This is a genomic window from Duganella sp. GW822-FHT06D06 (genome assembly GCF_058799615.1).
This window is the reverse complement of record NZ_JBXALQ010000003.1, coordinates 112,855-170,525: the sequence shown is the minus strand read 5'-3', so window position 1 is coordinate 170,525 and position 57,671 is coordinate 112,855. Positions and strand designations below refer to the sequence as shown.

The window sequence follows — 57,671 nt, the reverse complement described above, 5'->3', positions numbered from 1 at the left end:
GCACCAGGTAGTCGCTGCGGGCGATGTGGCTAGGCTCGACCATGATGGCGTCGTGCAGCCGGCCGAGGTCGCCGGAGAAGGTCACGCTGCGCTGGCCGTCGTCGATGGTGACGATGGCCGCGCCCAGGATATGGCCGCCGAGCGCCATCCGGCCGCGCAGCGGGCCGCAGATGGCGAACGATTGCCCGAACTCCACCGGCGCAAAGAATTTCAACGCCCGCTCGGCATCCTGCTCGGTGTACAGGGGCAGCGCCGGCGCGTGCTTGGAGTAATTGTGGCGGTTGGCATGGTTGGCCTCCTCTTCCAGCAGATGGCCGCTGTCGGGCAACAGGATCTTGCACAGGTCGAAGGTGGCCTGGCTGCACAGGATCTTGCCGCGAAAGCCGTGCTTGACCAGCAGCGGCAGATAGCCGCTGTGGTCCAGGTGGGCGTGGGTCAGCACCACCGCCTGGATGGTCGACGGCGCCACCGGCAGCTCGGCCCAGTTGCGCAGCCGCAGCTGCTTGTAGCCCTGGAACAGGCCGCAATCGAGCAGCATGCGGTGCTCGCCCGACGTCAGCAGATACTTGGAGCCGGTGACGGTGCCGGTCGCTCCGAGGAATTGTATTTTCATGGTCTCCACCTCTGCCGGGTTGAGCGGACGGCTGGCCTGGATCAGCGCAGCATGTCCGCCTTCTGGAAATACTTGCGCGCATACTTGAGCAGTTGGCCGTCGCTCGGATGGTCGGCGCTTTCCACGCTCATCACGCAATCGGCGACGGCCGGGTGATGCTTGATCAAATGCTTCATCAGCTCCAGCTTTTCCTGCGCCGGGCCGACGATCAGGATTTCGGTGGCGCTGCCCAGCGCGCGGGCCACGTCGTCGAAGTACGGCTTGCTTTCGGCGGCGCGGCCGGAGCCGACGGCGCCCGCTTTGCCATGCAGGTGCGGGTGGGTCGAGACGGTCTTGACGACTTCGCTGTCAGCGGCTTCGGCGTTGAAATGGATGACATGGGCCTGCACGTGGTCTATCCACGCTACGACATGATTGAAAGACATGAACTACTCCGGTGGTGAGGTGATGTATTGCAGTCTAGTAAGGTAGGGCAGCAAAATCCTTGATGCAGATCAAAATCAACCGAGCTGGTTCAATTAGGAGTAGCCTGTATAGTCCGATCTATCCCGGGGAGCGTCCATGCAGAACGTGGTCTATCACTTTCGTTTCGCCGACGGCCAGAGCGCGCGCTGCGCGGTCGATGCCGACGCCGACGCCGGGCAGCAGCCGGCCGACTTGCCGGCATGGACCGCGCTGGGGCTGGAACAGTGTCCCAACTGTCCGCTGCGGCCCGACAGCACGCCGCACTGCCCGATGGCGGTGCGGCTGGTGCCGCTGATCGCCATCATGGGCAAGCTGCGCAGCTACGAACAGGTCGAGGTGCGGGTGGAGATGGCGGAACGCAGCGTCGTCAGGCTGACCACGGTGCAGCGCGGCGTGGGCGCCTTGATGGGCCTGCTGGCCGCCGGCAGCGCCTGTCCGCACACCGACTTTCTGCGCCCGATGGCGCACTTCCACCTGCCGTTCGCCTCCGAGGAAGAAACCATTTACCGCGCGGCCTCGACCTATTTGCTGGGACAGTATTTCATCGCCCGCAACGGCGGCGTGCCGGACTGGGAGCTGGACGGCCTGAAGGCGCGCTACCTGGCGCTGCAAACCGTCAACAGCGCGATGGCCAAGCGCCTGCGCCACGCGGTCGACGAGGACGGCGCGATCAACGCGCTCGTCATCCTCGACTTGCTGGCCAAGGCGCTGCCCTACTCGATCGACGATAAGCTGGACGACATCAAGGCGGCCTTCCCGGCCGCCTGATGGTCACACCGCCTGCGGATGCACCAGGCGGCGCAGGTCCATCGACAATCCGGCCAGCTGCGAGGCGGTCTGCAGCGTCTGGGTCGAACTGGCCTCGGTCTCCTGCGTGGTCTGGGCCACGTCCGACACGGCGATACGCACCTGGTCGGCCGCCGTGGCCTGCTGCTTGGTCGACAGTTCGATCTCGCGCACCGCCTCGGTGGTGGTGCTGACCAGGTCGGAGATCTGCTTGAACGCCAGCGCCACCTCGGCAAACTGGCGCGCCCCCAGGTCGACCGCCTTGGCGCCGCTTTCGGTCGCCATCACCGTGGTGTTGACGGCGCCGCGCACATCGTCGATCTGGATCCGGATGCCTTTGGTGGAGGCGGCCACGCGGTCGGCCAGCTTGCGGATCTCCTCCGCCACCACGGCGAAGCGGCGCCCCGCCTCGCCGGCGCCGCTGGCCTCGATGGTGGCGTTGATGGCCAGGATGTTGGTCTGCTCGGCCAGCTCGGAGACGATGTCGAGCACGGCGCCGATCTCCTGCGACTTGCGGCCCAGGTCGAGCATATGGCTGACCACCAGGTCGGTCTGGCGGCGGATGCCGGCGATCGATTCCTGCCCCCGCTCCACCGTGCCCTCGCCGTTGCGCGCCGCGCCGGCGGTCTGCTCGGCGATCTGCGCCACCCGCTGCGCGCTCTCGGCGATCTGGCGCGAGGTCACGCCCAGTTCGCTGATGGTGGTGCTGATCTCGCTCATGGCGCTGGCCTGCTCGCGCGCCCCGGACGCCTGCTGGGTGGCGGCGGCCTGCAACTCGGCCGAGGAGCTTTGCACATGGCCCACCGCCATGCCCAGCCGGTCGGTCAGCGAGCGCGTGATGGTGAAGCCGGCGGCGATCACGAACAGCAGGCACAGCACGGTGCCGCCGACGATGGTCAGCTTGGCCATGTTGGCGGTGGCGTCCGCCTCGGCCTCGCGCTTGTCGAGCAGCGCGCGTTCATCGCGGATGATCTGATCGCACACCGCGCGCAGACTGTCCATCAGCTTCTTGGGCTGCCCGCTCAACACGATCTTCATCGCTTCATCGGTCTGGCCGGCCTTGCGCAAATCGATGATGCGCTTAACTATGCCGAGCTTGTTGACCGCCAGCGCTTCGGCCTGGCCTATCCTGGCCTGCTGGTCGGGATTGTCGATGGTTAAGGTGCGCAGTGCGGCCATCGCCGCGGGCAAGCCGGCGATGGCGGAGTCGACCGGCTCCAGATGGTTGGGATCGCCAGTCAGCATGTAACCGCGCTGGCCGGCCTCGGCTTCGGTCACTTCGTTCAGTAGCGCAGAGACATGCTCCAGCACTTTCTGCGTGTGATTGACCGAGCTGGCGGTGGCGATCAGCACGTAGATGCTCCAGTACGCCGCGACGCCGATCGCGATCAGGAAGGTCGACGATACCGCAAAGCCGAACGCCAGCTTGCGCCCAAAGGTCCAGTTTTTGTTCATGGTGCTGCGCTCCCTCATTCCCTCAACCGGCGGATCGGTCCGCCTGCCCTTGCGTGCTCAAATAATGGCGTGGCGCCTAGGCCGGATGCGCCGGACCGAGCAGGCGTGCGACCTCGGCCATGAAAGTATCGTAGTCGATGGGTTTTTCGATGTAGCCGTCGAAGCCGGCCGCCAGCATGCGTTCGTGGTCGCCCTTCATCACATAGGCGGTCAGCGCCACCACCGGTATCGCCCGCGTCAGCGGGTCGCCCTTGAGGATGGCGACCGCCGCGATGCCGTCCATCTCCGGCATCTGCACATCCATCAGGATCAGGTCCGGCTGCTGCTCGCGGGCGATGGCGATGCCGGCGCGCGCCCGCTCGGCGCAGTACAGCGTGTGCCCGTCGCTCTCCAGCATGATGCTGGTCAGCAGCATGTTGCCAGGCGTATCTTCGACGATCAGTATGCGTGCCATCTTCCACCCCGGTTATCGTGCTGGCCTCAAGGTCGCGGCTCGCCGGCGCGCTGTTGCAGCGCGCGGCCGACCTCGAACAAGAATTGGCGTCGATTGAAACTGTCTTTCTCCATGACGCGCAGCACCTGTCCGCTCAGGCGCCGCTTGTCGTCGTCGCTGACGCTGCGCTCGCTCAGCACCAGGATCGGCGCCTCGCCGGCGCCGCCGTGGCGCAGCGCCGCGATCACCTCGAAGCCGCTGATGTCGGCCAGCACCAGGCCGACGATCATCAGGTCCGGACGCAGCGCCGGCATGGCCGCCAGCGCGCTGGCGCCGTCCGCATAGCACAGCACCTTGTAGTTCAACGCGGCCAGGTCGCCGCTCAGGCGGGCGCAGGTGGCCGCATCGTCGACGATCACCACCGTCGGCGCCAGCGCGTCGTCGTTGCCCAGCCCCAGCGCGTACACGGCGTCGCGCAGGCTCTGGTGCGACACCGGTTTTTGCAGCAGCTGGGCCGCGCCCAGCACGCAGGCCTTCATTTCCTCGGCCAGGATGGAGACGATCACCACCGGCACGCTTTCCAGCCGGGGATTGCTCTTGATCTCGTCCAGCACCGCCCAGCCGCTGGCGTCGGGCAGCAGCAGGTCGAGCGTGATCAGGTCCGGCACCTCGCTGCGCGCCATCGCCAGCGCGCTGACGGCGTCGCGCGCGTGGCGGACGGCGAAGCCGATGCTCTCCAGGTGCAGCTGGAGCAGCTCGGCGGCGTGCTGGTCGTCCTCGATCACCAGCACCCGGCGGCTGGCCGGATCCGGCGCCGCCGCCAGCGGCTCCGGCCGCAGCGGCAGCCAGACCGAGAACTGCGCGCCCAGTCCCGCCGCGCTGGCGACGCCGACCGTGCCGCCGTGCAGCTCGGCCAGGCGGCTGACCAACGCCAGGCCCAGCCCGCTGCCCTCGTGCTGGCGCGAGCTCGACGAATCGAGCTGGCTGAACGTCTCGAACAGGGCCGACAGGTCGGCGGCGGCGATGCCGTCGCCGCCGTCGCGCACCCGCACTTCCAGGAACTCTTGCGCGCCGCCGGCGGGCAGCGGCAGCAGGCGGCTGGTCCATACGCCGTCTTCGCGGTAGTCGACGTCGGGGCGCAGCACCCGGTGCAGCGACAAGGTCACGCGGCCGCCGTCGTGGCTGAACTTGACCGCGTTCGACAGCAGGTTGTAGGCCATCTGCCGGAACTTGCGCAGATCGACCTGCACCTGCGCCAGCGGCACGCACGGCAGGAACTCCAGCCCGATGCCGCGCCGCGCCGCGCTGTCCTGCACGATCGACAGGCAGGCGCGCAGCTCGTTGTTGGCGTCGACCGGCTCCAGCGCCAGGTCCATCTTGCCGGCCTCCACCTTGGACAGGTCGAGGATGTCGTTGATCAGGCCCAGCAGGTGCCGGCCGCTGGCCAGCACATGGCCGACGCAGGTCTGCTGCTTGGTGCTGAGCTCGCCGGTGACGCCGCGCGCCATCAGGTCGGAAAAGCCGATGATGGCGTTGAGCGGCGTGCGCAGCTCGTGCGACATATTCGACAGGAACTCGGACTTGAGCCGGTTGGCCTGCTCCAGCTCGCGGTTCTTTGCCGCCACCTCGCGCTGGCCCGCTTCCAGCGCCTGCACCGCCTGTTCCAGATCGCGGTTCTTTTGTTCCAGCTCGATCAACAGGGCGGCGCGGCTTTCGGCCAGCGCGCGCGCGGCGCGCATTTCCGCCGCCTCCAGTTCCTTGCCCATCAGCTCGGCCCGGATGCGGCGGCTCTCGTCCTCGAACTGTTTGCGCCGCAGCTGGGCCCGCACGCGCGCCTTGAGCACGTCGAAGTCGCTCGACTTGAGCACGTAGTCGTCGGCGCCGGTGGACAAGCCTTCGATCATCGCCGCCCGGTCTTCCATCGCCGTCAGCATGATCAGCGGGATGTCGCGGGTGGCGGGATCGCCCTTCAGGCGATAGCAGGTGTCGGTGCCGGACAGGCCGGGCATCAGCCGGTCCAGCAGCACGCAATCGACCTTCTGCACCTTCAGCAGCGCCAGCGCCTGCTCGCCGGATTCGGCCAGTATCATGTCGTAGCCCTCGTCGCCCAGCACCTCGGCCAGCTCGAACAGATAGGTGCGGCTGTCGTCCACCGCCAGGATGCGCTGGCCGGCCTGCGGCGCCATCGGCTTGCCGCCGCCGTCGACATTGCGCAGCACCGCCGCCAGCCGCGCCAGCAGCATGCCGGCGTCGCCGTCCTTGCGCACGAAGGCGTCGGCGCCGGCCTCCAGCGCGTGCAGCTCGGCGCCCTGCTGGTCGGCCCCGGTCAGCAGGATGCAGGGCACGGTGCGCAGCGCCGGGTCGAGCCGCAGCCGGCGCACCACGCCGGCGCCGTCGATGCCGGGCAGCACGCTGTCGACCACCAGCGCCGCCGGCCGCCGCAGCGCCATCGCCCGCAAGCCTTCCTCGCCGGTATGGGAGAGCGCCACCTGGTAGCCCTGCTCGCGCAGCAGCGCGCCGAGCTGCTCGCGGTAGGTCAGGCTGTCGTCGATCACCTGCACCAGCGGCGCGCCGTCGGCCGGCGCCCCGGCCAGCTCCAGCAGCTGCATGGCGCGCGCCACCAGGCGGTCGCGGTCGTAGGGCTTGCCGACATAATCGTTGGAGCCGGTCAGCATGCCGCGGATGCGGTGGCTGACCTGGGCTTCGCTCGACAACACCAGCACCGGCAGGCTGGCGCCGGCGTCGGTGGCACGCACTTCGCGCAGCAGGTCGATGCCGTCGCCGTCGGGCAGCATCACGTCCAGTATCATCAGGCCCACTTCCCGGCTGGCCATCACCGCGCGCGCCGCGGCCAGCGTGGCGCAGGCGATGGTGGCGATCTGGTGCTCCTCGAAGGCGTCCTCCAGGTCGGCCCGCACGGTCAGGCTGTCGTCGACGATCAGCACCGGGGCCGTCATGGCGCCCTCCAGCCGGCCAGCGCCGCCAGCGCCGGTCCGATTTCCGCCAGCGGCAGGATGCGCTGCGCCGCGTTCAGCAGCGCCGCCTCGCGCGGCATGCCGTACACCACGCTGCTCGCTTCGTCCTGGGCGATGGTCAGGCCGCCGCTGGCGCGCACCGCCAGCATGCCGCGCGCGCCGTCCTGGCCCATGCCGGTCAGCAGCACGGCGGCGACGGCGCCGCCGCATTCGCGCGCCACCGAATCGAACAGCACGTCGACCGACGGCCGGCACGAGTGGCGCTCCGGCCCGCGCTCGCACACCAGCTGGCGGCCGCGCAGTTCCAGATGCAGTCCGGGCGCGGCCAGCACCACGCCGCGCGCGGGCAGCGGCTGGGCGTGGCGCGCCAGCCGCACGTCCAGCGCGCAGTGGTCGTCGAGCCAGTCGACAAAGGCGGTGCCGAACGGCTCGGCGATATGGATCACCACCAGCAGCGGCAAGGGGAAATCGGCCGGCAGCGCGCCCAGCACGTCGACCAGCGCGCGCGGTCCGCCGGTCGAGGCGCCCACCGCGATCAGCCGCAGGCCCTGCGGCGGGATCGGCGCCGACGGCGCCACCACCGGCGCGGCGCCGCGCCGCCCGCGCAGATGGGTCACCACCTTGATCTTGGCCACCAGCTTGAGCATGGCGAGGTAGTGTCCGCCCCAGCCGAGCTGGTCGGGCCGGGGTTTTTCGATCACGTCCAGCGCGCCGGCCGCCAGCGCCTCGTAGGTGCGGAACAGTTCGCCACGGTTGACGGACGACGACACCACCAGGATAGGCGTCGGGCAATAGGCCATGATGTATTCGGTGGCGGCCAGCCCGGTCATCACCGGCATCATCATGTCGAGCGAGATCACGTCCGGCCGCAGCGCCAGGCACAGTTCGATGGCCTGCTTGCCGTCCTCGGCCTTGCCGACCAGCTCGATCGCCGGGTCGGCCTCCAGCAACTCGCACAGGTGCATGCGCACCGTCAGCGAATCTTCCACCACCAGGACCCGTAGTCTGCTCATCGCTGCACCAGCTCGCCGATCCGGGCCAGGAACGCGGTCTGGTCGAACTCGTTCTTGACGATGTAGCCGTTGGCGCCGGCCTCGGCGCCGCGGCGCCGGTGGGCCTCGGTGGCGAGCGAGGTCACCAGCATGGCCGGGATCTCGCACAGCTGCGGATCGGCGCGGATTTCGGTGATGAAGCCGAAACCGTCCATGCCCGGCATCTCGACATCGACCAGGAACAGCGCGTAGCGGTTTTGCCGCGCCAGCTCCAGCCCTTCCTCGGCCGAGGCCGCTAAAGCCACCTGGTAGCCGGCCGACTCCAGGATGCTGCTCTCGAGCATGCGGGTGGTCAGCGAATCGTCGACGATCAGGATCGGCAGGCAGGACGGCGCCACTTCGCGGCCGCTGCTGCGGCGCCGGGTCAGGGCCCGGCCCAGTTCCTCGGGATCGAGCACCAGGCGCGGCTCGCCCTCGATGTCCAGGTACAAGCCCAGCACCATGGGATCGGCCGCCAGCAGCGGCGGCAGCCCGCGCAGCACCACGCTGTCGACGCCGCCGAGCCGGCTGGTGGCCAGGGCCAGCAGCTCGCCGTGGCTGCGGATCACCACCGCCGTCATCGCCCGTGGCGACCACAGGTGCCGGCCTTGCTGCCGCTCGCGCGCGGCCGCGCCCACCGCCAGCGGCAGCAGCGGCAGCAACTGGCCCTGGTAGACGATGGCGCCGCCGTCGACGGTGTGCACCACCTGCTCCGGCGGCACCCGCAGCGCGCCGTGCACGGCGTCCAGCGGCAGGGCCATGCCCTGGCCGTCGGCCTCGACCAGCAACACGTCCAGCGCCGCCAGGGTCAGCGGCACGCTCAGCTCGAAGGTGGCGCCGCCCGCGCCGCTGGCGGCCTGGGCCTTGCCGCCCAGCTTGCCCATCGCCGCCCGCACCACGTCCATGCCGATGCCGCGTCCGGACAACTCGGTCACCACGCTGCTGGTGCTGACGCCGCCTTGCATCAGCCGCGCCAGCAGGCCGGCGCTGTCGTCCGGCGCGTCCAGGCCGCGTTCGGCCAGCGAGCGGCGCAGCGCCGCCTGGTCGATGCCGCGGCCGTCGTCGCGGCAGCGGAACCACACCATGTAGCCGCGCCGCGCCACCTCCAGCGTGATGCGGCCGGCCGCCGGCTTGCCCGCCGCCAGCCGCTCGGCCGGGGTCTCGATGCCGTGCGCCACCGCGTTGCGCACCAGCTGCAGCAAGGCGCCCAGCACCACGTCCAGCACTTCGCCGTCGACCCGCAACTGGCCGCCGGTGGCCTCGAACGCCACTTGGCGGCCGCTGCTGTGGGCGGCGTCGCGCGCGCAGCGTTCCAGCGTGGTGAAGATGCCGGCCACCGGCACCAGCCGCAGGCGCTCGGCGGCGTCGCGGGTCTGGCGCAGTTCGCGGTCGATGCGTTCGGCGCCGCCGGCCATGCGCCGCTCCAGCGTGTCGAGCTGGGCCACCAGCACCCGGCCGCCCTGCGCCGCCTCGCCCGCCAGCGCCAGGGCGCGCAAGGCATCGAGCGCGCCGATGGCGCGCCGCATGGCCGCCAGCTCGGTGCCGATCTCGCCCAGTCCCTCCAGCAGCACATCGACTTCCAGCACGTCGGCGCGGCCGAGCCGTTGCGGCGCTTCGGCCTCGCTCTCGGCGGCCGGCGCGGCGCCGCCGGCGACAGCGACCGGCGCGGCGGGGGCGGCCTCGGGCAGCGGCAGTTGCGCCAGCAAGGCGTTGACCCGGTCGCAGGCGGCCAGCAGCTGGTCGACGGTGCTGCGCGCCAGCGCCGCGTCGTCGCTGCGCAAGGGCGCCAGCAATTCTTCGACGCCGTGGATCAGGTCGGCGATCTCGGCCTGCCGCACCACCCGCGCCGCACCCTTCAGCGTATGGGCCCAGCGCAGCAACAAGGCCACCTGTTCGGCGTCGCGCGCGCCCTGCTCCAGCGCCAGCACGCCCCTGCCGATCTGCTCGATCAACTCGCGCGCCTCGATGCGGAAATAGCGGTAGGGATCTTTAGCCATGCTGGCCTCCCTGCTGCGCGCGCACCGTGCGCGCTTCGACCTCGGCCGCCAGCGCGGCGATCGCCAGCACCGGCACCACGCCGGCGGCCGTGCGCACCGCCTCGCATTGCTGTCCGTGGCCGCCGGCGTCGGCCGCGGCGATCAATTGTTCGGCGCCGGCGCAGAGGTGGGACTCGAAGGCTTCGAAGGCGAACGCCAGCGGCGCGCTGGCCTGCACCAGCACCATCCAGCGCGGCGCGCCGGCGGCCGCCTTGCCCAGCAAGGTGGTCAGCTGGTAGACCGGCACGATCTGGCCGCGGAAGTTGGTCACGCCCAGCAGCTCCGGCATGGGGCTGGGCACTTCGAGGACGCGGCGGTCGGCGTGCAGGCCGCGGATATCGGCCAGGCGGATCGCATAGGGCTCGGCGCCTATCCGTATCGTCAGCAGGTTGACGCTGCCGGCGGCCGGCAAGCTCGGGGCCAGCGCGAACGAACGGTCGAACTGCTCGCGCAATTGGCGGGCGCTGTCGGCCGGCATGCGGTCCGGGCTCATGGCGTCGCTCCCAGTGCGGCCAGTTCGGCGCGGCACAATCCGACCAGCGCGCTGCGCGGGAAGCCGCCGCCGAACAGCAGCAGCCGCGAGGCTTCCTCATGCTGGAGCAGGATCAGGGCCTGGGCCAGGTCGCGCCGGGCCGACTCGGCGTCGCCCAAGCGCCGCTCCAGCAGACCGATGTGCAGGCGCGCCAGCGCGAACCCGGGATCGAGGTAGGCGGCGCTGCGGTAGTGGGCCAGCGCCGCGCCGTTGTCGCCGCCCTCCTCGTGGCACAGCGCCAGCACGTACTGGGCGCCGGTGTTGAGCTCGTCGCGCGCCAGCAATTGATGGCAGACGTTCTGCGCCGCCGTCAGCGCGCCGCTCTGGCCGAGCGAGATGGCCTTCAGCAGCAGCACGTCCGGGTCCTCGGCGTGCTGTTGCGGCAGCTTGTCGATCAGCGCCAGGCTTTGCTCGAATTGTTCGTTGTGCAGGCAGGCCAGCGCGTGGTGCAGGTCGGCCTGCGCCGGCGCCGACGGCATGGCGCCGGCGCGCGGCACGGCCACCGCCAGCGTGTCGATGCGCTGCGCGGCGCGGGCGATGACGTCGACCCAGGCCGGATCGTCGCACAGCACGGGGCGGGTTTGCACGCCGTTCCACGGCGGCTGGTTGAAGTCGGCCGGCAGCGGCGCCTGGCCGGCGTACAGCTTGCGCTGGTAGTAGAAAGTGGCGTGGGTGTGGCACAGGTGGAAATCGTGCGACAGCCCGCGCAAGGTTTCCGCGTGGCCCATGAACAGGTAACCGCCGGGCGTCAGCGCGGCGGCGATGCGGGCCACCGCCGCCTGCGCCTGGGCCGGGCTGAAGTACATCAGCACGTTGCGGCAGAAGACGATGTCGTAGCTGCCGGGCGCCCACAGCTCGTCATCGTCCTGGGCCAGGTTGCGCTGGTCGAAGCGGACCGAGCGCCGCACGCCGTCGTTGAGCGCATACAGCTCGGCTTCGCGGCTGAACCAGCGGGCCCGCATGGCGGGACTGACTTCACGCAGCGACCAGGCCGAGTAGCGGGCCCGCGCGGCCTTGGCCAGCATGGCCGGGTTGGCGTCGACGGCGCGGATCTCCACGCTGCCGGCGCCCAGCGGCCCGGCCTCGCGCGCGGCGATGGCCAGCGTGTACGGCTCCTCGCCCGAGGCGCAGCCGGCCGACAGCACCCGCACCGGCAAACCGTCGCGCGCCTGCCAGCAGGCCGGCAGCGCCACGTCGGCATAGGCGCGGATCTGCTCGATATTCCGGTAGAAATAGGTTTCGGTGACGGTCAGGTCGACCGCCAGCCGGTGCAGCGCCTCGCACGGCGCGGGCGCCGCCGCCAGCGTGGCGATGAACGCGGCGCTGTCGCCGCCGGCGTGCAGCGCCAGCACCCGGGCCAGGTTGCCCAGCTTGGTTTCATCGAATTGCAGGCCCAGCCGCTCGGCGATCAGGTCGCGGAACCGCGCCACCTGGGTGGAGGTCGGTTCGAGGTTCATGCGCTCGCTTCCCCGGCGGCCAGGGCCTCCCACATGGCCTCGGGCACCATGCGGCCGGCGCGCAACACCAGCAACAGTTCGGCGTCGAGGGTGGCGATGGCTTGCACCAGGCCGTCGTCGCTAGCGTCCAGCAAGGGAGCGATCTCGGCCAGCGCGGCGGCGGCCAGCCGGCGCACGCCGAGCACGCCATCCACCGCCAGCGCCAGTTGCCGTGGGCCGACGCTTAGTGTGACAAAACGCGACACTTGCGCCGAACGCGACGGTCCGACCAGGCGGGCGCAATCGATGACGGGAACGGGAACGCCGCGTATCAGGGCCAGGCCGAGCAGGAAGTCGGCCATGGCGGGCAGCGGATCGACCGGCAACGCCCGCATGATTTCACGCACATGCCGCAGCGGCAGCGCACACAGGCGTTGTCCGCTGCGGCACAACAGTACTGAATGCAATGGCTCGCTATCGAATGGCATGGAAACCCATTTCACTGACCAGCAAAAAGCGCGGAAACCAGCTCGCGTTCCCGTGAAGGTTACACAAGATTCTAACAGAGAATCTATCCAAAAATCATATGATGTAATTTGGCTTCAACAGGTGGGAATCTACGTTATAGTCACTTGGGGAAATACAAAGGGAGAGCGTATGGATGGCGTCGGATACAGGGGCAGCGGGGTTCCTGCCAGGTCACGGCCATGCAGCCGTTGATGACGCGTCCCTGGCGCAGCTGGCGCAAGCTGGCCGCCGGCCTTGCCGGCCTTGCCGTCCTGGCGACCGTCGCCATCACGGTGTACGCCTTCGGCCAGTATGAAGGCCAGCAAACGCTGGCGGAACTGGAGGTGCGGCTCACCGGCCGCAGCATCTCCAATGCCGGCATCTTGCAACGCAAGCTGGAAGACTTGCGCCGCGATGCCATTTTCCTCGCCAGCGTCCCGCCCGTCGCCGGTCTCGCCCGCGCCGAGGGCAATGGCGGCTTCGATGCGCGGGAAAGTACGCCCGGCGCCTACTGGGAAGCGCGGCTTGTCAGCATTTTCACCGCCTATGCCATCGCCAATCCGGACCTCACCCAGCTGCGCCTGATCGGCGTGGCGGATCATGGACGTGAGCGTATCAGGATGGACCGCTCAGGCGGCAGGCTGGTCGTCACCGCCAAAGCGGACCTGCAGCAGAAAGGCGAAACCGAGTACATGCGGATGGCGATGCGCCTGCCGGCCGGACAAACCTATCTGTCGGATATCAACCTCAACCGCGAGCATGGCGCGATCAAGGTTCCCCACATCGCCACCGTGCGCGCGGCGACGCCGGTGTACACCAGTTCGGGAGAACTGTTTGCCGTGGTGGTCATCAACTATGACGTCAGTACGATCATGCGACCGGTCAGCACCAATCTGCCGACCGGGTTTCGCGCCTACCTGACCAATAGCGCCGGCGATTTCTTGCTGCACCCCGATCCGTCCCGCACTTTTGGCTTCGAGCTGGGACGGCGCTGGCGTTGGCAGGACGAATTCACCCCCTCCGCTGGCGCCGGCCTGGCGACCTCGCTGCATCCGGTCACGGCCGACGACGGCCAGACCCTGTACGTGGCCGATACGCGGGTGAGACTGGACCCGGCGCAACCGCAGCGCGACTACCATTTCTTGCTGGCGACCACCGACGACGCCGTCACCAGCGCCATGACCACGATGCGGCTGGGCGTGCTGTTCGCGATGGTGGTGGGCGCCGCGATGGTCGGCATGGCGGCCCAGCTGTACCTGCGCCAGCGGCGCCAGGTGGACGAATATCAGGCGCGCATGTCCGCCATTGTGGAAAACTCGCACGATGCCATCATCGGCAAGACCCTGGACGGCACCGTCACCAGCTGGAACCAGGGGGCGGAACAGATGTTTGGCTACGCGGCGTCCGAGGCGATCGGCCGCTCGCTTGCCGAGCTCATTGTTCCGGCGGACGCGGCGGACGAGGAAGCGGAGATCCTGCGCCGCGTCGCCAGCGGCGACGGCGTCGCCGACATGCATACCCGGCGCCGGCACCGGGACGGCAGGCTGTTGACCGTTTCCATCACCTCGTCGCCGATCCGCGGCGCCGACGGGCGGGTGATCGGCGCCGCCAAGACGGTGCGCGACATCGGCGAGCAGGAGCAGGCCAACCTGCGCATCCGCGAGATGAACGCAACGCTGGAGCAGCAGGTACGCCAGCGCACCTTGCATCTTGAATCGGTCACCATGCTGCAACGGGCCATTCTCGATCATGCCTCCTACGCCATCATCGCCACCGACGAGGCGGGCATCATCCGTTTGTTCAATCCCGCCGCCGAGCGCATGTTGGGTTATGCGGCAGATCAAGTTCTGGGCTTGCTGACGCCGGCCGTGTTGCACGATGCAGACGAAGTGGTGGCGCGGGCGGCCGTCCTGTCGCAGGAGCTGCGCACCCCGGTGGAAGCCGGCTTCGAGACCTTCGTCGCCAAGGCCAGGCTGGGGCTGGCGGATGAAAACGAATGGACCTACATCCGCCGCGACGGCTCGCGCTTCCCGGTGCTGCTTTCGGTGACCTGCTTGTGCGGCGCGGACGGCGTCATCAACGGCTACCTGGGCATTGCCTCCGACATCACGACGCGCGAGCAGGACCGGCGGGTGCTGGTGGCGGCCCGCGATCAATTGCTGAACGCCGCCGAGGTGGCCGAGCTGGGCATCTGGACCTGGACCCTGGCCACCGGCCTGCTGGAATGGAACCAGCGCATGTACGACTTCTACGACGTACCGGCGGATGCCTACGGCTGCGGCTTGCATCTTGAGCATTGGCGCCAGCACGTCCATCCCGACGACGTCGACGCCACCATGGCCAAGCTGATGGACGTGGTCGCCGGCACCGGCAAGTACGACCCGGTGTTCCGCGTGGTGCGGAGCGACGGCACGCTGCGCTACGTCCAGGCGGCGGCCTCGGTCGAGCGCGACGCCCAGGGCAAGGCGATCCGGGTGCTGGGCATCAACCGCGACATCACGGCCCAACACGAGGCCGAAGCCACCCTGCGCGCCGCCACCGAGGTGGCCGACAGCGCCAACCGGGCCAAATCCGAGTTCCTGGCCAATATGAGCCATGAGATCCGTTCGCCGATGAACGCCGTGCTGGGCATGCTGGCCTTGCTGAAGACCACCGCGCTCGACACGCGCCAGCTCGACTACGCCGGCAAGGCCGAGCGCGCCGGCCGCGCCTTGCTGGGCATCCTCAACGATATCCTCGACTTCTCCCGGGTGGAAGCGGGCAAGCTCACGCTCGATCCCTACCCCTTCAGCAACGACCAGCTGCTGCGCGAAGTGAGCGTGATCCTGGCGGCCAACCTGGACGACAAGGATATCGAGATCTCCTACCAGATCGACCCCGCCCTGCCCGACTGGATCGTGGGCGACGCCATGCGCCTGCAGCAGGTGCTGATCAACCTGGCCGGCAACGCCATCAAATTTACCCAGCAGGGCGAGGTGGTGGTCGCGGTACAAGCGCTGGCGCCGGAACCGCGCGACATCGCCAGGTACGGCGCCGCCGCGCTGCGCCTGGGCTTCAGCATCCGCGATACCGGCATCGGTATTTCGGCGGAACAGTGCCAGCGCATCTTTGTCGGCTTTTCCCAAGCCGAGGCCTCAACCGCGCGCCGCTACGGCGGTTCCGGGCTGGGGCTGTCCATCAGCCAGCGCCTGGTCGCCATGATGGACGGCGTGCTGACGGTCGAAAGCGTCGTCGGCCAGGGCAGTACTTTCTCGTTCAGCATCGGCTGCCAGCGCGCGCCGGCGCCGGCGGCGAGCGGTCCCGGCGCCGCCCAGTTCAAGGCGCTCAGATGCATGGTGGTCGACGACCACGAAACCGCCCGCGCCTCGATGACCGCCATGTTGGGCGCGTTCGACTGGTCGACCGATGCCTTCTCCAGCGGCGCCGCCGCGCTGGCGGCCATCGAGCACAACACCGGTCGACCCTACGACGTGTTCTTCATCGACTGGCGCATGACCGGCATGGATGGCTGGGATACCGCCGTGCGCATCCGGCGCCGCGCCGCGCCCGGCCACGCGCCGCTGATCATCATGGTGACCGCGCACGGACGCGAGGTGCTGGCGCTGCAACAGACCGATGGCACGGTGCTCGATGGGGTGGTGGTCAAGCCTGCCACGCCGTCGATGCTGCTGGACGCGGTAGCCAAGGCCTCCCATCATGAACCCGTCAACGGCGCCGCCAGGCCTGCCGGCACACGGCCGCTGGCTGGCGTGCGCTTGTTGTTGGTGGAAGACAATCCGACCAATCAGCAGGTGGCGTTTGAACTGCTCAGCCAGGAAGGCGCCAGCATCGAGGTCGCCAACGACGGCAGAGCGGCGATCCAGGCCGTGCAAAACGCAGTCCAGCCCTTCGACTGCGTGCTGATGGACATCCAGATGCCGGAGATGGATGGCTACACCGCCACCCGCAGCATACGCGCGCTCGCCAATGGCGCGCTGCTGCCGATCATCGCGATGACCGCCAATGTCATGGAGAGCGACCGCGAACTGGCACTGGCCGCCGGCATGAACGACCATGTCGGCAAGCCTTTCGACCTGCCCCAATTGGTTGACACCATCTGCCGAAATATCGGCAGGGCCAGGCAGGATCCGCAGACTATGCCGGCGCCGGCGCCGGCATCGACGCCGCTGACCCGGCCCGGCCTGGAGGGCAAGACGGCGCTGGCCCGCTTCGGCGGCAACACGCTGTTCTACCGGCGCGCGCTGCGCGGCTTCGTGGCGGAGCTGGCCACGCTGGAGCACCAGGTGCCGCTGCTGCCCGGCGCCACCGCAGCCAGCGCGGCGGCGCTGCACAGCCTCAAGGGCGTGGCCGGCACGGTGGGCGCCGCGGCGCTGGCGCAGGCCGCGTCCGGCCTGGAGCAACTGGTGCGCGACCAGGCCAGCCCCGCCGCGTGGGCCGCCGCGCACGCGGGTTTGATGGCGCTGGCGCGGCAGGCGGCCACCAGCGCCACTGCGCTGGCCCTGGATCTGGAAAACCTGGAACCGCCGCGGCCGGCGCTCACCCCGGCCGATCCGACGGCGCTGCCGGACGCGCTGCGCAAGCTGCATGGATTGCTGGCGGCCTCGAATCTGGACGCCCTGCCCTTGTTTGAAGCGCTGCTGCGCGACCATGGCCAGCGCCTGCCGGCGGAGTTTTCCGAGCTGAACGACGCCATTGAACGATTCGATTTTCCGACGGCGGCGCGATATTGCGACGCCATTCAGCGTCAATTGTTGGCCGAACCATCGTAACCAAAAAAATGAATATGAACGTACAGACTGGCGCAAGACGCGGCAAAGTGTTGTTGGTGGACGACCAGCAGACCAACCTGAGGCTGATGCATCAGATCCTGGCGGGCGACTATGAACTGTTCGTCGCCACCAGTGGCGTGCAGGCGCTGGAGCTGTGCGAACGCAGCGCGCCCGACCTGGTGCTGCTCGATGTCGTCATGCCCGGCCTGGATGGCCTGGAAGTGTGCCGCCGGCTGAAGCAGAACCCGGACACACGCGGCATCGCGGTCATCTTCGTTACCGCCGGCACCACGCCGGACGAGGAAAACGCCTGCTGGGAAGCCGGTGGCGCCGACTTCGTGACCAAGCCGGTCAATCCGCTGACCTTGCGCAACCGGGTGCGCGCCCATTTGCAGCTGAAGCAGCATGTCGACGCGCTGCACGCGCTGGCCTTTGTGGATGGCTTGACCGGCATCGCCAACCGGCGCCACCTGAATGAGCGACTGGACATCGAGTGGCGGCGCTGCCTGCGCAGCGGCATGCCGCTGGCGGCGCTGATGATCGATGTGGACTTTTTCAAGCGTTACAACGACCGCTACGGCCACCAGGCCGGCGACGACTGCCTGAAGCGGGTGGCCGGCGCCCTGTCCTCGGCCATGCAACGGGCGGGCGACCTGGCGGCGCGCTATGGCGGCGAAGAGTTTCTCTGCCTGCTGCCGGAAACCGACGCCGGCGCCGCGCGCGCGCTGGCGGAGCGGGTGGAACAGGCCGTGCGCGGCCTGGCCATCGAGCATCTGGACTCCACCACCGCGCCGGTGGTCACGGTCAGCGTCGGCGTCGCCGTGATGCACCCGGCGGCGGATGACGCCTACGCCACGCTGCTGGAACGGGCGGATGCCGCCTTGTACCAGGCCAAGCAACGGGGCCGCGGCCAGGTCGTCGTGGCGGACCACCGGGACTGACGCCGGCGCAGACTGCCGGCCGTCAAGCCCCGGCCGCCGCGTCGCGCGCGCCGCCGTACAGCTGCTGGCCGCCGCGCGCCGAAGCCTGCAGCGCCGCATCCGAGTTGAGTCGCATCTGCTGTTCATATCCAGCCACGGCCTGCTCCAGCGTCGCCGCGCCCTGCTGCGCCGTGGCGAGTTGCGCGGCCAGCGTGGCGGCGTCGCGCAGCGCGCTATTGCAGCCCAAGCCGCTTGCCGGACTCATCACGTGCAGCGCATCGCCCAGTGCCGTCACCCTGCCCGCAACCGTCGCCAGCGGCGCGCGCGCCTGCCGCACCGGCAGCATGGCCAGCATGGCGGACGGCGTGGCGGCAAATACCGCGCGCAGTCCCGCCGCCCAGTGTGCGCCGACGGTGGCAACGCAGCGTCGCAGGTCCGCCTCATTCGCGGGCAGTTGGACGCCCAGTCCGAAGCGCTCCCGCCGCCCGATCATCGCCCAGTACAGATAGTCGTCGACCGGAGTCAGCGAGGTGGCGCCGGCGAAGTGCATGGCGTCGAGCACCATCGCCAGGCCATCGCCAAACACCACCGTCGTGCCCTGGCGCAGTACCGGCGCGATGGCCGCGCCGTCCAGCGCCGCCTTGCCGTAGATGCAGACCGCGCCGGTGTCGAGCCCCTGGGCCGACGGGAAGCACTGCGCCGCCACGCGCGACTGGCTGCCGTCGGCGCCGACCAGCAGATTGGTCCAGTGGCGGCTGCCATCGGCAAAATCAAAGGACACGCGGCCGTCGTCGTGCCGCTCGAGCTGGCGCAGCTGCTTGCCGAAATGGACGCGCTCGGCGACCCCGCACATCAGCACCTCGCGCAGTGTCTGGCGATGGGCCTTGAGGTCCGGCTCGGCGTCCCATGCGTCGTTCCAGTCCGGCGCGCTGTTGAGCAGGACGTCCAGCGCATGCACCTGCCCAAGATTCTCCGCGCAGCTTGCCTTGAACAACGCATACAACTCGGGCGGCAGGCAAGCGCGCAGCGCCGCCTGGCCGTCGGCATTGATGCGCAGGCGGTAGCCTTGGGGGCGGCTGTCCAGTGCCGCGTCGCGCTCGTACACGTCGAACGGAACGCCTAGCCGCTTCAGCCCTTGTGCGAGGCATAGGCCGCCAGGGCCGGCGCCGATGATGGCGACATGGAATCGATTTTTCTGCATGGATGTCTGTCCTGATGGTTGCGAAGAACGCCAGTATTGGACAAGACGGCCATGCGGTGATAACGTGGTTTGGTCGATAAATAACGAATTTGAGCCATGCCGGAAAATCACAGCGAGCGCCAAGATGGCCCCGAACTGATCGTGCTGTGGGGCGACCCCGGCCAGGATAGCGAGTTTCAACTGGGGACGCGGGAATACGACTGGCACCGCCATTATCGCGGCCAGGTGTTTTGCGTCGAGAGTGGCCTGGTGCATGTGCGGACCGCGACCGGCTCCTGGCTGCTGCCGCCGCTACGCGCCGGCTGGCTGCCGCCGGGCGAGCTGCACAAGGTGAGCGTCACCGGGGCGGGCAGTGGCTGGACCGTGCTGCTGACGCCCGCCGCCAGCGCGCAACTGCCGCCCCACCCCACCGTCATCGGCGTGACCGAGATCATGCGCGCGCTGGTGCGCCAGGCGGCCACGTGGAGCGGGAACGAGGCGCTGTCACCGCCTCGGCAACGCGTGTTGTCGGTGCTGCTGGACGAGTTGCAGCAGCAGCCGCAGGCCGCCTTGCACCTGCCCATGCCGCAGGACCGCCGCCTGCTGCGCATCACCGCCGCGCTCGCCGCCGCGCCGGACGACGGCCGCAGCCTCGCCGCATGGGCCGCCTGGGCCGGCCTGTCGGCGCGCAGCATGAGCCGGCTGTTCCGCAGCGAAACCGGTTGCAGCTTCGGGCAATGGCGGCAGCAATTCCTGCTGTCGATCGCGCTGGAGCGGCTGGCGCAGGGCGAGTCGGTGAACGCCGTGTCCGATGCGCTGGGCTACGCCACGACCAGCAACTTCATCGTCATGTTCAAGCGCCATTTCGGCGCGTCGCCAGGGCGATACTTTCGAAGTTGAGGCCCGGCGAAGTTTTAACGGCGCGCCGCTGCCGCAGGCGGCAGCGTCACCCTTGCCGCCGCCGCGACCCGTGCGCAGCGCTTGCGCCACCAGACCAGCACGCCGGTCACGGACAACATGGCCACGACGACGCCCATCAGCGAAATCAGCACCCGCCCCGGTATGCCGAGGATACGCCCCGAGTGCAGCGGGAACTGGGCCTGGATGAAGATGTCTGCCGCCGTGCCCTTCCACGGCTGGCGGTCGCCCAGCAACGCGCCGCTGCGGCCGTCGTAGTACAGCTGGCGGTGGCCGACGCCGCCGGCGCCATGCTCGTCCTGCGGCGCGAAGAAGGCCACCGAATAGATGCCGTATTCGGGCGAGTACGACAGATTCCCCACCGGTGCGCGCCAGCCGCGCCGCGCCGCTTCCGGTTCGGCCTTGGCCTGCACGTCGGCATAGGTCAGCACGGGCTTCAACGGCTTGGTCGGCCCGGTCGGGGTGCGCACGTCGAACGGCGACGGCGTCACATCCGACACCAGCGACATCACCGGGAAGAACACCTCGCGGTACAGGTTCAGCGAGAACGCCGTGAAGGCGATGATGAACAGCAGCAGCCAGGTCCACAGGCTGAATGCGCGATGCAGGTCGAAATTGAACTTGGTGCTGCCGGCGCCAATACGGATCAGCCACGCCGGCCGCCAGCGTTGCCACCAGCTCTTGGACTGCGGGCCGACCGCCACCACCGCGCGCCGCCGCACCGGCAGCGTGAGATAGAAGCCGACAAAGCTGTCCACCGTCCAGATCATCGCGATCCCGCCCATCAGCCACAGCCCCCACTGCTCGATGCCCCACATCTGCGGAATGTGCAGCGTGTAGTGCAGCTGGTAGAGGAACGATACGAGAGTCTCGCGCGTGATCGGCCAAGCCGCACCCCACTTGCGCGCGCCCAGCTCCACTCCGGTGACCGGATCGACAAACACCTGGTTGTACGGCGCCGGATACAGCGCGCCGGTGGCCGGATTCACGCGCGGCTCCACGTAGAAGGCCAGCGAGTGGCCCGGCTCCGCCGCCATCGGCAGCGACAGCACCTGCATCTGCGGGTGACGCGCCTCCAGCGCCCGCGCCAGTTGCAGCGCCGGCAGCGCCGGGCCCACACCGGATGCGTCGGTCAGGTGTGGGTTGAGCAGTTCATCCAGCTCATGATCCCAGGAGATCACCGCGCCGGTCACGCCGCTGATGAAAAGGAAGCCGGCGATCAGCAGACCGGCCCAGCGATGCAGCAATGTGGCGATTCGACGCATTAGTTTGTAGCCTGTAGAGTTTCAATTGAAGACGCGTCTTCCTGGCCGGCGATGCGGCGCAGCGCACCCATCTCGCCGAGCAGCATCGTCGCGCCCAGTGCGGCGCTCAGGGTGGCGGCGATCGCCATGCTGGCGATCAGTCCGTTCAGCCCCCACAGCGGCGGCAGCAGGAACAGCAACGGTATCAGCAGGTAACCGTGCGGCGCCAACACCAGCCAGGCGGCCTTGCTGCTGCGCTCCGCCGCTTGCAGCGCCACCACCGCCACCATGTGGAAACCGAACAGGCAGAAACTCAGGTGGAACACGCGGCAGGTCGTCACCGCCAGCTGCTGCACGGCCGGATCGCTGGTGAACCAGGTGACGATCCACGGCGCGAACGCGATCACCAGCGCCGAGTAGACGATGGCGAAGCCGCTGCAGATAGCCAGCATCAGGCGTGTCGCTTGCAGGAAGCGCACGTGCTGTCCGCCGCCCCAGCTAAAGCCCAACAAAGCTTGCGCGCCCAGGCAGAAACCCACCAGCGGCAGGCTGCCGCCGGTCAGGATGCGCAGGCCGATCGCCACCGCCGCCACCGCCGTGTCGCCGTAGCTGGCGGCGTTCCGGTAGATCAGCGCGAACGCCACCGCCGCCAGTCCGGTCGACATGGCGGCCGGCACGCCAACCTGCACCACTTGCCACAAGCCGCGCCAGTCGATCCGCACATGGCGCGGCGCCACGTGGATCTTGCCGATACGTTTGTAGAAGTAGACGGCATACGCCAGCAGCGCCGCCAGTGCGGAGATCAGCGTGGCCCATGCCGCGCCGGCCACGCCCATCTCGTAGTGGAAGATCAGGATGGGATCGAGGATCACGTTCAGCGCGAAGGAGCCGATCAAGGTCCACATGCTGAAGCGGGTGTTCCCTTCCGAGATGGCGATGAAGTCGCACAGCATCTGCAGCAGGATCAACGGTGCGCTGTAGCAGAAGATGGTGGCGTAGACGGTCGATGCCGGCATGGCTTCGGCCGTGGTACCCATCGCCGCCAGCAGCATGGGTAGTAGCGGTATCAGCACCGCCGCCATCACGCAGCCGGCCACGCCCAGCAGCACCATGACGGTGCTGGCGGTGCGATTGGCCTGCTGGCCGTCGCCGGCGCCCAGCAGGCGCGCAACGCAGCTGGCCACGCCGACGCCCGCGCCTTCGCCAATGGCGCCGAACACGATCAGCAAGGGGAAGCAGATGCTGATCGCGGCGATGGCGTGCACGCCCAGCTGGCTGACGAAGAACGCATTCGCCAGCTGGTGCATCGCGTTGGCCGACAAGCCGATCACCGCCGGCAGCGCCAAGGTGAACAACAGGCGCTTCAGGTGCGGCGAATTCATGTCCGGCAAAGCGGCGTTGGCGAAACTCATTCCACTTCCTCCATCACGACGTTGTCGGTGCGGGCCGGCCGTTGCGGCTTGGGCGTCAGCTTGTCCACCAGCGACAACGCGATTTCATGCGAGCGTATCGCCAGCACCGATAGCAGCGTGTCGGCCAGGCCGTGCGTGGTCTCGGACGAACCCTGCACGAAGATAGGCGCCTGCACGTGGGCCGGCGTGGCCAGCTGATAGTGGCGGCCGATGGTGAAGCCGTCCAACTCGTGTTCAAGTTCGGCCAGCAGCGAGCGGCTGGTGTCGCGCAGGTAGCCGGTGGCGCTGATCACGCGCTGGTAGCGCTGTTGGCGCGGCTCTTTGGCGCCGGCCTGGGCCAGGCTCAGGGACATGCCATGCTCGTCGCACTGTACCTGCTCGATGGCGCAGGAACTGAGCACCCTCACCCGCTCGTTGCCATCGACGCGCTGGGCGTACAGCATGGCGCTGATGCGCTCTATCAGGTCGCCGTCCACCACCGCGTAGTTCGTGTGGCGGAATTCCGCCAGCAGCGACTGCCGCACCTGCTGCGGTTGGCCGAAGAAGAAGTCGGTGTAGTCCGGGTCGAAGATGTGGTTGATCGACGGGCCATCCTCCGATGGCTTGAGCGTCGAGCCGCGCAGGATCAGGTCCACCTTGGCGTTCGGATAGCGCGACACCAGGTCGAGGAAGATCTCGGCCGCGCTCTGGCCTCCTCCCACCACCGCCAGCGCATGTTCGCCGCTGGTGCTGAGCGGATTGCGTTCGATCTCGCCCAGATAGCGCGACGAATGGATGATGCGCGCATCGTTCTGCTCCGCCAGGCACGCCGGCACGAACGGCCGGCCGCCGGGGGCGAACACCAGGCTGCGGGCGCGGCGCTGGCGCTCGCGGCCCGCCGCGTCGGCGGAATGCACGTGCAGCGCGACCACATCGCGGCCCTTATATTCCGGGACCACGCGGGTGACGCTTTCGCCGTAACGGCTATGGGCGTCGAAATGGCCTGCGGTCCAGCGCAGGTAGTCGTTGAACTCGATCCGGCTCGGGAAGAAGGTCTTCTGGCTGATGAAGGCCTCCAGCCGGTTGTGCTGACGCAGGTAGTTCACGAACGAGTATGGGCTGGTCGGATCGCGCAACGACACCAGGTCCTTCAGGAAGGAGATCTGCATATCGGTGCCGGGCAACAGCATGTCGCCGTGCCAGGTGAAGCGCGGCTGGCGCTCGATGAAGCAATGCGACAGTTCGCGGCCGCGCTCCCGCAGGATCTCGTCCAGCGCGATGGCTAGCGCCAGGTTGGACGGGCCGAAGCCGACGCCGACGATGTCGTATGTTTGTGGTTCAGTGTACATGATCGCTCCTCAGGCTTTCGGGCTTGGATGCCACAATCGGTTGCTGAAGAACTTCTCGCGCATCAGCATCACCAGCGTGGCGCGCTTGTGCGGGAAGTCGAAGTCCTTGATGGCGGCAAAACCGGAGCGTTCCAGGTTGCGCACCTGGCGCTGGTGGCTGGCCGCAGGCTCGCCGACGATGCGCTGGGTGCGCGGCTCGTCCAGGAACATGTAGTGCATCAGCGACGGCAGCCAGGCGCTGATGAACTGCCCGCCCGAACAGGCGGCCTCGCCGACCAGCACATGCCAGCCGCGGTCGTAGTCGTCGGCGGCGTAGTAAGGCCCAAGGCGATTCTCCTGCGACCAATACACTTCCATGTATCCGAACGGCACGCGGTCGAACTCGGCGATCAGCGGCAGCATGTGCGGATCGGCGAGGCGGCCGTTCAGGTAGGCGCGCTGGTAATCGAGGTCGCCTTCCTCCTGGAAGAACTGGGCCACGCGCGGATCGTTCATCCATTTATGCATGGTGTCCAGGTCGTGCTCGACACTGGCGACGCGGAAGGCAATGCTCTGGCCCAGCCAGGGAATAAAGCGCTCGTACACATAACCCTGTGGCTTGGCGGGACGTTGCGGGTGCCAGCGCTCCCCTGTGCGCACGTGATTCTGCGGATAGACGGCCGGCGCCTGCGGCAGCCAAAGCTGCGGCAGTTGCCACAACATCGCCGGCGCCACTGTCAGCGATGGACCGGCCTCGCGGGCCACGCCGCTGCGCAGCAGGTCCGCCTTGATCTCGGGCCACTCGCCGGCATGCAGGTGCAAGGTCGTCAACTCGGTGCGGGATGCGCTGAGCGACTCCAGCGCGGCCAACAAGGCCAGTTGCAGCAGGGCCGGAGGCTGCGGGGCGCCGGATTTGCGGGCAAGCCAGCATTCGTTGCCAAGGTCGACGTCCAGTTGCAGCAGCGGCTGGCCGTTGCGTTGGACCGTCAGCGTGGTGCCGCTGTGTACCACGTCCAGCGCCTGGCCGGACAGGATCGCGCTGCGGAATGGCGCGGTGTTTGCAGTGTCGTTCATGCTTTTTCCTTCGTATAAATCGTATGGAGGAATGGCTGGCACCGTGTTACCACACGTAGCGGGCTGTGAGTTGGGCCTGGCGGCGGGCGGCGTAGTTGCAGCTGCCGTCGGTCGAGCAGTTGCCCAGGTAAGTCTTGTCGGTCAGGTTGCTGACATTGAGCGCGAAGTCCCATTGCCGGTAGCGGTAGCCAAGCATGGCGTCGGCCAGAGTGACGCCGGCGTGCTCGAAGGTGTTGGCGTCGTCGCCGAAGGTAGCGCCGGTGCGGCGCACGCCCGCGCCGGCGCGCCAGCCCTGGCCGAATGTGCGCTCGCCCCATGCGGCCAGGTTCACGCGCGGCACCAGCGACGGACGCTTGCCTTCGTTGCCGTCGTTGTTGCGGGTGATCTTGGCATCGAGTCCGGTGAGTGAGCCGTTGACTTTCCAGTTGTTGTCCAGCCTGGCTTCGGCCTCCAGTTCCAGGCCGCGCACGCGTACTTCGCCGCGCTGGATCTGGGCGCCGATGCCCACGTGATCCGGGTCGGCGGTCAGCACATTGCTCTTGCGCAGATCGAATACCGCTGCGGTGAACAGCGCCGGGCGATCCAGCGGCGCCCATTTAACGCCCAGTTCGACCTGCTTGCCTTTTTCCGGTTCGAAGTTGCGACCGTCGAAGGTCTGGCCCATCACGGGACGGAACGAGGTGGCGTAGCTCAGGTAAGGCGATATGCCGTTCGGCGCCAGCCAGGTCAGGCCCAGGCGGCCGGTGGTGGCGTTGTCCTTCTGGCCGTCTTGCGCGGCGTTGAAGTAGTCGTCGTTGTCGATGCGGCTGCGGTCGCGGCGCAAGCCGGCCGTCAGCAGGTACTGACCGTCGAACTTCATCTGGTTCTGGGCGTAGACGCCGGTCTGGCTCAGGGTGCTGCGCTTGTCTTCGTACTTGTCCGGCACGCCCACCGCCTGGCCGTAGACCGGCGAGATCACGTCCAGCGTTGGCGCCTCGCCCAGGTAGTTCTGCCCTTCCTGCACGGCGCGGCTGTAGTCGACGCCGGCCACGAAAGTGTTGTCGATGCTGCCGAAGCGGCTGTTCCATTCGAGGTTCTGGTCGGCGGCGAATACGCGCGCTTTCTGCTGCGCCGAGAAGTTGGCGCGGTCGATGGTGCGCTCGTCGTCGTGCAGGCCGGTCATATACAGGCTGTGGTAGTCGACCTTCTCGGTCGCGTAGTGCAGGTTCTGGCGTACTTTCCAGGCTGGCGACAAGCGTTTTTCAAACACGTAGCCGACGCTGCGCTGTTCGGTCTTGAAGTGATCGAGTCCGGGCTCGCCGACGAAGCGGCTGGCCGGGATCTGGCCGAATGGGCCGGTCTTCTGGGTGCCGACCGACGGCAAGTAGAAATTCGGCGGCACGTTATCGTTTTGCAGATAGGCGAGCAGCGTGAGTGTGGTGTCGGCGTCGGGATGCCAGGTCAGCGAGGGCGCGAAGTACTGGCGATTGTCCTTGGTGTGGTCGATGGCGCCCTTGGCTTCTCGCGCCAGCATGGTAACGCGGTACAGCCACACGCCCTGCTCGTCCAGCGACCCGCCCACATCGGCGGCGACCTGCTTGCGGTCGTAGCTGCCGTAGCTCACTTCCACTTCGCGCAGCCGGGCCGCGGTCGGGCGTTTGCTGACGGCGTTGACCATGCCGCCCACTTCCGCCTGGCCGTACATGACGGAGCTTGGGCCGCGCAGCACTTCCAGGCTTTCCAGTCCATACGGCTCCAGCGTGAAGCCGGTGAAGCCGCGCGTCGGCAGATTCAGGCCGTCGCGGAACACGCCGTTGGAACCGACTTCGAAGCCACGGATCATGTATTGGTCGAAGCGTGGGTCCACGCCGAAGCTCTCGGTCTGCATGCCGGCCGTGTAGCGCAGCGCTTGCGGTATGCCGGGCGCCTTTTGCGCATCCAGCCGTTCGCGGTTCAACACCGAAATCGATTGCGGTACTTCGACGATGGGCGTATCGCCCTTGCTGCCGGTGCTGCTGCGCTTTGCGACGCCGTCAACCTCGCCCTGGACGACGATGGTGGACAGGGTGGTCTCGGCTTCGGCTGCGCAGGCGCTCAGGTGATAGCCCCCCATCAGCAGGATGGCGCCTGCTACGGCGCGGGCCAATGGCGTGAGGTCTTGCTTGTTCAACTGGTGTCGCATCAGGTAAAGCCTTCTTCAAGTGGATGACTGGTCATTTCGACGCTGCGTGCAAAGCTCTGGTGGAATTGCGGGTCGGCGATGATGCTCAGGTGCGTGCTGCCGGGGATGGGGTGCACGCGCTCGACCTTGCTGGACTGCTTGCGCCAGTCGATCACGTTCATTCCGCGCAGCAGCGAGTCTTCGGCGATCCATGCGTGAATGCGGCAATCGAGCGGCGCCAGCGTGTAGTCGCGGAAGACCAACGCGTTTTCCATCAGCGTCCAGAAAATGTGTTCGCGGCTGCCGATCTCCGGGCCGTCCAACGGCAACGGCTCCGGGCTGTTGTTCACGTAGTGCAGGAACTGGGTGTAGACCGTGGCGTCCATGCGGCCCAGCAGTTGCAGCCAGCGTTTGTGCATGGTGCTGACGGCCAGCCAGGCGTCGATGTCGTTTTGCAGGCTTAGGCGCAGTGACGGTTCCAGCGGCTTCTCGCCGCCGACCGCGAACTCCGCGTCCAGCGCGCAGACGTCCAGCATGCCGACGAAACGCACATCGACGCTGTCGCCCAGCAGGCGCGCCGCTTCGTAGGCCAGGATGCCGCCCCACGACCAGCCCAGCAGCATCACCGGCTGGCCGGCGCTCTCGCTGCGGATATGGTCGGCGTAGCGCGCCGCCAGTGCGGCGACAGCCAGCGGCTCGCCGTCGCCGCCGGACAGCGAGTGGCAGATAAAGCCGGTGGCCGGTTGGTCCGGGCCGAGGTGGTTCACCAGCGCCGTGTACTCCAAGGTGCTGACCAACAGGCCGGGGAAGCAGTACAGCATAGGCTTGCTGCCGCCGCGCTGGAGGCAAACGACCTCGCTGCCCGTCATGTCCTGATCGCTGAGCGCGCGGGCCAGGCTGGCGATGTCCGGGTAGTTGAACAGGTCGACGATGCCGAGACCATGATCCGGCAGCAGTTTGTCGAGCATGGTCAGCACGCGTAGTGCGCTGAGCGAATCGCCGCCCAGCTCGAAAAAGTTATCGGTGGCGCCGATCTGCTGTAGTTGCAGCACTTCCTGCCAGATCGCCACGAGCTTACGTTCGAGATCGGTGGACGGCGCCACCACTTCGCGCCGCTCCTGGGTGGGCAGCGGCAGCGATTTGCGGTCTATCTTTCCGTTCGGCGTCAGTGGCAGGCTGTCGAGCATGACGACGGCGGCCGGCACCATGTAGTCCGGCAGTTGCGCGGCGAGCCGGTGGCGCAGCGTGGCGCCGTCGATCGCCGCGCCCTGCTCGGCCACCGCGTAGCCAACCAGCTTGGCGCCCTGCGGCGTTTGGTGCAGTACTACGACGGCTTCGCGGACCAGGGCCAGCTTGCCCAGCGCCGCTTCAATTTCACCCAGTTCGATGCGGAAACCGCGCACCTTGACCTGGTGATCGAGGCGCCCCAGGTACTCGATGATGCCGTCGGCGCGCCAGCGCACCTGGTCGCCGGTGCGGTACATGCGTCCGCCGTCGGCCGTGAACGGGTCGGGGATGAAACGGTCGGCCGTCGCTGCGGCCTGGCCATGGTAGCCGCGCGCCAGGCACGCGCCGCCGATATGCAGTTCGCCCGCCACGCCGGGCGGCACGGGATTGAGGTCGGCGTCCAGCACATAGGCGTGGCGTGGGCCGACGGCGCGGCCGATCGGTGCAAACGCGCCGTCGAAGCTGGCGTTGGCGGTGGTCTTCCACGCCAGCGGCGAGATCACCGTTTCGGTCGGGCCGTAGCCGTTGATCAGGCACTCGGGCGACAAGGCGCGCTTGAGTTGTTCGAAGGTGGCGCGCGGCATGCCCTCGCCGCCGAAGGACAGCAGACGCAAAGGCGCGGCATCGCTGCGGCCCTCGGCCCATTCGGCCAGCTGCTGCACGTAGCTGGTGGGGAAGCCGGCGTTGTTGACGCGGTATTCGCGCATGGCGGCGTGGGTTTCGGCCGCGCTCCATAATGCGCCGCCGCGCAGCACCACGCAGCCGCCGACGATCAGCGGTACGACCCAGCGCTCATGAGCACCGTCAAAGCTGATCGACAGGAAGTGCAGCTCGCGCGAAGCGGCGCTCATTTCGTACAGTTCCGCCGTGGCCTGGCAGTGCAGCGACAATGGTCCGTGTGCGACCGCCACGCCTTTGGGCCTGCCGGTGGAGCCGGAGGTGTAGATGATGTAAGCCATCTGCTGTGCCGATACGTGCAGGTCCGGCGGGCTGTCCGACAGTTGGGCCAGGTCGAGCGCATCGACCGCGATGGTGGCGCCGTTGGCCAGCGCCGGCAATTGGTCTTGCAGCGAACGTTGGGTCAGCAGGCAAAAGACAGCTGCGTCGTCCAGGATGTATTCGATGCGCTCTTGCGGATAGGCTGGATCGATCGGCACCAGCGCACCGCCGGCCTTGAACACCGCCAGCAAGGTGACGATCATGTCGATGCCCCGCTCCAGCGCCACGCCGACGCGGGTCTCCGCACGCACGCCAATGGCGATCAGATAGTGCGCCAGGCGATTGGCCGCTGCGTGCATGGCCGCGTGGGTCAGCGAGTCGCTGCCGCATACCAGGGCTTCGCCCTGCCCGTGCAGCCCCAGTTGCCGCTCCATCAACTGGTGCACCGGCACCGGCGCGTATGTGGCGGCCGGCCACGGAGCGCTCAACTGAGCCAGCGCTTGCGCGTCGACCAACTGCAGTTGATCGAGCCGCGACTGCGGCGCCGCCAACGCTTGCACCAGTAGCGACAGCAGCCGCTCCAACAGCGCGTTGGCGGTGGCGGCGTCGAACAAGGCAGCGGCATACGATAGGTCCAGCGCATAGCGGCCATCGGCGCGCACGCTGGCACGCAACAGCAGGTCCACGCGCAGGGCTTGGTCTTCGTCGATCCGCAGCGCGATATCGCCCTTCAGAAAGGCGTCATGCCCGCGCCAGGCGTAGGCAACCTGGAACGGCAGCTCGTGTTTCTGAAAACCGTCTGCATTAAGCCGATCCAGCAGCTTATCGAACGGTAGCGCGGCGTGCTCCAGATTGGCGGCATCTTCGGCGCGCACCGCATCCAGCAACGCGGCAAAGCTCATGCCGCTGTCCAGCTCCAGGCCGGAGACGAGGATGTTCTCGAACGGGCCGATGATGCCGTCCAGGGTCGCCGGGCGGCCTGCATTGAACGTCGCCATACGCAGACTGGATTGCATGCAGTGGCGGTACAGCAGGACGGCGAATGCGGCGCGCAGCACCTGCTCAGGACGAGCGCAGCTGCCGGCGCACAAAGATTCCAAGGCGTTGGACAAGTCGCCATCAAGCATAGCACCGACCTGCGCATCGGCATAAGTGCGCGCCGCTGTGCGCGGGCGATCCAGGGCCAGCGCCAATGCTGGCGATCCGTCGGCCAGCTTGGTCATCCAATAGTCGTAGTCGGACGCCAACGCGCCGTCGCCCAGTTGCTCCAGCTGGTGGGCAGCGTGCCGGTGAAAAGCTAGCTTTCCGATTGCCGGCAGCGGCTCGCCGGCGATGCCGCGCAGGAGTTCATCGACCAGTATCGCGACCGAGCTCACGTCGGCGATCATGCGATGCACGGCCAGCACCAAGGTCGCACCATCGAGCCAGGCTTTCAGGCCGGGTTGGCGTTCGAGGTCGAAGTCCTGGTGTTCGGACCAGCGCTGGTAGTCGCCGCTGCGCTCCAGCAGCAACGGCGCCGCGCTGCCAAGGCGCTGTTCGATGTCGCCCCAGGGCAGGCGGTGGAACGTGGTTTGCAGGATGGGATGGCGGGCCTGCAAAGCGGTCAGGCCGTAGGCGATCAGCGCGCGGTCGATGGCTTTCGGCCAGCGCAGCTCGATGCGGATGTGCAGACGCTGCGTGGTCTGGCTCAACTGGCTCAGGAACCACAGGCTGCGCTGGGCCGGCGATACCAGCTCGATGGCAGCGTTGGGCGGCAGTTGCTTACCCATGGCGCAGCTCCCCAGCGGCCAGCGCCAGTTGCAGGCTGTGCTCACGCTGGTCTTGCCAGACCGTGCCGATATGCGCCAGGCACAGCTCGCGGGTGGCGCGGAACCCCGTCGCCTGCCAGCCCGCCGGCACCGGCCGTTGCGCCGGCCACACCGAGTATTGCCGTTCCGCGTTGATGACTACTTCGTAAAGTCGTTCCTGTTGCATGCCCGCTCCCGATCCGCCGGACGCCAGCATGCCGCTGGTGTCAAGCAGTTAAAATTAACAATAGCATAATCAGTGCGAATGATAATGACTATCATTTAGATTTGCAATAGCGATTCGTAATGCCACTGCCAGCCTCAGGGGCATGAGCGCGACTGTCATGGCAGCCGCGCTGAAAACAACGACTGAATTGATTGCGTGCATTCCGTTGCATGAAAGGATAGTATTTACGGTTAGATGTCCGCGCGTAACTGATAGTCCATACGCCGATAGCACCTTGCAGTGTCATAGAGGAGTTCCATATGCCGTCGCGATGGAGTGCAGCCGTCAATGACTTTGAGGCACTGGCGGGCAGCCTGGCGCTAGCCCTGCTTCTGGCGCCCATGCCCGCGCACGCCGGACCAGCGGACGGCGACATGTTGCAACTGTCGTTCGCCGAACTGGCCGAGATACACGTCACTTCGGTCTCCAAAAAGCCCGAACGGCTGAGCGACGCCGCGGCGTCGGTATTTGTCATTACCGGCGAAGACATTCGGCGCAGCGGCGCCAGCAACGTGGCGGAAGCCTTGCGCCTCGCGCCCAATTTGCAGGTGGCCCAGGGCAGCGCCTACGGCTATGTGATTTCCTCGCGCGGCTTCAACAGCAACAGCGCCAACAAACTGCTGGTGCTGATTGATGGCCGCTCGGTCTACACGCCCTTGTTCTCAGGGGTATTCTGGGATGTGCAGGATGTGGTGCTGGAGGACGTCGACCGCATCGAAGTCATCAGCGGCCCCGGCGGTACCCTGTGGGGCACCAACGCCGTCAATGGCGTCATCAATATCATCACCCGCCAGGCCCAACATACCCAAGGCGGCCTGGCCAGCGGCAGCACCGGCGGCCGCCAGTCCGACGCAACGGCACGCTGGGGCGCCACGCTCGACAACGGGCTCGCTTACCGGGTGTATGCCAAGCATGCCAGGCGCAAGCACACGGAAACCGCCGCCGGCCTGGCGATCGCCGACGTGGCCTCGCTGTCGCAGGCCGGTTTCCGCGCCGACTGGAGCGGCACGGCCGGCCAGTTCATGGTGCAGGGGCGTGTCTACCGGGGCGCCGAAGACCAGCCGGCGCCGGGCGCCATCTCCATTTCGATCGCCAAATTCGCGCTGGGGAGGATTTCCTTGTCCGGCGGCGACCTGATGGCCCGCTGGGAACGTCCGCTCGACAGCGGCGCACGCGTCAGTTTGCAAGCCTATCTCGATACCAGCGAGCGCACGGTGGTGCCCACCTTCGCCGAGTCGCTGGCCATCGTCGATGTGCAATTGCAGTACACGCTGGCCCCGATCGGCGCGCACACGCTGGTCGCCGGCATGGACTACCGCCGTAGCCGGGACCGGCTGACCAATAGCGCGTTCATAGCCTTTCTTCCAGCCGATGTCAATCAGCAATGGTCAAGTTTGTTTATGCAGGACGAGGTGCGTCTGAGCGAACAGCTGCGCCTGACACTGGGGGCGCGTTTCGAGCGCAACGATTACACCGGCCGCGAAGTGCTGCCCAGCGTCCGGCTGGGATGGACCGTGGCGCCACGGCATACCTTGTGGAGCGCGGTCTCGCGCGCGGTCCGCGCGCCGTCCCGTCTGGATCGCGACCTGTATGCGCCGGGCGTTGCACCGTTCGTGCTCAACGGCGGTGCGCCGGTCCGCTCCGAACTGGCGACCGTGTATGAACTCGGTTATCGCGGCAGCGCCGGCAACGCCTTGAGCTATTCCGCCACGCTGTTCCATACGGTCTACGATTTTCTGCGCACCCAGGAGCATACGCCCGACGGCAAGTTGGTGTGGTTTTCCAGCATGATGCAGGGCAAGGTCAGCGGCGTGGAAATGTGGGGTACGTATCAGGCCAGGCGCGGCTGGCGGCTGCGCGCGGGCTGGAGCGCGCTGCACGAACACTTGTTCCTGAAGCCGGGCAGCGTCGATACCACCAGCGTGGCCGGGGCGCTCCGCGATCCGGCCCACATGTGGACGCTGCGGTCCTCCAGCGATCTCTCCGCGCGGACCCAGCTCGACCTTTCGCTGCGCCGGGTGGCTGCACTGTCGCGGCCGGCGGTGCCGGCCTACACCGCGCTCGACCTCCGGCTCGGTTGGCAGGCAGACGACCACTGGGAACTGTCCGTGGGCGGCAACAATCTGGCCGGTGGCGCGCATGGCGAGTTTTCCGCTGTGGCCACGCGCAGCGAACTGGGTCCCAGCTGGTACGCCAAGGCCATCTTGCGGTTCTGACTATCCTGCGCAGCACAGCGGAAGGAGCCGGTGTTCCCCATGCGATGCCCTCACCTCCTGCTACTGCTGGCGTTGTTGCATATGCCGGGTCCGGCCGCACTGGCCCAGTCCGGCGACCGTCGCGCTGCCGTCGGCGCCCAGGTCAGCGCCGCCTACCTGTACAAATTTTCCGCCTTCGTCGAGTGGCCGGCCGATGCGTTTGCCCAGCAGGACAGCCCGTTTGTCATCGGCATGGTCGGGGCCGATACGCTGGCGGACGAGATCGCCGGCAGCCTGAACGGGCGGATGTCGAACGGCCGCAAGCTGATGGTGCGCAAGCTCAGGGTGGGCGAGCCGTTCGCCGGCGTCCAGATGTTGTTCCTCGGCGATTTGGCCAGGCATGAATTGCTGGCGCTGTTCGCCAGGTTACGGGACAAGCCCATCCTGACGGTGACCGAGTCCGACGAGGCCTTCGCGCTGGGGGGCATGATCAATTTCGTGGTGCCCGACGAGCGCCTGCGGTTCGAGGTCGCGCTCAAGCCTGCGGCATCGAGCCGGCTCAAGTTCAGCGCCCTGATGCTGTCGGCGGCGTACCGGGTGCGAAAGGATGGTTCCTGATGCCGTTCCAGCACTCGATACGGAAAAAGATGCTCGCCAGCGTCATGTCGACCACGCTGGTGGCCCTGCTGTTGACCTTGATCGCCACGGTGAGCGTCGATATCTGGCGCTTTCATCACGAACTGGTGGCCGACATGCGCAGCAACGCCGACCTGATGGGACGGATGATGTCGGGTGCGCTGGCGTTCGAGGATGCCGGCCTGGCCACCGCCAATCTGAGCGCCTTCGCCAGCCGCCCCAGCGTGCTGGCGGCCGCCGTCTATACCGAACGCGGCGCGGTGTTCGCCAGCTACGCCAAGGCCGGCGAAGCGGCCCACTTCCCGCCGCGGCCGGAAGCCGACGGCGTGCAACTGAGCAGCACCCGCATGCAGGTGTTCCGCCGCGTCGAACGCAACGGCGTGCCGCTCGGCACGCTCTACCTGCGCGCCGAATATGACTGGGGCGGCGCCGTCGCGACCGATCTCGCCCTGGCCGCGATGGCCCTGGCCTGCGCCATGGCGATTGCTTATTTCATGACCCAGCGATTGGAGCGGCTGGTGACCCGGCCGATTACCGATATGGCGCGGACGGCGCGCGAGGTGGTGCGGCAGCGCGACTATTCGCGGCGCGTCAACAAGGTCGAGGACGACGAGGTGGGCGCGCTGGTCGATTCCTTCAATGCGATGCTGATCGAGGTCGAGCGCCGCACCGTCGAGCTGGAAGCGTCCAACCTGGCGATCTCGCGTGAAGTGGTAGAGCGCGAACGGGTGCAGGAGCAAATCATGCACTTGAACACCGACCTGGAGTCGCGCGTCCAGGTGCGCACGGCCGAGCTGGAAGTGGCGATGCGCTCGGCCGAGCATGCGAACCAGGCCAAGTCGGCCTTCCTGTCGAGCATGAGCCACGAGTTGCGCACCCCGCTCAACGCCATACTCGGCTTCACCCAGTTGCTGGCGTCCGACACGGTGGCGACCACCACCGCGCGGCGCAAGGAATTCACCGGCTTCATCATGAAGGCCGGCACCCATTTACTGGAACTGATCAACGAGGTGCTCGACCTGGCCAAGGTCGAATCGGGTGAATTGCGGCTGTCGCTGGAGCCGGTCAACCTGGACGAAGTATTGCGCGAATGCCGCATCATGCTCGAGCCGCTGGGCGCGCAGCGCGGGCTGCGCATGTTGTTCCCGGACGGGCCGGCGTGGTGCGTGCTGGCCGATCGCACCCGCTTGAAACAGATCCTGCTCAACCTGTTGTCGAACGCCATCAAGTACAACCGCGACGGCGGCACCGTCGAAGTCGAATGCACGCGCGAAGGGAGCCACGCGCGCATTGCCGTGCGCGACAGCGGACGCGGCCTGGACGCCGCCCAGCTGGAGGGATTGTTCCAACCCTTTAACCGCCTGGGGCAAGAGCTGGGCGTGGTCGAAGGCACCGGCATCGGACTGGTGGTGACCAAGCGGCTGGTCGGCCTGATGAATGGCAATATCGGCGTCAGCAGCACAGTGGGCGTGGGCAGCCGATTCTGGATCGAGCTGCGCGCGCTGGAGCAGGACACTGGCGCGCCCACGGTGGCGGCGGCCAAGCCGGCCGTGGCGCCGGCGCCGAGGGCGGCCATGTCGACCATCTTGTACATCGAGGACAACCCGGCCAACTTGCGGTTGGTGGAGGAGATCATCAAATCCATCCCGGACCTGCGCCTGTTGTCGGCGCCGGACGCGCATCTGGGCCTGCAACTGGCGCGGGGCCACATGCCGGACCTGATCCTGATGGACTTGCATTTGCCCGGTCTGAGCGGGCTGGAGGCGCTCCAGCAGTTGCGCGCGGAACCGGCGACGGCCGCCATTCCGGTCATTGCCGTCACCGCCAGCGCCATGCAGTGCGACGTCGCGGCGGGCATGGAAAGCGGCTTTCTGTGCTACGTTACCAAGCCGATCAATATTGAACAGCTGACCGAAGCCATCAACCTCGCGCTATCGAAGGAAAACCGATGATTACCCAAACCGCCATCCACAACGCCAGGATACTGCTGGTTGACGACCAGTTGGCCAATGTGCGGGTGCTGGAATACATGCTGGGCGATGCCGGCTATTGCTCGGTCAGTTCGACCATGGACTCGCGCACGGTGCTCGATCTGCATCGCAGCAACCACTACGACTTGATCGTGCTCGACCTGAACATGCCGTTTATGAGCGGCTTCGAGGTGCTGGAGGGCTTGAAGCTTATCGAGGCCGATGGCTATCTGCCGGCGCTGGTGGTGACGGCGGAGCCCGGGTACAAATTGCGCGCCCTGGAGGCCGGCGCGCGTGACTTTGTCAACAAGCCATTCGACCACATCGAGGTGCTGACCCGCATCCGCAATATGCTCGAGGTGCGCTTGCTGTACACGGAATCGCGCCAGCATGGCCTGCATCTGGCCCGGTATGACAGCCTGACCGGCTTGCCCAACCGTTTCCTGTTCCAACAACGGCTGTCCCAGGCGCTCGAAACGGCCGCCGCCGCCGGCGGCACGGTGGCGATGCTGTTGATCGACCTGGACGGCTTCAAGCATGTGAACGACACCATGGGCCATGTCGTCGGCGACGAGTTGTTGCGCCAGTTCGCGCAGCGCCTGGAACCGCTCAATCCCTTGCGCGGCAGGCTGGGTGGCGATGAATTCGGCTTGATCGTGGAGTACGCGGCCGAGGCCGAAGCGCCGGCCAGGGTGGCCGGCCTGCTCCGGCAGGCGCTGGACATTCCGTTTCGTCTGGGGGAGAAGGAAGTCAGCATGACCGCCAGCGTCGGCATCGCCGTGTATCCCGACGATGCAAGCGACGCCGATACCCTGATTCAGTATGCCGACACCGCCATGTACCAGGCCAAGCAAGGCGGACGGGACGCCTACCGCTACTTCACGGAGGAAATGAACCGCCAGGCCCAGAAACGGCTCTGGATGGGGGACGCCTTGCGCAAGGCGCTCGATCAGCGCGAATTCGTCCTGTACTACCAACCCAAGGTCCAGATCAGCACCGGGCGCGTGATCGGTGCCGAGGCGCTGATGCGCTGGAACCGTCCCGATCATGGCTTGGTGTCGCCGGCCGAGTTCATTCCCCTGCTTGAGGAAACCGGACTGATCGTGCGGGCCGGTGCCTGGGCGATCAATGAAGCGTGCCGGCAGATGGCGGCGTGGGGGCGGGCCGGCGAGGCCTTGCACATTGCGGTCAACGTGGCCAGCCGCCAGTTCACCAGTGGCGACCTGGCGGCCGTGGTGGCCGAGGCGCTGGCGGCCAACGGTGTCGCGGCGGAACTGCTGGAACTGGAAGTGACGGAAAGCGCGCTGATGGTCGATATGGAACGCACGGTCGCCACCTTGGTCTTGCTACAGACCATGGGGGTGCAGATCTCGATCGACGACTTCGGCACCGGTTATTCCAGTCTGGCCTACCTACGCCATTTTCCCATCGATACACTCAAGATCGATATCGCCTTCATTCGCAACGTCACCACCTGTCCGGAGGACGCGGCCATCGTCCGTTCCATCATCGGCATGGCGCACAGTCTGAAGATGGATGTCATCGCGGAAGGCGTGGAGACGGCGGAACAACTGGCCTATTTGCGGCGCTGCCGTTGCGACCAGATCCAGGGCTACTATTTCAGCCGTCCGCTGCCGGCGGCGGAATTCGAACAATTGCTGGCGTCTGGCAGCCGCTTGATCCAGCCCGAGGGCAGCGCCAGCACGCCACCGCGCACCTTGTTGCTGGTGGATGACGAGCCGCATATCCTGGCTTCGCTCAGTCGCTTGCTGCGCCAGGACGGCTACCATATCCTGACGGCCGGCAGCGCGGCGCAGGGCTTCGCTTTGCTGGCCTTGCACCAGGTGCATGTCATCGTGTGCGACCAGCGCATGCCCGACATGTGCGGCACGGAATTCCTGGGGCGGGTAAAGGACATGTACCCCGATACGCTGCGCATCATCTTGTCGGGCTACACCGATCTGGAGACGATACTGGAGGCGATCAATCGGGGCGCGCTATTCAGGTTTTTCACCAAACCCTGGGACAGCAAGGTGCTGCGTGAAAACCTGCGCGCCACCTTCCGGCACTACTGGCAATTGCACGGCCTGAATCCCGACGACGTGGAGGCAACGCTGGTCGATCGCATGGACGATAGCGACTTGGTCAATCCTGGCTAGCGGTCGCGCGGCGCCCCCCCGTTACAGCGCCTGGATCTCTTCTTCGCTGAAGCCCGCTTTCAGCCGGGCTTCGATGTTGAACGGGCCGCGCGGCGTCGGCGCCTTGTAGCGGATGGCCAGTTCGGCATAGGTGGCGCGCGGTTCCAGGCCGCGTTGCTGGCACAGGTAGTTGTACCAGCGGTTACCGATTTCCACGTGGCCGACCTCGTCGCGCAGGATGATATCCAGGATGGCTGCGGCGTCGCGGTCGCCGGCCTGGGCCAGCTTGGCGCGCAGCGGCGGGATCGCATCCAGCCCGCGCGCCTCGAGCGTGCGCGGCACCAGCGCCATGCGGGCCAGCACGTCCTCGGTGGTCTTGCCGACCATTTCCCACAGGCTGTCGTGGGCCGGGAAATCGCCGTATTGGTAGCCCAGCGTTTGCAAGTGGGCGGACAGCATCGCGAAGTGGGTCGCTTCCTCGGCGGACACGCGCAGCCAGTCGATGTAGTACTCCTGCGGCAGGTCCGGGAAGCGCCACAGCGCATCCAGCGCCAGGTTGACGGCGTTGAATTCGATGTGGGCCAGCGCGTGGATCAGCATGCCCCTGCCCTCCACTGTCACCATCGAGCGCCGTCCCACCGACAGCGGCGGCACCAGCGCCGGCTTGGCAGGCCGGCCCGGAATGGCGCCGGACGGCACGATGGCGACAGCCGGATCCAGCCCGCACCCGCCCGCGCGCGATGCCGCCGCCATCGCAGCGACTGCCGTCACTTTGGTTGCGGGATCGTTCTCCAGCAGGCAATGCAACGCGTAGGCGCGCAATTCAGTTGGGGTGGGCATGATGTTCCTTGAAGCTTGAAAAAGGACGCAGTGTAACAAATCCTGAGCTAAGATTTACTGGCTGCACTGGAAGCTGCGCCAGGATGTGCCTGGTCTTGCTGGGCCAGCGTCTCGAGCATGGCGGTCAGCGAGTTTTTCAGTGTGCGACTAGCCTGGTCAAAGGTAGGATGGAAATTGAAGACATCGATGGCATCGAACTGCTGTTTCAACTGTGCGCATCGTTCATCGAGCTGCTGAAATACTGCTGCTGCATGCCTGGTAATGAATTTACAGGCTGGCATTAACAGCTCGGGTTCGCGTTCGGCGACCAGGGCAAAGTCGAAGATGTCGCGCCCCGTAATCCGATCGCCCCGATGCCACATCTTTTTTGCGATGATTTCAACCGAGGTCTCCACTCTCACCTGGTGCCCGAGGATCGTCTCTATTTCGAACCCCGGCGCCGTTAGATTGGGGGCTGCCACGAAGTCGATTTCGCCTTCCGGAAGAAAAAGCTTAACGTAGCTGGCCCCTTCCGCGTAGTCACTTGTAATCGATTCAGCGACGTCGCTCAGGCGAGGTGTGACGAAACCCAGCGGTTGAGGGTCGGGCACAAAGATATCGATGTCCTTGCTGAAACGAAGGCCGTATCGAAGCATCAGCACGGTGCCTCCGCCCATGGTCCAGAATGGATCCATCCGTCCGTGTTTGGCGATCTCGCTGATGAGTGTTACCGCGTGCGAAAACAGCACTTCCCAAGTGTGAGGGATTCCAGGTGCATTGGCCATTACCAGACCGGTCGGCAAACTTTCCATTGATTCGCCCAGAGGTTGAGGTTTTTCATGATTTTTTTTGCAGGTACCTCGGGTGTGGCCGCCTCGGCGATTGCTTTCACTACGATCGATAAGGGCGTTTCATCAAGCAAAGCCATCAAGTGCGGATGAAATTGCTCCGGTGCCTCGCCGGAACGCAGCATCATTGATAGCATATCGGGCGTGATCACGTCTCGGTAGCTGGTACTGACACTGCGCGCGGCCACCGCAAGCGCACTTTTCGGTCCGGTGGGCTGTACGGTCGCCATGTCGAGGCCCAAAATATCCAGCACAGCCTTTAGCTTGGAGTAGCCGAGGTCCCTCAGCGTTCCGTTTTCCAGCCGATTGATGGTCACACGGGAAAGACCGGAAAATTTTGCCACATGTTCCTGCAGCAGGCCGGCCTGGATGCGTTTGCGGTGAATTTCGCCACCGATCTGGGTCAAGTTCATGCGCGCCACCATTTAATGTTAAGTATATTTAACATTATAGTGCCGATTCCGGTCATTTCAAATGGCGGACGACCTACGGTTTCTAGCTGACAGCCGGTTCCAGCAAGGTCAGGGTTTGCTGCTCGGTGTCCAGCCTGGCCCGCAGGCCGACGGGTAGCGTGAACTGGTGGCGGATGTGGCCGAAGGAATAGCCGGCCACGGCGGGCCGGGTCGGCGGCAGCAGGTGCTGGTCGACGGTATCTTCCAGTGACAGCGCGCTTTCGCCATCCACGCCTTCGCAGTTTTCGAAGATGCCCAGCACGACGGCGGCGGCGTGGCGGTAGCCCTGGCTGAGCTGGAGTTGCGTCATCATGCGGTCGACGCGGTAGGGTTCCTCGTTGACCTCTTCCAGGTACAGGATGGCGTCCTTGAAATCGGCCGCGTACGGCGTGCCGGCCAGCGCGGCGACCAGCGACAGGTTGCCGCCGATAAGCCGTCCAGTGGCCACGCCGCCGTGCACGGTGCGTGGCGGCGGATTGTCGGCAGACATGGCGATCGTGTAGCTGGCTTGCGGCGTCATCAGCACGTTGCGCAGTTGCTCCACCGAGTAGTCGGAAAAGGTGGACGTCGCCACCGGCCCGTGAAACGTCACCAGCCCTGCTTGCTTGAGCAAGGCCAGGTGCAGGCAGGTGATGTCGGAATAGCCGATCAGGATTTTGGGATGTGCGCGGATCAGGCGGTAGTCGATATGTTCCAGCAAGGAGATGCAGCCGGAACCGCCACGCACCGCCCACACTGCCTTGATCTCCGGATCGAGGAACATCGCGTGGAAATCCGCCAACCGTTGCTCGACCGTGCCGGCGTAATTGCCGTAGACGTAGTGGATGTTGTCGCCCAAGCGCACCCGCAATCCCAATGATTCGATATTGGCGACGGCCTGGGCCAGCGCCGCATCATTGGTGTGGCCGCCGGGAGCGATCAGGCCGACCAGATCGCCCGGTTGCAAGCGGCGCGGCTTAATCAGTCGCATGGTTTTCCTTCCGGCCGGCGCGGCGCTGGCGGTGGCCGTGGATGGCAAGGCGCCGCCCACCAGCGCGGCGGCGGCCAGCAGATGACCGAACCGCCGCCGCCCCCGGTCTGCGGACATTACAGGAACTTGTACTTGAGCAGCACGTTAAGCGCCCGTCCTCGCGGATCGGCCACCCGTGGATCCCAACCGGCGCCCACCACTTCATCCACATTGTGCGCGGTGAACGGCGGATCGGTATCGAGCAGGTTCTGGATGCCGAGCGTGATCGTCACGTTCTTGAAGCCGGTGTAGGTCGCCGACAAATCATACTTGGTGTACGCCTTCACGTTGGAATTGAAGCCCGGTGGCGGCGCCGTTTTGCCGCCATTCGGCAACTGGTCCTTGTAGCCGGAGCTGTAGCTCTGGATCAGCATGCCGCTCCAGTCGCCGCGCGACAGGTTCAGGCTGGCGTTGTGCTTCCAGCGCAGGTACAGGTCGCGGGTGTAGAAGTTACCGACGTATTCCTTGTACGGCTGGCCTTCGATCTCGGCGAACTTGAAGCTCTGAGTGTAAGTGCCGTCCAGGTTGACGGCCCACTTGTAGGTGTCGAGCTTGCCCTCGCCGCGCAGGCTCACGTCGGCCCCGCGCGTCTTGGTGCCGGCCGCGTTGATCCAGCCGGCGTTGACGTAGGCGATGGTGTTGTCCGGGTTGCGGATGATGTTCTGGGACAGCAGCGCCGCGTTGGCCAGCACGATTTGCGGCGTGCGGTTCAGGATGCGGTTCTGCGAGTTGATCGCCCAGTAGTCGACCGACGCCGAATAGCCGCGCACCGGCTCGATCACCAGGCCCAGGCTGCCCTGCTTCGAGGTTTCCGGTTTCAGGCTCGGGTTGCCGCCGCTGAAGTAAGGCAGGCGCGCGATGGCGCAAAAGGCCGGGTCGCCGGGGTGGGTCGGGCAATACACAGGATCGATGATCCCGTTCGGCAGTTCCTGCGACAGCCGGCCGGAATACAGCTGCGTGAAGCTCGGCGCCAGGAAGCCCTTGTTGGCCGAGCCGCGGAACACCAGCATGCCGTTCGGCTGGTAGCGGAACGAGATCTTCGGATTGGTGGTCGCGCCGAACACGCTGTAGTGGTCGCGGCGCAAGGCCAGCTGGGTTTCCAGTTCCTTGGTGATCGGGATGATCAGCTCGGTGTAGACCGCCTTGATGTTGCGGCTGGCCTTGTTCAGCGCGGCGTTCCCCGGCGACAGCAGGATCTGCGTGGCGTCGACATCCTGGGCGAAGTTGTAGCCTTCGCGGCGCAGGTCGAAGCCCACCGCCATCGACAGCGGTCCGGACGGCAGCTGCCAGACTTCGCCGGACAGATTGCCGTCGAGCTGGGTCAAGGTGGTTTTGCCGTGCTGGAAAGCGCCACGGAATTTGGACGATTCAACCAGCTGCATCGCTTCCGGCGTCTGGGTCTGGCCGGCGGTCAGCCACGGGTTGATGATGCCGCTGCCCAGCGCCGAGTAGATCTTGCTGGTGTAGCCGTAGCCGTCGATCAGCGCGGTCTTGGTGGTGCTCTCGCCGTGCGACAGGCCGGCGCGGTAGTCCCACTTGCCGAGCAATACGCCTTCCGCGCCGATCAGCAAGCGGGCGTTGTCGGTGATGGTCTCCTGCACGCGGTTGCCCCACGGGTTGGCGCGCCATTTGTATATGATGGGCTTGGTCTTGTCGAAGGTCGGAATGATGGCCGACAAGTCCTGGTAGTAGGCGCCGCCGACCGGATAGGCATTACCGTTGGCCAGCGAGGTCGAGATCTGTACCGGGGTAAGCTCAGCCGTGGCCTTGTTGTGGCCGTACAGCGCTTCGGCAAACAGCTTGTGCTCGGGACTGATTTGCAGCGTGCCGCGCGAAACCGCGTTCAGGCGTTCGACCGGGAAGCTGATGATGTAGTCGGCGCCGTAATCGTAGGCGCACGAATAGGTGCTGCGGGTCGCCGCCGTGACATCCTTCCACAGCGCGGTCTGGTACTGCGACATGCCGGGAATGGAATCGCACTTGCCCTGGAAGCTCAAGGGATTCGCTTGCAGATAGGTGGTGGGATCGCCCGGCCGCTTGAAGCCGGTGCCTAGCGCGGTGCCGGCGCCGGTCAGCTGGTTGGCGAACGGCGTGCCGGTGGTGTCCGGCGACAGGCCGCGTTCAGGCTGGAAGCCGTTGGCGAAGGCGCGGTCGCGCGAGCTCAGCTTTTCGTTGTTGTCATAGGTAACGCTGCCCATGACGTTGAAGCCCTCCTTCTGCAGCGAACCGATGCCGCCCAACAGCGACAGCCGGCGGTTGGCGCCGCCGCCATGCTGGGTGAAGTTGTCGTTGAGCGAGGCCTCAAGACCGTGGTAGTCGGTGCGCAGGATGAAGTTGATGACGCCGCCGATGGCGTCGGTGCCGTAGATAGCCGAGGCGCCGTCCTTCAAAATCTCCACGCGCTGGATCGCGCCCAGCGGAATCGCGTTCAGGTCGACCGACTTGGCGCTGGCGCCGAAGGTGGCGATGCGGCGGCCATTCAACAATACCAGCGTGCTGTTGGGACCGAGCCCGCGCAGCGAAGCGTACGAAGCGCCGCCGCTGACACGGTCGGCATCGGCGCCGAAGACGTTGTTCCCGGAAGTCATGTTGTCGGCGCCGGTACCGTTGGCGGACAGGCTGCGGATCAGCTGCTCGGTGCTGGTGATGCCGGACTTTTCGATGGTGTCGTAGTTGATCACCTGGACCGGCAACGCGCCCTCCTTCGCCAGCCGCTTGATGCTACTGCCGGTAATTTCCACGCGCTGCATGACGGTGGCGCCATCCTGTGCGAACACCGGACCCGCTGCCGGGGCGAACACGCCCATCAGCGCAATCATATGCGCCAGTTTTTTAACCTTCACGGTCTCTCCCTGTGGTGAATCTGATGTCTTATTTTTCCAGATTAGCGCCTTGCTTCATTGACCAGCCAATGAAATTAGCTTTTGTCGCTATAACTTTTAGTCATGAAGTCGCGTTCTCCCCAGCAGCATGACAGCGGAGGGAACTTTCAGGAAAGATATTTGTATCTTTTAAGCCACATTTGCTAGGAATAAAGACTAGGCCAGCAAAGCGCGGGCGGCCTCGGCGATGCTGGCGGCCAGCTGGCTGGCGCCGTGGGACAGCGGCGCATGGGCCGGCGTCAGCAGATACAGCTGGATCGGGATCTCCGGCGCCCACGGCCGGCTTTGCAGGCGCCCGCGTCCGGATGCGGCGGTGAAGGGGTCGACCACCGCCATGCCGCCGCCGGCTTCCACCAGCGAGCGGGCGATCTGGTAAGTCTGCACGACGGTATGGAAATGCGGCGTGATGCCTTGCGCCTCGCAGGCCGCCAGCACCTGGTCGCCGAGCGGATCGTTGTCGGCATAACCGATCAGCTCGCCTTCCAGCGCCGGCGCCGCGAACGGCTGCGCGGCTTGCGCGGCGGACCAGCGGCCGAGCGGCGCGATCACCGTCATCACGCCCTGCGCGATCGGCTCGGCGACGATGCCCGGATGACGCGGGTCTTGCAGGGACAGTCCGAGGTCGGCCTCGCCCAGGCGCAGGGTGTTGACGATCTCGCTGGTGTGGTGGGTCGCCAGTTCGCAGCGGGTCTCGGCGAAGGCGCGGCGCCAGTGGCTCATCGCCTGCGGCAGCACGCTGGCGGCCACGGTCGGCGTCGACACCAGGCGGATGGTTTCCACCGCGCGGCCCTTGAGGCTGGCCGCCAGGCGGCGTATGCCTTGCAGATCGCGGTTCAGCTTTTCGGTTTCGGCGAACAGGCGGTGGGCTTCCGGCTTGGGATACAGCTTGCCGCGCACGCGCTCGAACAGCGGCATGCCGAGTTGCAGTTCGCAGTGCTGGAGAACCTTGGTGACGGCCGGCTGCGAGATGTGCAGCACCTGGGCCGCGCCGCTGATGGTGCCGACTTGCATGATCGCGTGAAAAACTTCTATGTGACGCAGCCGCATCTTCCTCTTTCGCTATGACGATGCGCTACTGTAGCAGGAGTGCCGCCCGGACGCTGCCATCGCTTAGCTCGAGCAGCGCGCGCGCCCGCGCCACCGGAACCTGGCGCAGCAGCACCACGATCGCCGCCTTGACATGGTAGTCACACTGCTCCAGCGCGAAATGCGCGCTGTCCTGGTCGGCGCCGGTGGCGTGCATGGTCAGCGCCACGGCGCGGCGCAGCAGCTTGGCGTTGCTGGCCCTCATGTCGACCATCAGGTTGCCGTGGACCTTGTGCAGCCGCACCATGATGGCGCTGGAGATGGTGTTGAGGACGATTTTCTGCGAGGTGCCGGCCTTCAGGCGCGTGCTGCCGGAGATGACTTCCGGTCCGGTATCGAGGGTGATGCCGAACTCGGCCCGCGCGGCGACCGGCGCATCGATGTTGTTGGCGATGCCGATGGTGAGCGCGCCGGCGGTGCGGGCGGCGTCCAGCGCGCCCAGCACGTAGGGGGTGCTGCCCGAGGCGGCCAGCAGGATCACTACATCGTTCGATTGCGGCAGCAAGGCCGCCAGGTCGAGGAAGCCTTGCTCGCCGTCGTCCTCGGCGCCCTCCACCGCCTTGAACATGGCGCCCTTGCCGCCGGCCAGCAACGACAATGCGCGTTCATGCGGCCATGAAAAGGTCGGATGCAATTCCACCCCATCGAGCACGCCGAGCCGGCCCGACGTGCCGGCGCCGACGTAAATCAGCCGTCCGCCGGCGGCGATGCGCGGCACCGCGGCCTGGACCGCAGAGGCAATCACGTCGGCCGCGGCGCGCACCGCGGCGACGGCGTTGAGCTGGTCGGCGATCAGCGTATCGACCAGCTCGACTACCGGATACTGGTCCAGGCCGGCATGTTCCTGACTGGGGGTTTCGGTTTTTAGCATGTTGAAAGTGTAAGCTCGAAGCGCGCCACGCAGTCATGAAAGCTTGCCGGGAAGGCATTCCGAAAAGTTATATGGCACAAGCCGGTTTTCATTGGCAGGCGGCCACCGCGCACAGTATTCTTGTCCATCGAATCGATTTTTTGGGCCAACATGAAACGTGAAATGCAGGCCTTGATGGGGATGTTGCTGATGGCGGGCGCCAGCGGCGGCGGCATGGCCGCTACATTGGATCAGGAACTGGTCGCCATCGCCGCCGACCAGGCGATGCCGCTGGCCAGCCTGTCGGTGCTGGCGGTGCGCGGCGGCAAGGTGCAGTACCAATATCAAACCGGCCAGCGGCGCATCGGCCCGGCGGCCGCGCCGGCCAATGCCGAGACCATGTATCGCATCGCTTCGATCTCCAAGATGATGACCACCTTCGGGGTGATGCGGCTGATCGAACAGCACCAGCTGGAGTTGGATACGGACGTGAGCCGGTATCTCGGCTATGCATTGCGCAATCCGCACTTCCCCGACCAGGCGATCACCTTGCGCATGTTGTTGACGCATACTTCATCCTTGCGCGACGACGCCGGCTATTTTTGGGGCGCGAATGTCGCCATCCGCGAGCAGCTGACCGGCGGCACGGCCGGCATGTGGGCCGGGGATCACGGCCCGGGAGGCTACTTCACGTACACCAACCTGAACTGGGGCGTGATCGGCACCATCATGGAGAAAGTCAGCGGCGAGCGATTCGACCGCTTGATGAAGCGCCTGCTTCTGGAGCCGATGGGCCTGCACGGCGGCTACAATCCTTCCGAATTCTCCGCCACGGAAATCGACAACGTGGCCACCTTGTACCGCAAGCGCACCGTCGATACCGAGGTATGGAATGCCGACGGTCCGTGGATTGCGCAAGTGGACGACTACAGCGCGCGGCCGCCCGCGCCGCCTGCCGGCCTGGCTGGCTATGTCGTCGGCGGCAACGGTACGCTGTTCAGTCCGACGGGCGGGCTGCGCATTTCCGCCGCCGACCTGGGCAAGGTCATGCTGATGTTGACCAACCATGGCCGCTATCGGGAGCGCCAGATTCTTCAGCCCGAAACGGTGGCGCTGATGTTCAGCCAGCAGTGGACATACAACGGCAACAACGGCGACACCTATCGCGGCCTGTATCACAGCTGGGGTCTGGGCAGCCAGCGTTTCGATGACAAGCGCCTGGTCGAGGGCGGCGGCTTCAGTGGCGCCGGCCACCTGGGCGAGGCGTATGGTTTGATTTCCACCTTCGTGGTCGATCTCGAGCGCGGCAACGGCATGGTGTCGCTGATCGGCGGCACCGGCGCCGACCCGGACCGCAATCCCGGCCGCTATTCGGCGATGACGCGCAGCGAAGAGCGCATCCTGACGGCGCTGTATCGTCACGCCATACTCGGCCGGTGATGGGATGAGCGAAGTGATCGTCATCGGCGGCGGCGTGGTGGGCCTGACTTCGGCATGGTGGCTGGCCGAGGCCGGCTATCGTGTGACGCTGGTCGAGCGTGAAGCCGAGGTCGGCAGTATGGCCAGCTACCGCAACGGCGGGCAGCTTAGCTATCGTTATGTGTCGCCGTTGGCCGATGCTGGCGTGCCGTTGAAGGCTTTGCAGTGGCTGTTTCAACCGGACGGCCCGCTGCGCCTCCGGCTGGAGGCGGATTGGCGGCAGTGGCGCTGGATGGCGCAATTCCTCGGCAACTGCAATGCCGCCGCCAACCGCCGTACCACCGCCACGCTGCTGCAACTTGGCGGCCTGAGCCGCCATGCGATGAACGAACTGTCGCTGCATGTGCCGCTGTCGGATTTCGCGTGGCGCGATGCGGGCAAGCTGGTCGTGTATCGCAGCCCGCGTCTGTTCGAGCACGCCGCCGCGCTGGCCGCCGTCGATGCCGAAGTGTTGACACCGGCCGCTACGGCACTGCGCGAGCCCGCGCTGGCGGCGCTGCAAGGCGACCTGGCGGGCGGCATCTTCAATCCCGGCGAGGCGGTGGCCGACTGTCACGCGTTCTGTGTGAAGTTGATGCAGCGTTTGCAAAGCCATCCCAATTTTAAAGGCGTCTTGCAGCGCGATGTGACCGGAATACGTACCGATCGTGGCAAGGTGGCTTGGCTGTGCACTGCGGCCGGCCCGCTGCGTGCCGATCATTTCGTGCTGGCCGCCGGTATTCAAAGTCGCGAGCTGGCGGCGAGTGCGGGCATTTATCTTCCGCTGTATCCGCTCAAGGGCTACAGCCTGACGGCGCCGATCCGTGAAGGCGACGTGGCGCCGGAGATCAGCGTGACCGACTTTGAACGCAAGGTCTTATACGCGCGCATCGGATCGCAATTGCGCGTGGCGGCAATGGTGGACATGGTGGGCGCGGATGCGCGCATCAATCAGCGTCGTGTGCAAGGCCTGGTGCGGCTGGCCAAGGAAGGCATGCCCGGCGCGGCCGACTACGACCGCGCCGACGCGTGGGCGGGCTTGCGTCCCGCCACGCCGAGCAGCGCGCCCATCGTCGGCGCTACACGTTACGGGAATCTATGGCTGAATGTTGGGCACGGCCCGCTGGGATTCACTTTCGCCTGCGGCACGGCCAGCCTGTTGGCGGGCATGCTGCGCGGCGCCGCATCGCCCATCGCACTGGATGGGCTGACGCTGCGCCGCTGACGATCAGGACTTTTGCTGGAACAGACGCAGGATGCTGGAGAAATCTTCCTGGCCGTGGCCCTGCTGCTGGTGCAGTTGGTACAGCTGACGCGCCAGGCTACCCAGCGGTGTGACCGCCTGCGCCGATTGCGCGGCTTGCTGCGCCAGGCCCAGGTCCTTCAGCATCAGCGAGGTGCCGAAACCGCCCGCATAGCCGCGCGAAGCCGGCACGTTGTCCATCACGCCGGGCCATGGATTGTACAGTTCCAGCGCCCAGTTGCGGCCCGAGCTCTTGGCCATGATGTCCGACAGCACCTTGGGATCGAGACCGTGGGAGACGCCCAGATTCAACGCTTCCGAGGTGCCTGCCATCAAGATCCCCAGCAGCATGTTGTTGCAGATCTTGGCGACCTGTCCTGCGCCTGGGCCGCCTGCGTGGAAGATGTTCTTGCCCATTTGCTCCAGCACGGGACGGGCGCGCTCCAGCGCTTCCGTCTCGCCGCCGACGATAAAGGTCAGCGTGCCGGCAGCCGCGCCGGCGGTGCCGCCCGAGACCGGCGCATCGATCATCGCCAGACCGAGCTTGGCTGCGGCGGCCGCCACTTCGCGCGCGGCATCGGCGGCGATGGTGCTGCAATCGATGAACAGCGCGTTGGGCGCGGCGTTGGCCAGGATGCCTTGCTCGCCCAGATACAGCTCGCGCACGTGGCGGTCGGCCGGCAGCATGGTGATGACGACGTTTGCCTCGCGCACTGCCGCGACGGCCGATGCGGCGACGCCCGCGCCCGCGCTGTGCAGGCTCTCCATGGCCGTTGCCGACAGGTCGAAGACCGACACCGTGCGGCCCGCGCGCAGCAGGTTGTGCGCCATCGGCGCGCCCATGTTACCCAGTCCGATAAAAGCGATATGCATTTTGTCTCCTTGTTAGTTTAAGTCTGCCAACGGATGCTGCGGGCCGGGCGCCTCGAAGAATTCGCCGACCTTGGCCTGTGCCTCGTCCAGCGTGGACGGCGACCATTGCGGCGCGTTGTCCTTCTCCACCAGCAGCGCGCGTACGCCTTCCGCGAAATCCGGATGGGCGCAGCATTGCAGGGCGACGATCAGTTCGAGGCGGAACACGTCGGCCAGGCTGAGGTGGCGGCTGCGTTGCTGCATCTCCCACACCAGTGCCACCGACGATGGCGCGCCCTTCGCCAACGCCGCCGCAGCGCGTTGCAGCCAGACCGAATCGCCCTGGTAGCCGGTGATGGCGGCGACCACCTCGTTCAGCTCCCGGCTGGCGGTCATCGCAGTGATGGTATCCCAGTTCTGGCGCACCTCCGATACCGGCAGCGACTCCGGCGCCAGGCTCAACGAACGCAGCAGACGGTCCACCACCACGCCTGCATCGGTGTTCCATTCGGCGGCGCACAAAGCCTCGACCACGGCTGCGCGTTGTTCCTGCGGCAGGAAATAGTCGCCCAGGCCGGTGAACAGCGCGTCATGTGCGTTCAGCGAGGCGCCGGTCAGGCCAAGGAACAGGCCGCTGCGGCCCGGCATGCGCGGCAGGAACCAGCTGCCGCCCACGTCCGGGAACAGGCCGATGGTAATTTCCGGCATGGCGATACGGGTGGTCGGCGTCACCACGCGATGGCTGGCTCCGGCCAACAAGCCCAGGCCGCCGCCCATGACGATGCCGCCGCCCCACGCCACCAGCGGTTTCGGATAAGTGTGGATCAGATGATCGAGCCGGTACTCCTCGCTGAAGAATGCCTGCGCCTGCAGGTTGGGCATGGCGGTGGGTTCGGCCAGGATGGCGTTGCGCAGCGTGCGCACGTCGCCGCCGGCGCAGAAGGCCTTGTCGGTGCTCGATTGCAGCACGACGCAGGCGACCGCGTCGTCCTTGGCCCAGTCCTGCAAGGCGATGTAGAGCATGCGTATCATGTTCAACGTCAGCGCGTGCAGCGACGATGGGGCGTTCAGCGTGGCGACACCGATGCGTTTGCCATCGGCGGCCGCGCGCGTTTCGAGCAACACGGCCGGTGTATTTTCCAGGGTGACCGTCTCACGCATTGGACCACCGCGCGGCACGTTTTTCCAGGAAGGCTTGCACGCCCTCTTTCTGATCCTGCGTGTCGAACAGGTCGACGAAGCGCTCGCGTTCCTGCGGCAGCATGTGCTGCGGCGGCAGGCTGCGCGCGCCCTGGATCAGCGCCTTGCAAGCGGTGACGCTGCTCGGGCTTTGGCGCCACGATTTTTCGGCCAGGGCCAGTGCCGCATCCAATCCGGCGCCGGTGGCGACCACTTCTTCCACCAGTCCAATCGCCAGCGCGCGTTGCGCATCGATGCGTTCGCCGCACAGTATCATGCGTTTGGCCCATCCTTCGCCGACCAGCCACGACAATTGCTGGGTGCCTCCGGCGCACGGCAGCAGGCCGACCGCCGCTTCCGGCAAGGCCATCTGCGCATGCTCTTCGGCGATGCGGATGTCGCAGGCCAATGCGCACTCCAGGCCGCCGCCCATGGCGTAGCCGTTGATGGCGGCGATGCTGACGCCGCGGAAGCCGGACAGCGCCTCGAACGCCTTGCCGAAGCGCTGCGCCATCGCGCGTGCCACGGCCTTGTCGCCGTCAGCGAACAGTTTCAGGTCGGCGCCGGCCGAGAAGAACTTGGCGCCGCCGCCGGTGATCACCAGCGCGTAGATATCGCGCTCGGCGTTCAGGTCGGTTACCAGTTCGGCCAGTGCCGCCAGGCTTTCCAGCGTCCACGTATGGGCTGGCGGATTGTCGAGGGTGACGACGGCCGTGTGCTGGCGCCGTTCCACTTGCAGGTTTGCGTAGGTTTTATTCATTTGATGTTCTCCGTGGCGCCTTCGCGCAGGATGGCCCTGCCGACGATGAGGCGCATGATTTCGTTGGTACCTTCGAGGATTTGGTGCACCCGCGTGTCGCGCACGTGGCGCTCCAGCGGATACTCGCGGATGTAGCCGTAGCCACCGTGCAGTTGCAGCGCTTCGTTGGCGACCGTGAAGCCGGCGTCGGTGGCGAAGCGCTTGGCCATGGCGCAGTAGACGCTGGCGTCGGGACTTTCCTGGTCCAGCTTCCAGGCGGCCAGCCGCACCATCTGGCGCGCGGCGACCAGCTCGGTCACCATGTCGGCCAGCTTGAATTGCAAGGCCTGGAACTGCGCCAGCTCGCGGCCGAACTGGATGCGTTCCTTCAGATAGTTGCCGGCCCGCGCCAGCGCCGCCTGCGCCGTGCCGACCGAACAGGCGGCGATGTTGATGCGGCCGCCGTCCAGTCCCTTCATCGCGATGGCGAAGCCCTGGCCTGGCTCGCCGAGCAGGTTGGCGGCCGGGATCGTCACGTTGTCGAAGTGGATGGCGCAGGTGGGCTGGCTTTTCCAGCCCATCTTCTCTTCGTTCTTGCCGAAGCTGATGCCGGGCGTGTCGGCCGGGACCGCGAAGGCCGAGATGCCGGCGGCGCCGCTGTCGCCGGTGCGCGCCATCACCACCAGCAGGTCGGTGCTGCCGGCGCCCGAGATGAAGGCCTTGCTGCCGTTGAGCACATAGCGATCGCCCAGGCGTTCGGCGCGGGTGCGCAGCGAGGCTGCGTCCGAGCCGGCTTGCGCTTCGGTCAGGCAGTAGCTGGCCAGCGCCTGGCCGCTGGCGAGACGCGGCACCCATTGCTCGCACACGGTCTGGCCGCCCCAGCGCGCCACCATCCAGGTCGCCATGTTGTGGATCGACAGGTAGGCGGTGGTGGAGGTGCAGCCGGCGGCCAGCTCTTCGAAGATGATGGACGCCTCCAGCCGCGACAGGCCGAGCCCGCCCAGATGCTGCGGCGTGTACATGCCGCAGAAGCCGAGCTCGCCCGCCTTGGCCAGCGTATCGCGGCAAAAGTAGCCGTCGGCATCCCAGCGGGCGGCGTTGGGCGTGAGCTCGCCCTCGGCAAACTCGCGCGCCGCCTGCTGGAAGGCTTGCTGCTCTTCGTTGAGCGCGAAGTCCATGCTCATTACTTCAGGCTGATGGTGGTGTTGACCTGGCCGACCGACGCCGCGTCCGCGAACCAGCGCTGGGTGATGGTCTGGGTCTGGGTGTAGAACAGCACCACTTGCTTGCCGTACGGTCCCAGGTCGCCCAGCTTGGAGCCGCGCGAGCCGGTAAAGCTGAACAGAGGGACCGGCACTGGAATCGGCACGTTGATGCCGACCTGGCCGACGTCGATGTCTTCCTGGAACTTGCGCGCGGCGGCGCCGCTTTGCGTGAACAGCGCGGTGCCGTTGCCGTTCGGGTTGGCGTTGACCAGGGCGATGGCTTCGTCCAGCGTGTCGGCCTCGACGACGATCAGCACCGGTCCGAAGATTTCCTGGTCATACACCGCCATGCCGGGCTTGACGCCGGACAGGATGGTCGGACCGACGAAGTTGCCGTTCGGGTAGCCGTCGACCTTGATGGCGCGGCCATCCAGCGCCAGATGGGCGCCCTGCTCCAGGCCCTTGCCGATCAGCGCCAGCACGCGCTCCTTGGCGGCGCAGGAAATGACGGGGCCGAGGTCGGGATTGTTCTTGCCGGCGCCGACCGACAGCGCGCCGGCCTTTTGCACCAGCTCAGGCAGCCATTCGCGCGCTGCCCCCACCAGCACGGCGACCGATGCCGCCATGCAGCGTTGGCCGGCCGCGCCGAAGCCCGCGCCCAGCAGCTGGTTCAGGGTTTGTTCCTTGTTCGCATCCGGCAGCACGACGGCATGGTTCTTGGCGCCCATCATGCACTGGGCGCGCTTGCCGGACAGCGTGGCGCGTTCATAGACGTGCTTGCCGACGTGGCTGGAGCCGACGAAGGAGACGGCGCGGATATCGGGATGGTCGCACAGCGCGTTGACGACTTCCTCGCCGCCATGCACCACGTTCAGCACGCCGGCCGGGATGCCGGCTTCCAGCGCCAGCTTGACCAGCTTCACCGTCACCAGCGGATCCTGCTCGGAAGGCTTGAGCACGAAGGTATTGCCGCAGGCGATGGCCATCGGGAACATCCACAGCGGAATCATGGCCGGGAAGTTGAACGGCGTGATGCCGGCGCACACGCCCAGCGGTTGCAGCACGCTGTAGGTGTCGACGCCGCCGGCGACGTTCTGCGCGAACTCGCCCATTTGCAGCGAGCCGATGTTGGCTGCGTGCTCGACCACTTCCAGGCCGCGGAAGATGTCGCCCTCGGCGTCCAGCAGGGTCTTGCCTTGTTCGGCGGTCAGCGTGGCGGCCAGGTCGGCCATGTTTTCGCGGATCAGCTGCTGGTATTTGAGGAAGATGCGGGCGCGCGCGCCGATCGGCGTCTTGCGCCAGGTCTTGAAGGCGCGTTGGCCGGCGGAGACCGCCTGCGCCACTTCGTCCACCGTGGCGAACGGCACGCGGGCCAGCACTTCCTGGGTGGCCGGGTTGACGACGTCGCGCCAAACGGTGGTGCGGGATTCGACCCATTCGCCATTAATCAGCAAGGGTACGGTAGGGATAGCTGTAGTCATCGTCGGTCTCCTGGTGGTGTGTCGAAAGCTTGCTTTTTTTGCTAATTGTTTGCATTATTCGCTTATCTGGAACGAGCGTAAAGACGTAAAAATGCGAGGAATTGCGAAGCTGATGCCGGAATTTTGCGAAGGTTGCGAAGATGTCTAAGGTTTTCATGGGAGTGCGTTTGCAGAAGTTGCGCGAGGAGCGCAAGCTGACCCAGGCCGCGCTGGCCAAGTTGCTGGACATCTCGCCCAGCTACCTGAACCAGATCGAACGCAACCAGCGGCCGCTGACCGTGTCCATCCTGTTGCGGGTGGGCGCGGTGCTGGGCGTGGATCCGCAGATCTTCTCCGAACACGACAGCGCCGGGCTGGTGGCCGACCTGCGCGATGCCTTCAGCGAGCTGCCGGATGCCGACACCTCGCTGGCGGAGTTGAAGACGCTGGTCGAGAACATGCCGGGCGTGGCACGCGCCATCGTGCAGATGCAGAGCCGCTACCGCATGGTTGCCGGGCGCGCGGCGGCGCTGGAGTCGCAATTTGACGACGGCAACCGCGGCATCAGCGTGGCGCCGCCGTCGGTGGACGAGGAAGTGCGCGATTACCTGAATCAACGCCAGAACTATATCGACGAACTGGATCGCGCCGCCGAGTCGCAGGTGGACGCCGACGCGACCGCCTTGCAGCGCCGCCTGGCCGACCGGCATGGCGTGACGGTGCTGGCCTCGCATCAGTCCGGACTGCCGACGGCGCGGCGCCACTACGATCCAGATCAAAGAATACTTTGGCTGCCCGATACGATCAGCGAAGGCCAGCGGGCGTTCCAGATGGCGGCGCAGCTGGGCTTGCTGGAACAGGCGCAGACGATCGAGTCGCTGCTGCGGGCCGCATCGTTTTCCAGCGAGGCGACCCGGGATGGTGCGCGTCTGGCGCTGTCGAACTACTTTGCCGGAGCGGTACGGCTGCCCTACCGGCGCTTCCTGGCGGCGGCCGAGGCGTGCGGCTACGATATCGAGCTGCTGGCGGGACAGTTCGGCGTCAGCTTCGAGGCGGTTTGTCATCGGCTCAGCACGATGCAGCGTCCTGGATTTGCCGGCTTGCCGGTGTTTTTCGTGCGCGTGGACCGGGCCGGGAATATTTCCAAACGTCAGTCGGCGGCGGCCTTTCACTTTTCCCGCGCGGGCGGGACCTGTCCGCTGTGGGTGGTGTACGAGGCGTTCAGCCTGCCGGGCAAGGTGTTGCGGCAGGTGGCGCGCATGCCGGACGGCAGCACCCATCTGTGGATCGCGCGCCAGGTCAGCAGCGGGCCTGCCGGATTCATGGCGCCGGGCAAATCGTTCGCTATCGCGCTGGGTTGCGATATCAGCCAGGCGCAGCGCATGGTGTACGCCAAGGGCCTGGACCTGGCCAACCCGGACGTCGCCACGCCGATCGGCAATGGTTGCAAAGTCTGCGAACGGAATGATTGTCCGCAACGGGCGTTTCCATCTATTCTGCGACAGAAACCCGTCGCCGCCCGACTGTCACGGCAAAGTTAGGTTCCCCAGGAACTCAGCGCCGTCCTACAACCACACCGCTTGCGCACCTATAGCTGGACCGGGGCGCTCCAAGCATGATGAGTGTTGTCACCTCGTTATCCAACGCGGGACCTTACTCACCATCTGGAGACCACCATGAGCTATCTAGACCGCGATACCTACGGCATTTACAGCGACACCTCGGCCGGCCCCGGCCCTCGGCTGATGGGCGCCGACACCCTGATCGGCGAGGACGTCTACAACCTCCAGGACGAAGACCTGGGCGACATCAAGGAGATCATGCTCGACATGCGCCAGGGTCACGTTGCCTATGCGGTGCTGTCGTTCGGCGGCTGGCTGGGCTTGGGCGACAAGCTGTTCGCCGTGCCTTGGCAAGCCTTGCAACTGGACACCGTCAACAAGCGCTTCCTGCTGGACGTGTCCAAGGAGCACCTGAAGAACGCACCCGGCTTCAACAAGGATAACTGGCCCGACATGGCCAGCGCCGAGTTCAGCACACAGATCCACAACTTCTATGGCACCCAGCAGAACGTACCCGGCGCCCGCACCGCCAGCGGCAGCGTGATGGGCACCGCCAGCGGCAGCCTGCAAAGCGATCCGGGCGCCAGCGCCAGCCGCACACCCCCCGGCAGCAGTAGCGGCGGCAGCGGTGGCAACCTGTAGCGGCTGGCCCACAGAACGTGCAGATTGGCTCGTCAAGGCATGCGATAGCAAGCGTGCCTGACGGGCATCTCTGGTCTAATTGTTGCATTGACAGCAATTAGACCCACCATGCAAAAATCCTACACCACTCCCCTGATCGCGCTGGCCCTGTGCGCCGGCATCCTTCCCGCCCTCGCCTTCGAGCCCCTGCCGCCGGAAACCATGGACGACGTCCGCGTCTTCAAGGTCGAGATATTGCAGGTCACCGACATCGAGCCTTACCAGCAGGCCTACACCGGCTTCATCAAATCGCTGCAGGACAGCGGCCTGGTCGAAGGCAAGAACTTGAGCATCCATCGCGTGGCCATCGACTTCGATGTCGAGAAAGGCGGTTTCTGGAACCGGCTGGGCGTGTTGCTGCGCATCCGCCAGGAGACCAGCCGCATCGTCGCCGTCAAGCCCGACCTGGTACTGACCGTCGGCACGCCGGCCACCAAGTATGCGCGCGGCATGCTGGTCGACGCCCATATCCCGCTGGTGTTCACGGCGGTGGCCAATCCCGAGGATGCCGGCTGTGTGTCCTTGGTCGACGCCGGCGAAGGCGCAACCGGCTCCACCCTGTACACCGACATGTCGGACTCGCTGAAGCTGGTCCGTGAGGTGTTCCCCAACGCACGCCGGATCGGCATGGTGCATACCGACGATGAAAACGGTGTCGCCAACGTGGCGGCGGCGACCCGCGACGGCAAGCCGCTGGGCCTGGACGTCAGCACGCGGCTGGTGAACAAGACCGACCCGATCGCGCCGACGCTGAAGGAACTGTACAACGGCGGCCGCGGCGTCGATATCTTTGCTGTGCCGCTGGACACTTACTACGGCCTACACCGCTACGAGGCGGCGATCGACCTGGGCGACTTCGGCATCGAGAACAAGGTGCCGGTGGTGACGCTGGCGATGGTGCGTGTGCCTGGCGCGGCGCTGTATGTCGGCGCCGATTTCACCCAGGTCGGACGGCTGGCCGGCAACCAGGCGGCCAGGATCCTGCAACGCCACAC

The 57,671-nt window shown here is 66.5% G+C and carries 43 protein-coding genes (2 of these 43 only partly in view); 13 read left to right on the top strand and 30 right to left on the bottom strand.

Annotated elements, in window-relative coordinates:
* Positions 1-613 carry the 5' end (the start) of an MBL fold metallo-hydrolase RNA specificity domain-containing protein gene (locus AC1RMD_RS06955; RefSeq protein WP_492924986.1) on the bottom strand. It extends 749 nt beyond the left edge of the window, so 613 of the gene's 1,362 nt are visible here — the first part of the coding sequence; it begins with the start codon at positions 611-613; its stop codon lies off the left edge, out of view.
* A 41-nt stretch (positions 614-654) separates the two neighbouring features.
* Positions 655-1,038, bottom strand: a complete 384-nt coding sequence (locus AC1RMD_RS06950; RefSeq protein ID WP_492924984.1) for a translational machinery protein — start codon at positions 1,036-1,038, stop codon at positions 655-657.
* A gap of 136 nt (positions 1,039-1,174) precedes the next feature.
* On the opposite strand from AC1RMD_RS06950, the gene AC1RMD_RS06945 reads away from it, so the two are divergent.
* On the top strand, positions 1,175-1,846 hold the full coding sequence (locus tag AC1RMD_RS06945; protein ID WP_492924982.1) for a DUF6901 family protein: 672 nt from the start codon (positions 1,175-1,177) through the stop codon (positions 1,844-1,846).
* Positions 1,847-1,849: 3 nt separating this feature from the next.
* Here the strand turns inward: AC1RMD_RS06945 and AC1RMD_RS06940 are convergent, their stop codons facing one another.
* The 8 genes from AC1RMD_RS06940 to AC1RMD_RS06905 all read right to left on the bottom strand — a co-directional run bounded on the left by AC1RMD_RS06940 (position 1,850) and on the right by AC1RMD_RS06905 (position 12,229).
* Complete coding sequence (locus AC1RMD_RS06940; protein WP_492924980.1) at positions 1,850-3,319, bottom strand: CHASE3 domain-containing protein; 1,470 nt, start codon at positions 3,317-3,319, stop codon at positions 1,850-1,852.
* A 76-nt stretch (positions 3,320-3,395) separates the two neighbouring features.
* Positions 3,396-3,773, bottom strand: a complete 378-nt coding sequence (locus AC1RMD_RS06935) for a response regulator (protein ID WP_492924978.1) — start codon at positions 3,771-3,773, stop codon at positions 3,396-3,398.
* Between the two features lie 26 nt (positions 3,774-3,799).
* A complete protein-coding gene (locus AC1RMD_RS06930) occupies positions 3,800-6,709 on the bottom strand; it encodes a response regulator (RefSeq protein ID WP_492924976.1) in 2,910 nt (969 codons plus the stop codon).
* Positions 6,706-7,740 (bottom strand): chemotaxis-specific protein-glutamate methyltransferase CheB, encoded by a 1,035-nt coding sequence (gene cheB, locus AC1RMD_RS06925; protein WP_492924974.1) that lies wholly within the window; start codon positions 7,738-7,740, stop codon positions 6,706-6,708. The genes AC1RMD_RS06930 and cheB overlap by 4 nt, the downstream gene beginning before the upstream one ends.
* Positions 7,737-9,755 carry a hybrid sensor histidine kinase/response regulator gene (locus tag AC1RMD_RS06920; protein ID WP_492924972.1) on the bottom strand — a complete coding sequence of 673 codons (2,019 nt, stop codon included), beginning with the start codon at positions 9,753-9,755 and terminating at the stop codon, positions 7,737-7,739. The genes cheB and AC1RMD_RS06920 overlap by 4 nt, the downstream gene beginning before the upstream one ends.
* Entirely contained in the window at positions 9,748-10,287 is a 540-nt protein-coding gene (locus AC1RMD_RS06915; protein WP_492924970.1) for a chemotaxis protein CheW, read from the bottom strand. Before AC1RMD_RS06915 ends, AC1RMD_RS06920 begins: the two co-directional genes overlap by 8 nt.
* The gene (locus AC1RMD_RS06910; RefSeq protein ID WP_492924968.1) at positions 10,284-11,783 is read right to left on the bottom strand and encodes a CheR family methyltransferase; all 1,500 of its coding nucleotides are present in this window, start codon (positions 11,781-11,783) and stop codon (positions 10,284-10,286) included. The genes AC1RMD_RS06915 and AC1RMD_RS06910 overlap by 4 nt, the downstream gene beginning before the upstream one ends.
* The gene (locus AC1RMD_RS06905) at positions 11,780-12,229 is read right to left on the bottom strand and encodes a chemotaxis protein CheW (protein ID WP_492924966.1); all 450 of its coding nucleotides are present in this window, start codon (positions 12,227-12,229) and stop codon (positions 11,780-11,782) included. The genes AC1RMD_RS06910 and AC1RMD_RS06905 overlap by 4 nt, the downstream gene beginning before the upstream one ends.
* Positions 12,230-12,481: 252 nt before the next feature.
* Here AC1RMD_RS06905 and AC1RMD_RS06900 point away from each other — a divergent pair, with 252 nt between their 5' ends.
* Complete coding sequence (locus tag AC1RMD_RS06900) at positions 12,482-17,038, top strand: PAS domain S-box protein (RefSeq protein ID WP_492924964.1); 4,557 nt, start codon at positions 12,482-12,484, stop codon at positions 17,036-17,038.
* 14 nt (positions 17,039-17,052) lie between these two features.
* Positions 17,053-17,979, top strand: a complete 927-nt coding sequence (locus AC1RMD_RS06895) for a diguanylate cyclase domain-containing protein (protein WP_492924962.1) — start codon at positions 17,053-17,055, stop codon at positions 17,977-17,979.
* A 22-nt stretch (positions 17,980-18,001) separates the two neighbouring features.
* On the opposite strand, the gene AC1RMD_RS06890 is transcribed toward AC1RMD_RS06895, so the two are convergent.
* Positions 18,002-19,159 carry an FAD-dependent oxidoreductase gene (locus AC1RMD_RS06890; RefSeq protein WP_492924960.1) on the bottom strand — a complete coding sequence of 386 codons (1,158 nt, stop codon included), beginning with the start codon at positions 19,157-19,159 and terminating at the stop codon, positions 18,002-18,004.
* 96 nt (positions 19,160-19,255) lie between these two features.
* On the opposite strand from AC1RMD_RS06890, the gene AC1RMD_RS06885 reads away from it, so the two are divergent.
* Complete coding sequence (locus AC1RMD_RS06885; protein WP_492924958.1) at positions 19,256-20,038, top strand: AraC family transcriptional regulator; 783 nt, start codon at positions 19,256-19,258, stop codon at positions 20,036-20,038.
* Between the two features lie 14 nt (positions 20,039-20,052).
* Here AC1RMD_RS06885 and AC1RMD_RS06880 read toward each other — a convergent pair whose 3' ends face one another.
* Genes AC1RMD_RS06880 through AC1RMD_RS06850 form a run of 7 tightly spaced genes read right to left on the bottom strand, consistent with a single transcriptional unit; the run spans position 20,053 to position 31,373 of the window.
* A complete protein-coding gene (locus AC1RMD_RS06880; RefSeq protein WP_492924956.1) occupies positions 20,053-21,321 on the bottom strand; it encodes a PepSY-associated TM helix domain-containing protein in 1,269 nt (422 codons plus the stop codon).
* Positions 21,321-22,712 (bottom strand): MATE family efflux transporter, encoded by a 1,392-nt coding sequence (locus tag AC1RMD_RS06875; protein ID WP_492924954.1) that lies wholly within the window; start codon positions 22,710-22,712, stop codon positions 21,321-21,323. The genes AC1RMD_RS06880 and AC1RMD_RS06875 overlap by 1 nt, the downstream gene beginning before the upstream one ends.
* On the bottom strand, positions 22,709-24,040 hold the full coding sequence (locus AC1RMD_RS06870; RefSeq protein WP_492924952.1) for a lysine N(6)-hydroxylase/L-ornithine N(5)-oxygenase family protein: 1,332 nt from the start codon (positions 24,038-24,040) through the stop codon (positions 22,709-22,711). The genes AC1RMD_RS06875 and AC1RMD_RS06870 overlap by 4 nt, the downstream gene beginning before the upstream one ends.
* 9 nt (positions 24,041-24,049) lie before the next feature.
* Positions 24,050-25,093, bottom strand: coding sequence for a GNAT family N-acetyltransferase (locus AC1RMD_RS06865; RefSeq protein WP_492924950.1), 1,044 nt, complete (start codon positions 25,091-25,093; stop codon positions 24,050-24,052).
* Positions 25,094-25,139: 46 nt separating this feature from the next.
* Positions 25,140-27,254, bottom strand: a complete 2,115-nt coding sequence (locus tag AC1RMD_RS06860; RefSeq protein ID WP_492924948.1) for a TonB-dependent siderophore receptor — start codon at positions 27,252-27,254, stop codon at positions 25,140-25,142.
* Positions 27,254-31,168 carry an amino acid adenylation domain-containing protein gene (locus tag AC1RMD_RS06855; RefSeq protein WP_492924946.1) on the bottom strand — a complete coding sequence of 1,305 codons (3,915 nt, stop codon included), beginning with the start codon at positions 31,166-31,168 and terminating at the stop codon, positions 27,254-27,256. The genes AC1RMD_RS06860 and AC1RMD_RS06855 overlap by 1 nt, the downstream gene beginning before the upstream one ends.
* The gene (locus AC1RMD_RS06850; protein ID WP_492924944.1) at positions 31,161-31,373 is read right to left on the bottom strand and encodes an MbtH family protein; all 213 of its coding nucleotides are present in this window, start codon (positions 31,371-31,373) and stop codon (positions 31,161-31,163) included. The genes AC1RMD_RS06855 and AC1RMD_RS06850 overlap by 8 nt, the downstream gene beginning before the upstream one ends.
* Positions 31,374-31,753: 380 nt before the next feature.
* Here AC1RMD_RS06850 and AC1RMD_RS06845 point away from each other — a divergent pair, with 380 nt between their 5' ends.
* Genes AC1RMD_RS06845 through AC1RMD_RS06830 form a run of 4 tightly spaced genes read left to right on the top strand, consistent with a single transcriptional unit; the run spans position 31,754 to position 38,372 of the window.
* Positions 31,754-33,628 (top strand): TOL_0244 family TonB-dependent receptor, encoded by a 1,875-nt coding sequence (locus tag AC1RMD_RS06845; protein ID WP_492924942.1) that lies wholly within the window; start codon positions 31,754-31,756, stop codon positions 33,626-33,628.
* 39 nt (positions 33,629-33,667) lie between these two features.
* The gene (locus AC1RMD_RS06840; RefSeq protein WP_492924940.1) at positions 33,668-34,225 is read left to right on the top strand and encodes a TOL_0243 family YfiR-like periplasmic protein; all 558 of its coding nucleotides are present in this window, start codon (positions 33,668-33,670) and stop codon (positions 34,223-34,225) included.
* The gene (locus AC1RMD_RS06835) at positions 34,225-36,195 is read left to right on the top strand and encodes a sensor histidine kinase, YfiR-like protein-associated (RefSeq protein ID WP_492924938.1); all 1,971 of its coding nucleotides are present in this window, start codon (positions 34,225-34,227) and stop codon (positions 36,193-36,195) included. Before AC1RMD_RS06840 ends, AC1RMD_RS06835 begins: the two co-directional genes overlap by 1 nt.
* Positions 36,192-38,372, top strand: a complete 2,181-nt coding sequence (locus tag AC1RMD_RS06830; protein WP_492924936.1) for an EAL domain-containing protein — start codon at positions 36,192-36,194, stop codon at positions 38,370-38,372. The genes AC1RMD_RS06835 and AC1RMD_RS06830 overlap by 4 nt, the downstream gene beginning before the upstream one ends.
* A gap of 21 nt (positions 38,373-38,393) precedes the next feature.
* Here the strand turns inward: AC1RMD_RS06830 and AC1RMD_RS06825 are convergent, their stop codons facing one another.
* From AC1RMD_RS06825 to AC1RMD_RS06795, 7 genes are all read right to left on the bottom strand, one after another.
* The gene (locus AC1RMD_RS06825) at positions 38,394-39,191 is read right to left on the bottom strand and encodes a ferritin-like domain-containing protein (RefSeq protein ID WP_492924934.1); all 798 of its coding nucleotides are present in this window, start codon (positions 39,189-39,191) and stop codon (positions 38,394-38,396) included.
* Between the two features lie 47 nt (positions 39,192-39,238).
* Positions 39,239-39,982 carry a nucleotidyl transferase AbiEii/AbiGii toxin family protein gene (locus AC1RMD_RS06820; RefSeq protein WP_492924932.1) on the bottom strand — a complete coding sequence of 248 codons (744 nt, stop codon included), beginning with the start codon at positions 39,980-39,982 and terminating at the stop codon, positions 39,239-39,241.
* Positions 39,955-40,431 (bottom strand): helix-turn-helix domain-containing protein, encoded by a 477-nt coding sequence (locus tag AC1RMD_RS06815; protein ID WP_492924930.1) that lies wholly within the window; start codon positions 40,429-40,431, stop codon positions 39,955-39,957. Before AC1RMD_RS06815 ends, AC1RMD_RS06820 begins: the two co-directional genes overlap by 28 nt.
* Positions 40,432-40,513: 82 nt before the next feature.
* Entirely contained in the window at positions 40,514-41,557 is a 1,044-nt protein-coding gene (locus tag AC1RMD_RS06810; protein ID WP_492924928.1) for a S66 peptidase family protein, read from the bottom strand.
* Positions 41,557-44,322 (bottom strand): TonB-dependent receptor, encoded by a 2,766-nt coding sequence (locus AC1RMD_RS06805; RefSeq protein ID WP_492924926.1) that lies wholly within the window; start codon positions 44,320-44,322, stop codon positions 41,557-41,559. The genes AC1RMD_RS06810 and AC1RMD_RS06805 overlap by 1 nt, the downstream gene beginning before the upstream one ends.
* Before the next feature lie 195 nt (positions 44,323-44,517).
* A complete protein-coding gene (locus tag AC1RMD_RS06800) occupies positions 44,518-45,408 on the bottom strand; it encodes a LysR family transcriptional regulator (protein ID WP_492924923.1) in 891 nt (296 codons plus the stop codon).
* Positions 45,409-45,433: 25 nt separating this feature from the next.
* Positions 45,434-46,318 (bottom strand): N-acetylmuramic acid 6-phosphate etherase, encoded by an 885-nt coding sequence (locus AC1RMD_RS06795; RefSeq protein ID WP_492924921.1) that lies wholly within the window; start codon positions 46,316-46,318, stop codon positions 45,434-45,436.
* A gap of 150 nt (positions 46,319-46,468) precedes the next feature.
* Between AC1RMD_RS06795 and AC1RMD_RS06790 the strand changes: the two genes are divergently transcribed.
* The gene (locus AC1RMD_RS06790) at positions 46,469-47,737 is read left to right on the top strand and encodes a serine hydrolase domain-containing protein (RefSeq protein WP_492924919.1); all 1,269 of its coding nucleotides are present in this window, start codon (positions 46,469-46,471) and stop codon (positions 47,735-47,737) included.
* A gap of 4 nt (positions 47,738-47,741) precedes the next feature.
* Entirely contained in the window at positions 47,742-48,980 is a 1,239-nt protein-coding gene (locus AC1RMD_RS06785; RefSeq protein ID WP_492924917.1) for a D-amino acid dehydrogenase, read from the top strand.
* Between the two features lie 3 nt (positions 48,981-48,983).
* On the opposite strand, the gene mmsB is transcribed toward AC1RMD_RS06785, so the two are convergent.
* From mmsB to AC1RMD_RS06760, 5 genes are read right to left on the bottom strand one after another with little or no spacing between them, the layout of a single operon-like run.
* The gene (gene mmsB, locus AC1RMD_RS06780) at positions 48,984-49,871 is read right to left on the bottom strand and encodes a 3-hydroxyisobutyrate dehydrogenase (RefSeq protein ID WP_492924915.1); all 888 of its coding nucleotides are present in this window, start codon (positions 49,869-49,871) and stop codon (positions 48,984-48,986) included.
* A gap of 12 nt (positions 49,872-49,883) precedes the next feature.
* A complete protein-coding gene (locus tag AC1RMD_RS06775; RefSeq protein WP_492924913.1) occupies positions 49,884-51,011 on the bottom strand; it encodes an enoyl-CoA hydratase/isomerase family protein in 1,128 nt (375 codons plus the stop codon).
* Positions 51,004-51,789: an enoyl-CoA hydratase gene (locus AC1RMD_RS06770; protein WP_492924911.1), complete on the bottom strand. Its 786-nt coding sequence runs from the start codon at positions 51,787-51,789 to the stop codon at positions 51,004-51,006. Before AC1RMD_RS06770 ends, AC1RMD_RS06775 begins: the two co-directional genes overlap by 8 nt.
* The gene (locus tag AC1RMD_RS06765) at positions 51,786-52,946 is read right to left on the bottom strand and encodes an acyl-CoA dehydrogenase family protein (RefSeq protein ID WP_492924909.1); all 1,161 of its coding nucleotides are present in this window, start codon (positions 52,944-52,946) and stop codon (positions 51,786-51,788) included. Before AC1RMD_RS06765 ends, AC1RMD_RS06770 begins: the two co-directional genes overlap by 4 nt.
* Before the next feature lie 5 nt (positions 52,947-52,951).
* Positions 52,952-54,454, bottom strand: coding sequence for a CoA-acylating methylmalonate-semialdehyde dehydrogenase (locus tag AC1RMD_RS06760; RefSeq protein WP_492924907.1), 1,503 nt, complete (start codon positions 54,452-54,454; stop codon positions 52,952-52,954).
* A gap of 140 nt (positions 54,455-54,594) precedes the next feature.
* Between AC1RMD_RS06760 and AC1RMD_RS06755 the strand changes: the two genes are divergently transcribed.
* The 3 genes from AC1RMD_RS06755 to AC1RMD_RS06745 all read left to right on the top strand — a co-directional run.
* Positions 54,595-55,974: a short-chain fatty acyl-CoA regulator family protein gene (locus AC1RMD_RS06755; RefSeq protein ID WP_492924905.1), complete on the top strand. Its 1,380-nt coding sequence runs from the start codon at positions 54,595-54,597 to the stop codon at positions 55,972-55,974.
* 135 nt (positions 55,975-56,109) lie between these two features.
* Complete coding sequence (locus AC1RMD_RS06750) at positions 56,110-56,637, top strand: PRC-barrel domain-containing protein (protein WP_492924903.1); 528 nt, start codon at positions 56,110-56,112, stop codon at positions 56,635-56,637.
* A gap of 108 nt (positions 56,638-56,745) precedes the next feature.
* Positions 56,746-57,671, top strand: partial view of an ABC transporter substrate-binding protein gene (locus AC1RMD_RS06745; protein ID WP_492924901.1) — the 5' portion only. Its footprint extends 157 nt past the window's final position; only the first 926 of its 1,083 coding nucleotides appear in the window; it begins with the start codon at positions 56,746-56,748; the stop codon falls past the right edge of the window.

Excerpts from the sequence above, each read along its gene's own strand:
- AC1RMD_RS06950 (WP_492924984.1), bottom strand. The coding sequence starts at position 1,038 with ATGTCTTTCAATCATGTCGTAGCGTGGATAGACCACGTGCAGGCCCAT.
- AC1RMD_RS06945 (WP_492924982.1), top strand. The coding sequence starts at position 1,175 with ATGCAGAACGTGGTCTATCACTTTCGTTTCGCCGACGGCCAGAGCGCG.
- AC1RMD_RS06940 (WP_492924980.1), bottom strand. The coding sequence starts at position 3,319 with ATGAACAAAAACTGGACCTTTGGGCGCAAGCTGGCGTTCGGCTTTGCG.
- AC1RMD_RS06935 (WP_492924978.1), bottom strand. The coding sequence starts at position 3,773 with ATGGCACGCATACTGATCGTCGAAGATACGCCTGGCAACATGCTGCTG.
- AC1RMD_RS06930 (WP_492924976.1), bottom strand. The coding sequence starts at position 6,709 with ATGACGGCCCCGGTGCTGATCGTCGACGACAGCCTGACCGTGCGGGCC.
- cheB (WP_492924974.1), bottom strand. The coding sequence starts at position 7,740 with ATGAGCAGACTACGGGTCCTGGTGGTGGAAGATTCGCTGACGGTGCGC.
- AC1RMD_RS06920 (WP_492924972.1), bottom strand. The coding sequence starts at position 9,755 with ATGGCTAAAGATCCCTACCGCTATTTCCGCATCGAGGCGCGCGAGTTG.
- AC1RMD_RS06915 (WP_492924970.1), bottom strand. The coding sequence starts at position 10,287 with ATGAGCCCGGACCGCATGCCGGCCGACAGCGCCCGCCAATTGCGCGAG.
- AC1RMD_RS06910 (WP_492924968.1), bottom strand. The coding sequence starts at position 11,783 with ATGAACCTCGAACCGACCTCCACCCAGGTGGCGCGGTTCCGCGACCTG.
- AC1RMD_RS06900 (WP_492924964.1), top strand. The coding sequence starts at position 12,482 with ATGACGCGTCCCTGGCGCAGCTGGCGCAAGCTGGCCGCCGGCCTTGCC.
- AC1RMD_RS06895 (WP_492924962.1), top strand. The coding sequence starts at position 17,053 with ATGAACGTACAGACTGGCGCAAGACGCGGCAAAGTGTTGTTGGTGGAC.
- AC1RMD_RS06890 (WP_492924960.1), bottom strand. The coding sequence starts at position 19,159 with ATGCAGAAAAATCGATTCCATGTCGCCATCATCGGCGCCGGCCCTGGC.
- AC1RMD_RS06885 (WP_492924958.1), top strand. The coding sequence starts at position 19,256 with ATGCCGGAAAATCACAGCGAGCGCCAAGATGGCCCCGAACTGATCGTG.
- AC1RMD_RS06880 (WP_492924956.1), bottom strand. The coding sequence starts at position 21,321 with ATGCGTCGAATCGCCACATTGCTGCATCGCTGGGCCGGTCTGCTGATC.
- AC1RMD_RS06875 (WP_492924954.1), bottom strand. The coding sequence starts at position 22,712 with ATGAGTTTCGCCAACGCCGCTTTGCCGGACATGAATTCGCCGCACCTG.
- AC1RMD_RS06870 (WP_492924952.1), bottom strand. The coding sequence starts at position 24,040 with ATGTACACTGAACCACAAACATACGACATCGTCGGCGTCGGCTTCGGC.
- AC1RMD_RS06865 (WP_492924950.1), bottom strand. The coding sequence starts at position 25,093 with ATGAACGACACTGCAAACACCGCGCCATTCCGCAGCGCGATCCTGTCC.
- AC1RMD_RS06860 (WP_492924948.1), bottom strand. The coding sequence starts at position 27,254 with ATGCGACACCAGTTGAACAAGCAAGACCTCACGCCATTGGCCCGCGCC.
- AC1RMD_RS06855 (WP_492924946.1), bottom strand. The coding sequence starts at position 31,168 with ATGGGTAAGCAACTGCCGCCCAACGCTGCCATCGAGCTGGTATCGCCG.
- AC1RMD_RS06850 (WP_492924944.1), bottom strand. The coding sequence starts at position 31,373 with ATGCAACAGGAACGACTTTACGAAGTAGTCATCAACGCGGAACGGCAA.
- AC1RMD_RS06845 (WP_492924942.1), top strand. The coding sequence starts at position 31,754 with ATGCCCGCGCACGCCGGACCAGCGGACGGCGACATGTTGCAACTGTCG.
- AC1RMD_RS06840 (WP_492924940.1), top strand. The coding sequence starts at position 33,668 with ATGCGATGCCCTCACCTCCTGCTACTGCTGGCGTTGTTGCATATGCCG.
- AC1RMD_RS06835 (WP_492924938.1), top strand. The coding sequence starts at position 34,225 with ATGCCGTTCCAGCACTCGATACGGAAAAAGATGCTCGCCAGCGTCATG.
- AC1RMD_RS06830 (WP_492924936.1), top strand. The coding sequence starts at position 36,192 with ATGATTACCCAAACCGCCATCCACAACGCCAGGATACTGCTGGTTGAC.
- AC1RMD_RS06825 (WP_492924934.1), bottom strand. The coding sequence starts at position 39,191 with ATGCCCACCCCAACTGAATTGCGCGCCTACGCGTTGCATTGCCTGCTG.
- AC1RMD_RS06820 (WP_492924932.1), bottom strand. The coding sequence starts at position 39,982 with ATGGAAAGTTTGCCGACCGGTCTGGTAATGGCCAATGCACCTGGAATC.
- AC1RMD_RS06815 (WP_492924930.1), bottom strand. The coding sequence starts at position 40,431 with ATGAACTTGACCCAGATCGGTGGCGAAATTCACCGCAAACGCATCCAG.
- AC1RMD_RS06810 (WP_492924928.1), bottom strand. The coding sequence starts at position 41,557 with ATGTCCGCAGACCGGGGGCGGCGGCGGTTCGGTCATCTGCTGGCCGCC.
- AC1RMD_RS06800 (WP_492924923.1), bottom strand. The coding sequence starts at position 45,408 with ATGCGGCTGCGTCACATAGAAGTTTTTCACGCGATCATGCAAGTCGGC.
- AC1RMD_RS06795 (WP_492924921.1), bottom strand. The coding sequence starts at position 46,318 with ATGCTAAAAACCGAAACCCCCAGTCAGGAACATGCCGGCCTGGACCAG.
- AC1RMD_RS06790 (WP_492924919.1), top strand. The coding sequence starts at position 46,469 with ATGAAACGTGAAATGCAGGCCTTGATGGGGATGTTGCTGATGGCGGGC.
- AC1RMD_RS06785 (WP_492924917.1), top strand. The coding sequence starts at position 47,742 with ATGAGCGAAGTGATCGTCATCGGCGGCGGCGTGGTGGGCCTGACTTCG.
- mmsB (WP_492924915.1), bottom strand. The coding sequence starts at position 49,871 with ATGCATATCGCTTTTATCGGACTGGGTAACATGGGCGCGCCGATGGCG.
- AC1RMD_RS06775 (WP_492924913.1), bottom strand. The coding sequence starts at position 51,011 with ATGCGTGAGACGGTCACCCTGGAAAATACACCGGCCGTGTTGCTCGAA.
- AC1RMD_RS06770 (WP_492924911.1), bottom strand. The coding sequence starts at position 51,789 with ATGAATAAAACCTACGCAAACCTGCAAGTGGAACGGCGCCAGCACACG.
- AC1RMD_RS06765 (WP_492924909.1), bottom strand. The coding sequence starts at position 52,946 with ATGGACTTCGCGCTCAACGAAGAGCAGCAAGCCTTCCAGCAGGCGGCG.
- AC1RMD_RS06760 (WP_492924907.1), bottom strand. The coding sequence starts at position 54,454 with ATGACTACAGCTATCCCTACCGTACCCTTGCTGATTAATGGCGAATGG.
- AC1RMD_RS06755 (WP_492924905.1), top strand. The coding sequence starts at position 54,595 with ATGTCTAAGGTTTTCATGGGAGTGCGTTTGCAGAAGTTGCGCGAGGAG.
- AC1RMD_RS06750 (WP_492924903.1), top strand. The coding sequence starts at position 56,110 with ATGAGCTATCTAGACCGCGATACCTACGGCATTTACAGCGACACCTCG.